Origin of the sequence: Corynebacterium singulare (assembly GCF_000833575.1) — a bacterium.
In the GTDB taxonomy this organism is placed as follows: Bacteria; Actinomycetota; Actinomycetes; order Mycobacteriales; family Mycobacteriaceae; genus Corynebacterium; species Corynebacterium singulare.
In genome coordinates this window covers 2,751,957-2,808,818 of the sequence record NZ_CP010827.1, presented here as the reverse complement: position 1 = coordinate 2,808,818, position 56,862 = coordinate 2,751,957, and the positions used below count along the sequence as shown (strand labels likewise).

Annotated in this window: 50 protein-coding genes and 1 pseudogene (2 of these 51 running past the window's edge); 26 read left to right on the top strand and 25 right to left on the bottom strand. The window is 59.4% G+C overall.

Annotated elements, in window-relative coordinates:
* From murJ to CSING_RS12830, 3 genes and pseudogenes are all read right to left on the bottom strand, one after another.
* Positions 1–916, bottom strand: the beginning of a protein-coding gene (gene murJ / locus CSING_RS12840) for a murein biosynthesis integral membrane protein MurJ (protein ID WP_042532930.1). 2,327 nt of this gene lie to the left of the window's left edge; 916 of the gene's 3,243 nt are visible here — the first part of the coding sequence; its start codon is at positions 914–916; the stop codon falls past the left edge of the window.
* Positions 917–924: 8 nt separating this feature from the next.
* Complete coding sequence (locus CSING_RS12835; protein ID WP_052471434.1) at positions 925–3,093, bottom strand: hypothetical protein; 2,169 nt, start codon at positions 3,091–3,093, stop codon at positions 925–927.
* Positions 3,090–3,674, bottom strand: a pseudogene (locus CSING_RS12830) (NUDIX hydrolase); the annotation flags it as partial. The gene CSING_RS12835 and the pseudogene CSING_RS12830, both read right to left, overlap by 4 nt.
* A gap of 46 nt (positions 3,675–3,720) precedes the next feature.
* On the opposite strand from CSING_RS12830, the gene CSING_RS12825 reads away from it, so the two are divergent.
* The 4 genes from CSING_RS12825 to CSING_RS12810 are packed head-to-tail and all read left to right on the top strand — an operon-like array spanning position 3,721 to position 6,825.
* Positions 3,721–5,154 (top strand): CCA tRNA nucleotidyltransferase, encoded by a 1,434-nt coding sequence (locus CSING_RS12825; protein ID WP_042532927.1) that lies wholly within the window; start codon positions 3,721–3,723, stop codon positions 5,152–5,154.
* Positions 5,155–5,156: 2 nt separating this feature from the next.
* Entirely contained in the window at positions 5,157–5,756 is a 600-nt protein-coding gene (locus CSING_RS12820; protein WP_042532924.1) for a YqgE/AlgH family protein, read from the top strand.
* Between the two features lie 35 nt (positions 5,757–5,791).
* Entirely contained in the window at positions 5,792–6,508 is a 717-nt protein-coding gene (locus tag CSING_RS12815; protein ID WP_042532922.1) for an AzlC family ABC transporter permease, read from the top strand.
* Complete coding sequence (locus CSING_RS12810; protein WP_042532919.1) at positions 6,493–6,825, top strand: branched-chain amino acid transporter permease; 333 nt, start codon at positions 6,493–6,495, stop codon at positions 6,823–6,825. Before CSING_RS12815 ends, CSING_RS12810 begins: the two co-directional genes overlap by 16 nt.
* Here CSING_RS12810 and CSING_RS12805 read toward each other — a convergent pair.
* From CSING_RS12805 to CSING_RS12785, 5 genes are all read right to left on the bottom strand, one after another.
* Positions 6,822–7,130: a hypothetical protein gene (locus tag CSING_RS12805; RefSeq protein ID WP_042532917.1), complete on the bottom strand. Its 309-nt coding sequence runs from the start codon at positions 7,128–7,130 to the stop codon at positions 6,822–6,824. The genes CSING_RS12810 and CSING_RS12805 overlap by 4 nt on opposite strands.
* 6 nt (positions 7,131–7,136) lie before the next feature.
* Positions 7,137–8,096 carry a bile acid:sodium symporter family protein gene (locus tag CSING_RS12800; RefSeq protein ID WP_042532915.1) on the bottom strand — a complete coding sequence of 320 codons (960 nt, stop codon included), beginning with the start codon at positions 8,094–8,096 and terminating at the stop codon, positions 7,137–7,139.
* A gap of 55 nt (positions 8,097–8,151) precedes the next feature.
* Positions 8,152–8,523 carry a Rieske (2Fe-2S) protein gene (locus tag CSING_RS12795; RefSeq protein WP_042532914.1) on the bottom strand — a complete coding sequence of 124 codons (372 nt, stop codon included), beginning with the start codon at positions 8,521–8,523 and terminating at the stop codon, positions 8,152–8,154.
* Between the two features lie 10 nt (positions 8,524–8,533).
* Entirely contained in the window at positions 8,534–8,764 is a 231-nt protein-coding gene (locus tag CSING_RS14130) for a hypothetical protein (RefSeq protein ID WP_042532912.1), read from the bottom strand.
* Positions 8,765–8,979: 215 nt separating this feature from the next.
* Positions 8,980–9,441 (bottom strand): SdpI family protein, encoded by a 462-nt coding sequence (locus tag CSING_RS12785; protein WP_042532910.1) that lies wholly within the window; start codon positions 9,439–9,441, stop codon positions 8,980–8,982.
* 158 nt (positions 9,442–9,599) lie between these two features.
* Here CSING_RS12785 and CSING_RS12780 point away from each other — a divergent pair, with 158 nt between their 5' ends.
* Positions 9,600–10,835: a dicarboxylate/amino acid:cation symporter gene (locus CSING_RS12780; protein ID WP_042532908.1), complete on the top strand. Its 1,236-nt coding sequence runs from the start codon at positions 9,600–9,602 to the stop codon at positions 10,833–10,835.
* Positions 10,836–11,030: 195 nt separating this feature from the next.
* Here CSING_RS12780 and trpA read toward each other — a convergent pair whose 3' ends face one another.
* The 6 genes from trpA to CSING_RS12750 are packed head-to-tail and all read right to left on the bottom strand — an operon-like array spanning position 11,031 to position 17,631.
* Entirely contained in the window at positions 11,031–11,858 is an 828-nt protein-coding gene (gene trpA, locus CSING_RS12775) for a tryptophan synthase subunit alpha (RefSeq protein WP_042532906.1), read from the bottom strand.
* On the bottom strand, positions 11,858–13,072 hold the full coding sequence (trpB, locus tag CSING_RS12770) for a tryptophan synthase subunit beta (protein ID WP_042532904.1): 1,215 nt from the start codon (positions 13,070–13,072) through the stop codon (positions 11,858–11,860). Before trpB ends, trpA begins: the two co-directional genes overlap by 1 nt.
* 21 nt (positions 13,073–13,093) lie before the next feature.
* Positions 13,094–14,476: a bifunctional indole-3-glycerol-phosphate synthase TrpC/phosphoribosylanthranilate isomerase TrpF gene (trpCF, locus tag CSING_RS12765; RefSeq protein ID WP_042532901.1), complete on the bottom strand. Its 1,383-nt coding sequence runs from the start codon at positions 14,474–14,476 to the stop codon at positions 13,094–13,096.
* Positions 14,454–15,491 (bottom strand): anthranilate phosphoribosyltransferase, encoded by a 1,038-nt coding sequence (trpD, locus tag CSING_RS12760; RefSeq protein WP_042532899.1) that lies wholly within the window; start codon positions 15,489–15,491, stop codon positions 14,454–14,456. Before trpD ends, trpCF begins: the two co-directional genes overlap by 23 nt.
* The gene (locus tag CSING_RS12755; protein WP_042532897.1) at positions 15,491–16,135 is read right to left on the bottom strand and encodes an anthranilate synthase component II; all 645 of its coding nucleotides are present in this window, start codon (positions 16,133–16,135) and stop codon (positions 15,491–15,493) included. Before CSING_RS12755 ends, trpD begins: the two co-directional genes overlap by 1 nt.
* A complete protein-coding gene (locus CSING_RS12750; RefSeq protein WP_042532895.1) occupies positions 16,132–17,631 on the bottom strand; it encodes an anthranilate synthase component 1 in 1,500 nt (499 codons plus the stop codon). Before CSING_RS12750 ends, CSING_RS12755 begins: the two co-directional genes overlap by 4 nt.
* A 436-nt stretch (positions 17,632–18,067) precedes the next feature.
* Here CSING_RS12750 and CSING_RS12745 point away from each other — a divergent pair, with 436 nt between their 5' ends.
* The 3 genes from CSING_RS12745 to CSING_RS12735 are packed head-to-tail and all read left to right on the top strand — an operon-like array spanning position 18,068 to position 20,697.
* A complete protein-coding gene (locus tag CSING_RS12745) occupies positions 18,068–19,051 on the top strand; it encodes an ABC transporter substrate-binding protein (RefSeq protein ID WP_042532893.1) in 984 nt (327 codons plus the stop codon).
* A complete protein-coding gene (locus CSING_RS12740; protein WP_042532891.1) occupies positions 19,048–19,905 on the top strand; it encodes an ABC transporter permease in 858 nt (285 codons plus the stop codon). Before CSING_RS12745 ends, CSING_RS12740 begins: the two co-directional genes overlap by 4 nt.
* Before the next feature lie 3 nt (positions 19,906–19,908).
* Positions 19,909–20,697, top strand: coding sequence for an ABC transporter ATP-binding protein (locus CSING_RS12735; RefSeq protein WP_042532889.1), 789 nt, complete (start codon positions 19,909–19,911; stop codon positions 20,695–20,697).
* A 29-nt stretch (positions 20,698–20,726) separates the two neighbouring features.
* Here the strand turns inward: CSING_RS12735 and CSING_RS14150 are convergent, their stop codons facing one another.
* Entirely contained in the window at positions 20,727–21,152 is a 426-nt protein-coding gene (locus CSING_RS14150; RefSeq protein ID WP_265340015.1) for an amidohydrolase family protein, read from the bottom strand.
* 8 nt (positions 21,153–21,160) lie between these two features.
* The gene (locus CSING_RS12730) at positions 21,161–22,054 is read right to left on the bottom strand and encodes an amidohydrolase family protein (protein WP_265340014.1); all 894 of its coding nucleotides are present in this window, start codon (positions 22,052–22,054) and stop codon (positions 21,161–21,163) included.
* Between the two features lie 242 nt (positions 22,055–22,296).
* Between CSING_RS12730 and CSING_RS12725 the strand changes: the two genes are divergently transcribed.
* The 4 genes from CSING_RS12725 (at position 22,297) to CSING_RS12710 (ending at position 26,425) form a co-directional block, all read left to right on the top strand.
* The gene (locus CSING_RS12725) at positions 22,297–23,784 is read left to right on the top strand and encodes an NAD-dependent succinate-semialdehyde dehydrogenase (RefSeq protein ID WP_042532887.1); all 1,488 of its coding nucleotides are present in this window, start codon (positions 22,297–22,299) and stop codon (positions 23,782–23,784) included.
* Positions 23,785–23,929: 145 nt separating this feature from the next.
* The gene (locus CSING_RS12720) at positions 23,930–25,339 is read left to right on the top strand and encodes an aldehyde dehydrogenase family protein (RefSeq protein ID WP_042532885.1); all 1,410 of its coding nucleotides are present in this window, start codon (positions 23,930–23,932) and stop codon (positions 25,337–25,339) included.
* Positions 25,340–25,369: 30 nt separating this feature from the next.
* Positions 25,370–25,633 (top strand): hypothetical protein, encoded by a 264-nt coding sequence (locus CSING_RS12715; RefSeq protein ID WP_042532883.1) that lies wholly within the window; start codon positions 25,370–25,372, stop codon positions 25,631–25,633.
* Between the two features lie 3 nt (positions 25,634–25,636).
* The gene (locus CSING_RS12710; protein WP_042532881.1) at positions 25,637–26,425 is read left to right on the top strand and encodes a zeta toxin family protein; all 789 of its coding nucleotides are present in this window, start codon (positions 25,637–25,639) and stop codon (positions 26,423–26,425) included.
* On the opposite strand, the gene CSING_RS12705 is transcribed toward CSING_RS12710, so the two are convergent.
* A complete protein-coding gene (locus tag CSING_RS12705; RefSeq protein WP_042533499.1) occupies positions 26,422–27,693 on the bottom strand; it encodes a Fic family protein in 1,272 nt (423 codons plus the stop codon). The genes CSING_RS12710 and CSING_RS12705 overlap by 4 nt on opposite strands.
* Before the next feature lie 239 nt (positions 27,694–27,932).
* On the opposite strand from CSING_RS12705, the gene CSING_RS12700 reads away from it, so the two are divergent.
* Positions 27,933–29,483 (top strand): ATP-binding protein, encoded by a 1,551-nt coding sequence (locus CSING_RS12700; RefSeq protein WP_042532878.1) that lies wholly within the window; start codon positions 27,933–27,935, stop codon positions 29,481–29,483.
* On the opposite strand, the gene CSING_RS12695 is transcribed toward CSING_RS12700, so the two are convergent.
* Together CSING_RS12695 and CSING_RS12690 are read right to left on the bottom strand one after the other, a co-directional pair.
* The gene (locus tag CSING_RS12695) at positions 29,467–30,117 is read right to left on the bottom strand and encodes an MOSC domain-containing protein (protein ID WP_042532876.1); all 651 of its coding nucleotides are present in this window, start codon (positions 30,115–30,117) and stop codon (positions 29,467–29,469) included. The genes CSING_RS12700 and CSING_RS12695 overlap by 17 nt on opposite strands.
* A gap of 29 nt (positions 30,118–30,146) precedes the next feature.
* On the bottom strand, positions 30,147–32,675 hold the full coding sequence (locus tag CSING_RS12690) for a hypothetical protein (RefSeq protein WP_042532874.1): 2,529 nt from the start codon (positions 32,673–32,675) through the stop codon (positions 30,147–30,149).
* A 115-nt stretch (positions 32,676–32,790) separates the two neighbouring features.
* Between CSING_RS12690 and CSING_RS14220 the strand changes: the two genes are divergently transcribed.
* Together CSING_RS14220 and CSING_RS12680 are read left to right on the top strand one after the other, a co-directional pair.
* The gene (locus CSING_RS14220) at positions 32,791–33,516 is read left to right on the top strand and encodes a helix-turn-helix domain-containing protein (RefSeq protein ID WP_042532872.1); all 726 of its coding nucleotides are present in this window, start codon (positions 32,791–32,793) and stop codon (positions 33,514–33,516) included.
* On the top strand, positions 33,513–34,250 hold the full coding sequence (locus tag CSING_RS12680; protein WP_042532870.1) for a Fic family protein: 738 nt from the start codon (positions 33,513–33,515) through the stop codon (positions 34,248–34,250). Before CSING_RS14220 ends, CSING_RS12680 begins: the two co-directional genes overlap by 4 nt.
* 151 nt (positions 34,251–34,401) lie before the next feature.
* On the opposite strand, the gene CSING_RS12675 is transcribed toward CSING_RS12680, so the two are convergent.
* Both CSING_RS12675 and CSING_RS12670 read right to left on the bottom strand, forming a co-directional pair.
* On the bottom strand, positions 34,402–36,036 hold the full coding sequence (locus CSING_RS12675; protein ID WP_042532868.1) for an alkaline phosphatase: 1,635 nt from the start codon (positions 36,034–36,036) through the stop codon (positions 34,402–34,404).
* A 302-nt stretch (positions 36,037–36,338) separates the two neighbouring features.
* Complete coding sequence (locus CSING_RS12670; RefSeq protein ID WP_042532865.1) at positions 36,339–36,947, bottom strand: CueP family metal-binding protein; 609 nt, start codon at positions 36,945–36,947, stop codon at positions 36,339–36,341.
* Between the two features lie 116 nt (positions 36,948–37,063).
* Here CSING_RS12670 and CSING_RS12665 point away from each other — a divergent pair, with 116 nt between their 5' ends.
* From CSING_RS12665 to CSING_RS12650, 4 genes are all read left to right on the top strand, one after another.
* A complete protein-coding gene (locus CSING_RS12665; RefSeq protein WP_042532861.1) occupies positions 37,064–37,444 on the top strand; it encodes a zinc ribbon domain-containing protein YjdM in 381 nt (126 codons plus the stop codon).
* A 73-nt stretch (positions 37,445–37,517) separates the two neighbouring features.
* Positions 37,518–39,098, top strand: coding sequence for a type I restriction-modification system subunit M (locus CSING_RS12660; protein WP_042533497.1), 1,581 nt, complete (start codon positions 37,518–37,520; stop codon positions 39,096–39,098).
* 1 nt (position 39,099) lies between these two features.
* Entirely contained in the window at positions 39,100–40,272 is a 1,173-nt protein-coding gene (locus CSING_RS13045) for a restriction endonuclease subunit S (RefSeq protein WP_052471433.1), read from the top strand.
* Positions 40,272–41,213, top strand: a complete 942-nt coding sequence (locus CSING_RS12650) for a restriction endonuclease (protein WP_042532859.1) — start codon at positions 40,272–40,274, stop codon at positions 41,211–41,213. The genes CSING_RS13045 and CSING_RS12650 overlap by 1 nt, the downstream gene beginning before the upstream one ends.
* A 177-nt stretch (positions 41,214–41,390) precedes the next feature.
* On the opposite strand, the gene CSING_RS12645 is transcribed toward CSING_RS12650, so the two are convergent.
* Positions 41,391–42,482, bottom strand: a complete 1,092-nt coding sequence (locus CSING_RS12645) for a hypothetical protein (protein ID WP_042532857.1) — start codon at positions 42,480–42,482, stop codon at positions 41,391–41,393.
* Positions 42,483–42,716: 234 nt separating this feature from the next.
* Between CSING_RS12645 and CSING_RS12640 the strand changes: the two genes are divergently transcribed.
* From CSING_RS12640 to leuS, 3 genes are all read left to right on the top strand, one after another.
* The gene (locus tag CSING_RS12640; protein WP_042532855.1) at positions 42,717–43,253 is read left to right on the top strand and encodes an excisionase family DNA-binding protein; all 537 of its coding nucleotides are present in this window, start codon (positions 42,717–42,719) and stop codon (positions 43,251–43,253) included.
* Between the two features lie 485 nt (positions 43,254–43,738).
* Entirely contained in the window at positions 43,739–47,464 is a 3,726-nt protein-coding gene (locus CSING_RS12635; protein WP_236683987.1) for a DEAD/DEAH box helicase family protein, read from the top strand.
* A 130-nt stretch (positions 47,465–47,594) separates the two neighbouring features.
* Positions 47,595–50,441 carry a leucine--tRNA ligase gene (gene leuS, locus CSING_RS12630; RefSeq protein ID WP_042532853.1) on the top strand — a complete coding sequence of 949 codons (2,847 nt, stop codon included), beginning with the start codon at positions 47,595–47,597 and terminating at the stop codon, positions 50,439–50,441.
* A gap of 401 nt (positions 50,442–50,842) precedes the next feature.
* Here the strand turns inward: leuS and CSING_RS13770 are convergent, their stop codons facing one another.
* Positions 50,843–51,082, bottom strand: a complete 240-nt coding sequence (locus CSING_RS13770; protein WP_042532851.1) for a hypothetical protein — start codon at positions 51,080–51,082, stop codon at positions 50,843–50,845.
* Between the two features lie 68 nt (positions 51,083–51,150).
* Between CSING_RS13770 and CSING_RS12620 the strand changes: the two genes are divergently transcribed.
* Positions 51,151–52,725: a DUF2339 domain-containing protein gene (locus CSING_RS12620; RefSeq protein WP_042532849.1), complete on the top strand. Its 1,575-nt coding sequence runs from the start codon at positions 51,151–51,153 to the stop codon at positions 52,723–52,725.
* A 27-nt stretch (positions 52,726–52,752) separates the two neighbouring features.
* Here the strand turns inward: CSING_RS12620 and CSING_RS12615 are convergent, their stop codons facing one another.
* Both CSING_RS12615 and CSING_RS12610 read right to left on the bottom strand, forming a co-directional pair.
* Entirely contained in the window at positions 52,753–54,057 is a 1,305-nt protein-coding gene (locus tag CSING_RS12615) for a hypothetical protein (RefSeq protein ID WP_042532847.1), read from the bottom strand.
* 60 nt (positions 54,058–54,117) lie between these two features.
* Entirely contained in the window at positions 54,118–55,803 is a 1,686-nt protein-coding gene (locus CSING_RS12610; RefSeq protein ID WP_042532844.1) for an FAD-binding dehydrogenase, read from the bottom strand.
* A 221-nt stretch (positions 55,804–56,024) separates the two neighbouring features.
* Here CSING_RS12610 and CSING_RS13765 point away from each other — a divergent pair, with 221 nt between their 5' ends.
* The 3 genes in view from CSING_RS13765 to kdpA are tightly spaced (at most 3 nt apart) and all read left to right on the top strand, a layout consistent with a single transcriptional unit that may run on beyond the window.
* Positions 56,025–56,183: a hypothetical protein gene (locus tag CSING_RS13765; RefSeq protein ID WP_158407812.1), complete on the top strand. Its 159-nt coding sequence runs from the start codon at positions 56,025–56,027 to the stop codon at positions 56,181–56,183.
* A 3-nt stretch (positions 56,184–56,186) separates the two neighbouring features.
* Positions 56,187–56,282 (top strand): K(+)-transporting ATPase subunit F, encoded by a 96-nt coding sequence (gene kdpF / locus CSING_RS12605; protein WP_039672809.1) that lies wholly within the window; start codon positions 56,187–56,189, stop codon positions 56,280–56,282.
* Positions 56,282–56,862, top strand: partial view of a potassium-transporting ATPase subunit KdpA gene (gene kdpA, locus CSING_RS12600; protein ID WP_407637955.1) — the 5' end (the start) only. It continues 1,132 nt past the right edge of the window; the window shows 581 of its 1,713 coding nt (coding positions 1–581); it begins with the start codon at positions 56,282–56,284; its stop codon lies beyond the right edge, outside the window. Before kdpF ends, kdpA begins: the two co-directional genes overlap by 1 nt.

The following is a 56,862-nucleotide window of genomic DNA, read 5'->3' as shown; positions in this document are numbered from 1 at the left end:
CGATGGCCATGGCCATGCCACCGAACTGTTTGAGCCTGTCATCCAATCCCCACAGTGGCTTCAGGTTGATGCCCGCCTTGGCAAGATATGGGAACAAGATGAGGCACTGCACGACCACACCGGCCGTCGTACCCAGTGCCAAGAGCAGCACATGCCCATCCGTGATCGGCGAGGGCGCATCGGGATGCAAGCTGCCCGGAACGAGCTGATAAGCCACGAGCACCGAGATGGAAATGATGTTGTTGACCACCGGCGCCCACGCGCCCGGACCAAAGATATTCTTCGTGTTAAGCACCGCTTGGAAGAGCGCGAATAGCCCGTAGAAGAAGATCTGTGGCAGCAGCAGATAAGCAAACGATGTGGCCTGGATGGCGTTGACCTTGCCATCCTCGGGCAACATCATGCGGGTCAGCTGCGGGGCGAAAATGCACGACAGAACCGTAATTGTGGCCAGCAACGAGAAGGCCAGCGTGAATAATCGCCGGACAAAGGCTTCGCCGCGGTCGGAGTCTTCCTTTTCCGCGCGGACAAGCACGGGCACAACGAGCGAGGTCAGCACCGCGCCCAGCACGATCTCCGTGATGAGGTTGGGGAGCTGATTCGCCGTGGTGAAGGCAGAAGAAATCGCTGGGCCCAAGGAGGAGCCGATGAGCACGTTGCGGATGAAGCCCGTGATACGGGAAATCAACGTTGCAACAGCCATCGAGCCCGTGGCGCGCACGACGGCACCGTCGGAGTTTGTATCACCGGAGGACTCGCCCGAGGTTGCCTGGGATTCTCCCTTCAGACCTGAACGGTCTTCGTGTTCGTCGTCGACGGCAACGACGCCGCTCGGCGCGCGCTTTTCCGGGACCGGTGCCGGTGGGGAGGGCGTGACAATGCGTCGACGGGCACCAGACAAAGGTTCATGTGTCATAGAGAAAACTATCCGTGAGTGTTCTTTTTCTTCCGCTTACCCAGCCGGAACAGTGCGGCTAGGACGAGGACGAGCGCGGCAACGATACCGGCTCCATACACGCTAACGATACCGGCCCGCGTCTGAACGGTGATATCAATTGGGTCTGAGATCAGGTGCTCAGACGGGGTAGCCAGCCATAGCCGCAACGAGGTGCGGTCGGCGTCGCTCGGCAGGTCAGCGGTCATGGACACGGTAATAGATCCCTTAGCCGGGATGTGAACCGAGTCCTGCGTGTTGAGGGTGGCGCCGTCGGGGGCGTCGTAGGCCAGGTGGGCGTCGACAGGCAGCGGCAGCCCATTCTCCGCCACGATGAGCAGCGGCGAGGATTCCGAAACGCGCGTGTACACATTGCCCGGTGGGATGAGTGAGACCGAGGCTCGCAGATCACGCAGTACATCCGCGTTCTCTTCCAAACGCTTGCGGCTATCTTCCACCGCTGGGCGGAAGCCGCGCAGGCTTGTGCGGCGCGTATCGCTGAGCACGGCGAGTAGATCGCGGCGCAGCGGCAGCGTGAATTCATAGCGCGTCATGGCAATGGCTGGGTCATTGACCATGATGGACATGAGCTCATCGGTATACCGCGCCTGTTGGGCTACCTGGGTAATCTCCGCGTCGTGGAAAGCGGCGGGGTTAACATAGGGGCTTCCGGGCTCGCCCTCGCTTGATTCGATGGGCAGCGTCGTCACCGGCCGCGGGGAAAGATGCTGCGAGTTCAGTAGGCGCTGGGCGGTGTCCATGACCGCGCGGGCGGCGGCGGGATCGTGGTAATTCGGCAGCTTGGCCACGAGGCCTTCCGGCTCCTCGTCACCGCCGTGCAGCAACTCCTGTGAGGCAATGCTTAGCGACGCCCCCGCTGACAACGCCCGCGCCTGTTCCGAGTCTTCCGCGAAGTCATAGCGCATCTCTGGGTTGGAATAACCCGTGGTCTGCGGAAGAGACCCGGTTTGGGCTAGGAGTGCGCCGAGCGAGGCATCGAACGTCACCGCTTTGCCGGCCCACGCGGAATTATCTGCGACAAGCATGGGCACTGAGAACTCATGTTCGCTGATGCCCGTGGCCGGCGCGGTCAGCGAGGTATTCAGAGGATTCCCGAGTACCCGCTCAACTGTCTCCGCTCCTTGTTCCACTGCCTCGTGCGTGAGCCGCTCATTGCCTACGTGGGCCACGGCGTCTGTGTCGGTGTTCGCCCACGGCATGAGCATGCGGCAGTCGAGGCCCTTGAGCTTGTCCAGCCAGGCAGCAGCATCCTGGGAATGCTGACCCGGCTCACCACGGTCATTATCCGAGCTGGAGAACCAGGAATCACGCAAGCGTTTCGGGCGCTGCGCAATGGGAGGCCGTGAGTCGTTGACCGTGTAGCCGGAGGCGATGCGGGAGGCGGCGTCGACAAGCGCCGGATCCAGAGCCACGCACCCGGACCCGTGCAGGTCATGGTCCACGTAGATATCAAGTAGCTGATCCAAACGCCCGCCCGGCGCCATCTGCTCCGGCAGTTGCTCGCTCTGCAGGATGAGATCCTGACCACCGGTATCACCCGGCACCACATCGACCTCCGCGGTGAGCGGATAGATAATGGAGAACGCGCGCGGATTCTCCGGAGCATCCTGTGTACCTTGAAAATCCAGGATCGTGCGTTCCTCCGCAAAGCTTGCGGTCTGGCCATCGCGGGTGCCGGTCAGGGTAAAGAGCACCGGGTAGGCACCGGGCTCCGTAATGGCCAGCGTGGATTCCTCTCCCAGTGCTGTGGGAACCGCGACGGTCACTTCTCGGCTCTCCCCCGGCTTCAAAGCCCCGCTGGACTCAGAGGGCCCATAATAAGGAAAAGAACCCACAGCCAGCTCTTGGCGGGCCTGCGTGGTGGATCGCACTGCGTCGCTGCGGCGGGTAGTTATCTGCAGGTTGTCCACCGCGCTGTCGGTGGGGTTATGGATCTTTAAGGTCATCTCGACGGTGTCCCCTACCCGTGCTTCGCTGGCACTGAGCAGGCTGAGCTCCAACTCGTCCGGCCCCCGTGAACCTAACCAATACTGCGCATTCGCCAGGCTGTCTTCTTGAGCCTCTGCCTGTGCCGCCGGGGTAACGCACCCGAGCGCTAGCGCCGCAGCCAGCGCTACGCGCCACCCATGCCGGCTCACCGGGGAGTCGCCTTTCCCGCGGCGGCTTCCTTTCGCGCGAGATCCGGCAACAGATCATGGGCAATGCGCGCGAGCTTGCGCTCATCCGCATAGGCCAAGTGCTCAATGAGCTCGGAGACGGGGATCCAGGAGACCTCGGTGACCTCCGGATCCTCATCATTCATGATGCCGTCCTCAAAGCGCAGCAGGTGGTGGTGCACGGTCTTGTGGATGCGCACGCCATCGGAGACGAACCAATAATCAATCATGCCGAGGTCCGCGAAGACCTTGCCATAGATACCGGTCTCCTCCCACACCTCGCGCTCGGCGGTGAGCTCCTTCGGCTCGCCGTTCTCCACGTGGCCTTTCGGCATGGACCACAGCAGACGGCCGCGGCGATCCAGCCTGCCGATGAGCGCCACGTAGATCTGGGAGAGGTCTACGTTTCCGTCAGTGTCGACGGCTTCCGCCAATCCGGACACGACGAGACCGCCCGCGGACGTCTCATCCCGCGTGGTCATGCGGTTGGTGGACGCGCGCTGCGGGCGTCCCGTGCGGCGGTTCCGGCTGCCCGCGCCCCGTCGGCGGCGGCGCTTGGAGCCTGGCGTGTTCTTAGTCATCCCTGCTAATCGTAGTAGACTTCGATCCGTGAATTTTCAGGACACTCAGCTAATCGGCGTTCTCGCCCGCGCAGACGCTTCCCTCAGCCAGCTCAGTGGCCTCCTCCAGGGGCTGGTGGACCGCTTTGCGCTTCACGACGCCCCCCTCTACCTCGTCGGCGGCTCCGTCCGCGACGCCCTGCTGGGCCGTCTAGGCAATGACCTCGACTTCACCACGCCTGCCCGCCCCGATGTCGTGTACTCCATCCTGGAGGAGTGGGCAGAGACCGTCTGGGACACCGGAATCGATTACGGCACGGTATCCGCTGCGTACAAGGGTCAGCAGATCGAAATCACCACCTTCCGTTCCGATAGCTATGACGGTGATTCCCGCAACCCGGAGGTCGTCTACGGCGACACCTTGGAGGGCGACCTCGTCCGCCGTGATTTCACGGTCAATGCCATGGCGATTGAGCTGCGTCCCGACGGTACCCGGGAGTTCCACGATCCCATGGGCGGCCTGCAGCACCTGGCGGACCGCGTCCTCGATACTCCCGATGCGCCGGAGATTTCTTTCCACGATGATCCCCTCCGCATGCTCCGCGCGGCACGATTCGCGGCGCAGGTGGAGTTTGACGTCGCCAAGCGCGTGCGCACCGCCATGACCGACATGGCTGGGGAAATCCAGCGCATCACCGTCGAACGTGTCCAAGTCGAGCTCAACAAACTGATCTGCGGCACTGCGCCGTGGAAGGGCATTGACCTGCTCGTCGAGACCGGCATTGCGGACTACATTTTCCCGGAGATCCCGGCCCTGCGCATGGCGCCCGACGAGCACGCGCAGCACAAGGATGTGTACGCGCATTCCCTCACCGTGCTGCGCCAAGCCATGGAGCAGGAGGAAGACGGCCCTGACCTGATTCTCCGCTGGGCCGCGCTGTTGCATGACATTGGCAAGCCGGATACGCGCGATACCACCGATGGCAAGGTGAGCTTCCACCACCATGAGGTCGTCGGCGCCAAGCTCACCCGCAAGCGCTTGCGCAAGCTCAAGTTCCCCAAGGCCACCACTGAGGACATCGGTCAGCTGGTCTACCTGCACATGCGCTTCCACGGCTTCGGTGATGGCCAGTGGACCGACTCGGCCGTACGCCGCTACGTCACCGACGCCGGCGATCTTCTCCCCCGCCTGCACAAGCTTGTGCGTGCGGACTGCACTACCCGCAATGAGCGTAAGGCCCGCCGCCTTCAGCGCACATATGACCAGCTAGAGGAGCGCATCGCGGACATTGCCGCGAAGGAAGATCTCGCGCGCGTGCGCCCGGACCTCGACGGCAACGAGATCATGGAGATCCTTGATCTCAAACCCGGCCCCGAGGTGGGCCAGGCATGGTCTTATCTCAAGGAGCTGCGCCTTGAGGAGGGCCCGTTGGAGCGCGACGTTGCTATTGCGAAGCTGCGCGAGTGGTGGAATTCTAGATAGGGATGTACGCAGATAGACTTTTCAACGCTCTCGAGCGCAATGAACCGGCCCCTGGCCAGCTGCTTGTTGCTGCTCCCGACATCCTCGTCCCGCACTACAACCGCTCCGTTATCCTGATCACTGAGCAGCTGGGCGGGCGTACGTATGGTGTCGACCTGACCAAGCGCTCTGAGATGGCCGTGTTTAACGTCATGCCGGAGTGGCTACCTGCGGTGGCTAAACCGCAGGCCCTCTACATTGGTGGTCCGCACAATCAGCAGGCGGCCCTCGGCGTTGCCATGACGCGCCAAGGCGTGGATATTGAGAAGTATCCGGCGCTGAGCCGCCTCGCCCCGCGCTTGGCCATGGTGGATCTGCGGGTGGGCCCTGAGGAGATTACCGAGCTTGTTGCCGGCATGCGTCTCTTCGTCGGCCTCTTCGAGTGGGAACCGGGCGAGCTTGAGGCCGAAATCGACCGCGGCGACTGGTATGTCGCGCCCGCTCTCCCCCAAGACGTGGTTTCTTCCGGCTCCACGGATACGTGGTCGGATGTGATGAAGCGCCAGGCTATGCCCCTGCCGCTTTTCTCCACCTTCCCGCGCTACATCGACGAAGATAATTAGTGTCCTTGCGCGCGCCGTGAACTAACATTTGTCCCATGCGTTCGGAGATTGTCACGGCGGTGAAAACCTGCATGGCTATTGCCGTGGGTGTCGTCCCGCTTGGCCTTGCTTTCGGTGTGCTGATGGTGCAGACCGGCTTCGACTGGTGGTGGACTCCGGTGTTCTCCGTCATCATCTACGCCGGCTCTATGGAATTTCTTGCTATTTCCATGGTCACGGGCGGTGTCACCCCGGCGGTTGCGGCATTGACTGGCTTCATGGTGAATTTCCGCCATATCTTCTACGGCCTCACCTTTCCTCGGGATGAGATTCGCAATCCCCTCGGCCGCGCCTATTCCACCTACGCGCTGACCGACGAATCCTATGCCGTCATCTCCGCTCTCCCCCGCAACTCGCGCCCCAGTGGCACGTTCGTGTTCACGGTGCAGCTTTTCTGCCAGCTTCTCTGGGTGGGCGCCGGCATCATTGGCGCGCTCGCGGGCCAGGCTATCCCTCCCTCAGTGAAAGGTCTGGACTTTGCGCTGGTGGCTCTGTTCGTTGTCCTGGCCATTGACTCTTTCCAGAACAACAAGGATTATTCTCTCCCCCTTAGCGCCGCGGCCTTAGGAATCTTGGCTGGATTCCTTTTTCCGGGACAGCTCCTCATGGTGACGCTGACCGCATATTTCTTGTTGTTGTTGCTGCGCTATGTCTCCCCGCGCATTGATGGTGCGATGCTCTTGCGTAAGGAGAAGCCATGCCAGCCGGAGTAACTCTTAGCACTATCCTGGCGGTGCTTATCCCGGTGGGGATCGTGACGGTGCTGCTGCGCTGGCTTCCCTTCGCCTTCGTTAAGGCCCTTAAAGGCAGCAACTTTATTACGATGCTGGGCTTCACCATGCCGGTGGGCGTGATGACGGTGTTGGTGGTTTATACCTTGTTCGGAGCCACTCGTGACACGGGAAACCTCATCGCCCCCCTTGCCGCCGCAGCGTTTACCGCTGCCCTGCATCTGTGGCGTCGCAACTCCGGTCTTTCGATCTTTGGCGGCACCGCGTTCTACATGCTCTTAGTGAACTGGGTCTTCTAGAGGTCACCGTAGAGCGCGGTTGCCTCGGTCCACAGGGAGTGAAACTCCATAGCGCCGATAAATTCGGCGTCGATATCTGGGAAGTCGTCGTAAGTATTGGGATGGGGCACAACCTGCTGAGGGATATCCGCATTGCCCACCGAGGCCTGCGGGGTGGCTGCACCGACGATAGATTCATTCGGCGCGAGCGCAATCATGCGCTGCATGGAGCAGGCGGTCTCACTAATTTCCTGCATCTCCGCGATATGGACGGCGGTGCCTACTTCCGGGATAGACATGGTGGTGCGGACGTAGAGAGTTTTCATGATGCCTCACTCTACCCGTGCGTAGCGCGAAGCCACAGACGCGCAAATCATGAGCTGAACCTGGTGGTAAATCATGAGTGGCAGGATAAGCAGTCCGAGCGACGTGCTACCGGATGCGAAGATGACCGATGCCATCGGTAGGCCCGTTGCTAGGGACTTCTTCGAGCCGCAGAACTGGATGGCGATGGAGTCTTCGCGGCTAAACCCGAGCTTCGCGCTGACGATTTTGGTGAGCCACAGCATGAAGAAGACTAGTGCTGTAGAGAAGAGTATCTGGAACAGGATCTGCCAGATGCTTATCGACGCCCATATTCCGTCCACCATGCCCTTTGAAAAGGCCGCATACACGACCATTGCGATGGATCCACGGTCCACTATTTTGGTGGCCTTGCTTGCGGCGATCTTGCCCGTCCATCGCCGTGTGAGCTGACCGAGCACGAATGGCAGGAGCAAGAGGACTGAAATCTCAACGAAGACCGAACTATCGATGTGTATTCCGTCGCCCGCGCCCATGAGTGCCATAACGAGCAGTGGGGTGAGGATGACACCCGCCAAGTTGGACGCTGATGCCGAGACGATGGCGCCGGCGACGTTTCCCCTCGAGACGGACGTGAAGGCCACTGAGGACTGCACCGTCGACGGCACGAGCGTCAGGTAGAGGATGCCTAGGTAGAGATCCCTGGGGATGAATGCCGTGAGCGGTCTGAGTGCAAGGCCGACCACGGGATAGACCACAAAGGTGAACGCCAGGATCGTCAGGTGAAGTTTCCAGTGCTTGATGCCGTTGATGGCTTCGCGCGGCGATAGGCGCGCACCGTACAGGAAGAAGAGAAGCGCGATACCAATATTGGTGAGGGCGTCGAAGGTGTCTGCAAAGCCCCCGCGAGCGGGAAACACGACGGCGATCGCGACCGCGCAGAGGATCAGGATGATGAGGGGATCAAGGTTTTTGAGACGCTCAAGCATACAACAGAGTGTAGACGCCCCTCAGATGTTTCACGTGAAACGCTCTCCGGCGAGATTAGGCGGGGACGTTCTTGACGGTTCCGCCATCGTTCTCAACGCCGTACTCGGTGAGCGGTTTGGGGCTGGGGCCGCCGGTAACCTCGCCCGTGGCAAGGTCGAAGCTAGAGTAATGGGTTGTGCACGTGGCGGTCATGCCTTCAATCTTGGTGATGAGCGAATGCTGGTGTGGGCAGGTTTGCGAGTAGGCCTTGAACTCGCCCTCGGTTGGCTGGGCAAAAATGACCTTATCCACGATGACAGCTGATCCCACCGGGATCTCAGTGGCGGCAATTTCAGCGGAGGGCTCCTTGCCACACGCGGCGAGGTACGCGCCAGCGAAGGTGGTGGCGGAGCCGAGTAGGAACATACGACGAGAACACGTAGTCATGGGCCCTACTTTATCCGATTTCGCCCTCCCATATGGGGAGCTCTTCCATTGGGCTACCGCTAAAGTCATAAGACCCATATGAGGTACCCACGTCGCTATAGATTGTTCCCGCCTCTGCTATCGTACTGTTCCCCCGCGAGTCGATGGACCGGGCATACGTGGCGCCGGCTCCAAGGACGGTAAGGCTCAGTGCTGCGGCGGCGACGAGTTGGAGTGCTGTGTTTCGCTTGATGTTAGTCATAGAAACCATAGTCCTCCGGGTGACCCATCATTGTCACGCGCCAGCCCGTCTTCTAAGCCTCTTCCTGTTGACTTGGCAGCAAACGATAAGAAATAAAAAGTGGCGATCTCAATGGAGGGTCTAACCAACCATTGGATCGCCTGGGCTAAGAATTCGTTGTGACGATAAGAGTAAGAAGCGAACTATCCGCTTATAGCGTCACAGTGTCGTATTTATCAATGGGACTGATCGGCGCGCTCGGCGGCAGCGCGGACCGCGGAGACGTCGACAGTCGGTGCCTCTTCTTCCCCGCATCCTCCATCGCCGCAGTTACAGGAATCCCCGCATCCCTCGTCGTCCTTGTGTGCCTGGTCCCACAAGTAGGCAGCGCGAGCGCCCATGTTGGAACCGATGGACAGCGCGAGAACGGCGATGACAAAAGTGGCTGCCGGAATGAGCCACATCCAGCCTTCGGCGCGAAGCGCGACGATACCGCCAAAAACCAGTGCCACCCCACCCAATGTCCAAAATGGCCCAGCGACGGCATGCGCATTGTCCCATGCTTCCTTGGTTTTCCGGATTTCCGCGAGGCGCAGTCCGACGACACCATTACCAGGCAGCTTGCGCATTGTGGCCAGTCCACCCACGATCAGGAGAATGGCAGCGATGATGAAAAACAGGATTCCGACTACGAGCATGCTCACTAGTCTATCCCTCCCATCCGAAGACGAGAAAGCCGGTTCAAATTATTAGTTCGGTGCTGTAATATACATTTCGTGTCGCTTGGCAGATATTAAAGCTTTTATTCCCTGGCGATGGACAACCACATGGTTCCAACCATAGAAAAGACTCAATCATGAAACTCAAGAGCGTTATCAACTCTCTGTTGTTCAAGATTATCGTGGCGATTATCTTGGGCATTATCGTAAGCCGGTTTGCGCCCGAATGGTTCGGTAGAACCTTTGCAACTTTCAACGGGCTGTTCTCTAACTTCCTCGGCTTCTTCATCCCAGTTCTTATCTTTGCCCTCGTCGCCCCAGCTATCGCTGGACTGGGCCGTGGTGCTGGAAAGTGGCTCGGCATCACTGCGGGCATTGCTTACGGTTCCACCATCATTTCTGGCCTTATTGCCTATGCTCTGACCCAGCTTCTCTACCCGGTCATGCTCAAGGGGCAAACTCTCAATACCGATGTATCCGACATCGATGAAGGTGCCCTTGAACCCTACTTCGAGGTTCTCATGCCGGCACCATTTGAGGTCATGACGGCGCTACTCCTCTCCTTCTGTGTTGGCGTTGCTATGACGACTGTAAAGTCTGACAACCTCTACACCCTGTCCAAAGAGTTCGAGGCCATCGTCATCAAGGTCATCTGGGGTTTTGTCATCCCGCTGCTGCCTATCTACATTTTCGGCATCTTCCTCACTCTGGGTATGAATGGCAACATTGGCGCGGTAATGGTCGCCTTCGCGAAGGTGCTTCTGCTTTCCGTCGTCATGACGCTCGTCTACCTGGTTTTCCAGTACGTGGTGGCCGGTGCGATAGCTGGTAAGAACCCCTTCACTGCGTTAAAAAACATGGCTCCGGCGTATTTCACGGCGCTGGGTACCTCTTCGTCCGCGGCTACTATTCCTGTGTCTCTTGACTCCGCGCTTAAGAACGGTATTTCCAAGCCCGTTGCCGGTTTTGTCATCCCGTTGTGTGCGACTATCCACCTTTCTGGTTCGATGATGAAGCTGACGCTCTACGCCTTCGCGATTGTGTTCATGACTCCGGGTATGGAGGGTAACCTTGGCAAGGCATTGAGTTTCATCCTGCTCTTGGGCATCATGATGATTGCTGCCCCTGGTGTACCGGGTGGAGCGGTTATGGTGGCCGTTGGTCTCCTGCAATCCAATATGGGCTTTGATGATTCGATGGTCGCTCTGATGATTGCGGCTTACATCGCTATCGACTCTGTGGGCACCGCTGCGAACGTCACCGGCGATGGCGCAATCGCGATGATTGTTGACCGCTTTGCCCGCGATAAAATTCAAGGCATTGAGGGCGAATCCGATAAAGCGGCTGTGAACGAGGAGCTCACCAACTCCTAGTTTCACGTGAAACTTTCTTCTGCCCTTCCCTTCTGAACTGCTCCCCACTAGTAAGCAACTGATTACTCAGTCCAACTAGTGGGGAGCAGTTTGTGCTGGAGAGGGTTGGGCGATAGCTCAGGCGTCTGGTTCGCTTGCCCCGGCAACGAGGTTGTGGGGCGCAGACGGTGGCCGTGGTGGTTCAGCTGGGGTGGTTTAGCTGGGGTGCTTAGTCGCGGCCTTCATGTCAGCAACGAAGGAGGTGACGGCATCAGCAAGCTCCGGGGTGGGCTTGTTGTTCTCGTCGAGGTGGGCGTCGACAATTTTGGTGAGTGCCGAGCCGGTGATGGCGCCGGCGGCACCGGCGGCGATGGCATCCGCTACGTGTTGAGGGGTCGAAATACCGAAACCGAGGAGGATCGGTGCACCGCCGAAACGCTTGACGTTGCTCACAACGTCGTCGAGCCCACGCGTTTCTGATTCCTTCTCGGTGCCGGTGACGCCATCACGTGAGATGGCGTAAATGTAGCCCTTGGAGAACTTGGCCACCCCGGCGAGTGTCTGCTCCGAGGCTTGGGCCGGAGCGATGAAGATGGGATCGATACCGGCCTTCTCAGCGGCGGCGACGAATGGGGCACCTTCGCGGACGGGGACGTCCGGAAGCAGGATGCTATCGGCGCCGGCGTCATGGAATTCGGAGTAGAAGGTTTCGAGTCCACGCGTGAAGGGGACGTTGCCGTAGATCAGCATGCCGATGGGAAGCTCCGGGAACTCGGAGCGGATCTGGCGGATCTGGGCAATGGCGGAATCGACGGTGGCGCCGCCGGCAAGGGCGCGGATGTGAGAGGCCTGAATGGTGGGGCCGTCAGCGACGGGATCGGAAAACGGCACACCCAGTTCGAGGGCATCAGCACCGCCGGCGACCGCGGCGCGGACAATAGCCAGTGCCGTGTCCGGGTCAGGATCGCTGAGCATGATGAAAGGAACGAAGGCACCTTCGTTACGGGCGGCGAGTGTTGAAAAGAGTGTCTCGTAACGGCTCATTAGTTCTCCTCCGGGAGCTTGAATTCGGGGTGTTCCTCGAGGGTGCGGCGGACGTGATCGATGTCCTTGTCGCCGCGACCGGATAGGGAGACGAGGATAGTGATGTCTTCTTCCTTGCGCTTGAGCGCGTAGGCCAAGGCGTGGGAAGACTCGAGGGCGGGGATGATGCCCTCGCGGCGGCTGAGTAGCTGGAAGGCCTCGAGTGCTTCGGCGTCGGTAATGCCGACATATGTGGCACGGCCTGTCTGGGAGAGGTGCGCGTGCTGTGGTCCGACGCCCGGGTAGTCCAAGCCGGCGGAAATGGAATAGGATTCCTCGACCTGTCCATCGGCATTGCGCATGAGATAGGAGCGCGCGCCATGGAGGATGCCGATGGTTCCGTTGTTGATTGTGGCGCCATGGTGTCCGGAGTTGAGGCCCTCTCCCCCTGGCTCCGCACCGATGAGTTCGACGGACTCGTCATCGATGAAGTCGGCGAACATTCCGATAGCGTTGGAGCCACCGCCGACGCAGGCGACGACGACGTCGGGAAGCCCGCCCGTGCGTTCAATCATTTGTGCCTTGGCTTCTTCAGAAATCACCTTGTGGAACTCACGCACAATTGTGGGGAACGGGTGCGGACCGGCAGCAGTGCCGAGCAAGTAGTGGGACTCGTGGAAGGTGGCGGTCCAATCGCGGAGGGCTTCGTTGACGGCGTCCTTGAGTGTGCCTGATCCGGAATCAACGGGTATGACCTTCGCGCCCATAAGCTCCATGCGGTAGACGTTGGGCTGCTGTCGGGCGACGTCTTTAGCGCCCATGTAGACCACGCACTCAAGATCGAGGAGTGCACACGCGAGGGCGGTTGCGGTTCCGTGCTGGCCGGCTCCGGTCTCGGCGATGATGCGGGTCTTGCCCATGCGCTTAGCCAGGAGGGCCTGCCCGATTACCTGATTGGTTTTGTGAGCGCCTCCGTGGACGAGGTCCTCGCGCTTGAGGAAGATGCGTGCCTCGCCGCCGAGCTTGGTGGCCTCGGTGAGCGGAGTTGGGCGGCCAAGGTAGTCACGGAGGTAGCCGGCCAGTTCCGCGCGGAATGAGGGATCATTCTGAGCATCGACGAAAGCTTGCTCAAGTTGGTCGAGGGCCGGGATGAGCGATTCGGGGACGAATTGTCCGCCGAACTCGCCAAAGTAGGCCGGAAGGAGCGTTTCCCGGGTTTCGGATGGAGTGGTCATGGTGGTCCTTTGGGTTGGGGCTTAATACGTAAAGTGACGAATGGTGTTGAAGGTGCGGGCGATGAGCCCAGTGTCCTTGCGGCCGTTGTTTTCGACGCCGGAGTTGAGGTCTAGGCCGAGGGTGCCAACGCGGAGTGCGTCGGTGAGGTTGGACAGGTTGAGTCCGCCGGCGATTAGTGCCTTGTCCTTAACGGCGGCGGGTACGGTTGACCAGTCGAAGGAGGTTCCCGTTCCGCCGGGGCCGGAGTCAAGGATGAGCATGTCGGCGGCGTCGGCAAGCGCGATGGCGAGCGAAGGGCCGTGCGGCGCGGTCATATCGATGGCGCGCCAGACCTGACGCTCCCCTGCTACTGCGCGAACAGACGCGATGAGATCAAGCTCAGCTTCCGTACTACCTTGGTAAGGCGCGTGAATCTGGAGAGCGTCGACGCCTTCGAAGGCGAGCTCGTCCCAGCCGGTTGTCCGCCGAGAGACCGCGACGTAACTCAGGTCCGGCTCGTGAGCGATGATGTCGTGTGCGGTTTCACGTGAAACAGTGCGTGGAGAAGCCTCCTCGAAGATGAGGCCCCCGTAGACGGCGCCTGCAGCGCGGGCGGCCTGGGCAGCGGACCACGTGGTGAGACCGCAGACTTTGTTGGTGCCGAAAACTAGTTCACGGCAAGCACGGTCAATGTCCGGGGTTCCGGTCAGCTGCGAACCAACGAGGAACGCATTGGCGTGAGCGCCGAGCTGACGAACGGTGTGGTTATCGCGGATGCCGGACTCGGAGACGATGACCTTGCCCCCAGGAATGTGGGGGGCGAGTTGGGCGGTGCGGTCCAGATCGATCGTTAGGTCGTGCAGATTGCGGTTGTTGATTCCGATGACGTCGACGCCAAAGGCTGTTGCGCGGGCGACCTCCTCTTCGGTGATGGCCTCGGTGAGGACGTCGAGGCCGAGGGAATCGGCAAGCTGCTTGAGTTCGGAGTAGGTCTCATCATCAACGATGGACATCATGAGCAGGATTGCATCGGCGCCGAAATAGCGTGCGGCATAAACCTGAATCGGATCGATGATGAAGTCCTTGCACAGCACCGGGAGGTGCGTGGAGAGTGCCACGGTTTGTAGGTGGTCGTAGTCGCCGCCGAAACGTTCCGGCTCGCAAAGAACCGAAATCGCCGAAGCATAGCGGGAATAGACGCGCGCAATGGCGCCGGGTTCATAGTGGTCGCGGATGAGGCCGAGCGATGGCGATGCTGACTTACACTCCATGATGAAGCGGTTGGTGCCGTTAAGGGCATCGAAGAAGGAACGCTCGGAACGAGGGAGTGCCTCCAGATCCACGTGGGCCACACGTTCCCGGATGGCGGGGAGATGGGTGCGGCGCTTGGCGACGATCCCCTCAAGCACGGTCGGCAGAGCCATAATCAGCCTCCTCGTGCTTCGTGAGCCAGGCGGCGACGGAGCCGTCCGTGATGAGCTGGGCTGCATGGGCCACGCCATCGGCGATGGTGTTGGTGGTTCCGTTGAGGTAGAACATCGCGCCCGCAGTGGCGGCGATGGCGTCGTGGTGGGCGGGTTTGCCGGTGCCGGCAAAGACCGCGCGAAGCGCCTGAGCGTTCTCCTGGCCGTCACCACCGGCGAGATCGGCGAGTTCGTGGCGGGAAATGCCGAGCTCCTCCGGGGTCAGTTCGTAGTGTTCAATGGAGCCATCGCGCAGCTCCCACACCTGGGTGGTGCCGTGCACAGCGATTTCATCGGTACCGGCGCCGTGGACGACGAGCGCGCGGGTTCGGCCGAGATCCTTGAATACCTCCGCGATGAGCTGGCCCTGAGCCGGGTTGGCGATTCCCATAATCTGGAACTCGGGCCGGCCGGGGCTCAATAACGGGCCGAGAGTATTGAAGATGGTGGAGATGCCCAGGCCTTTGCGCACCGGTTGCACGTGAGCAACCGCCGGGTTGTAGGCCGGGGCGAAAAGGAACGTGAAGTTGGAAGCCTCGAGCTGGCGGACAGCACGTTCTGGATCGAGATCGAGCGGAATGCCGAGGGCTTCGAGAACGTCGGCGGAGCCTGACTTCGAAGACACGGAACGGTTGCCGTGCTTGACCATCTTCACTTCGCCCGCAGAGGCGACGAGGGAGGCGCCGGTGGTGACGTTGATGGTGTTGGCGCCGTCGCCGCCAGTGCCGGCGGTATCCATGAGGCCCGCGCCGGTGACCGGGAAGGGACGCCCTGCGCGCAGGAAGGCGCGGGCCGCGCCGGCTACATCGGCGAAGGTTTCGCCGCGTGTGCGAATGTGGGTCAGGAGCGCGGCGATGTGGATGTCGTCGTACTCCCCCACCGTCAAGGGAGTGAAGACCTCGATCGCTTGCTCGAGAGTGGGCTCCTCAATATCGAGGAACTTCTGGAGCGTCGTGAGTGGAGCCTTGGTGGTCATTAGTTGCCTGCCTCCATAGTGGGAATAGCGGATAGTTGTTCAATACAGCGCTCGATCATGATGGGTCCCGTCGGTGTCAGGAGTGACTCCGGGTGGAACTGGAGGCCGATGGCTTTCCCGTCGAGAGTCTCGGCCGCCATGGTGACGGGGCCGATGTCTGTCTCGGTTGAAGCCAGGCTGCGCATCTCGTCCGGAATGTTCGCGCACCCCAAGGAGTGGTAGCGGGCAACCGGAACGAAACGGCCGACATAGTCTGGGTTGTCCGGCTCCGAATCGGTGGTGAGGCCTTGAAAGATCGGGTGGCGTGCCCCCGCATCGGTCAGGGTCATGGGAACGGATGAGCCGTGGACTGGGCCGCAGGGTTCGACGGTCCCACCGAAATGATCGAGGAGCGCCTGGAAACCAAGGCAGATCCCGAGGATGGGGATGCGGCCGAGGGAGGCGTCGATAAGCGGCATCATCGATCCCGCGTCCCTGGGGTGACCTGGGCCGGGCGAGAGAATGATGATGTCGGGCTTCGCAGCGAGCACCTCCTCCACCGGGACCGAGTTACGGAAGACGGTGGTGTTGTAGCCGGCGAGGGCATCGACGAGGTTGTAGACAAAGGAATCGTGGTTATCAATGAGGACAACGTGCGGGTTCATCGGATGACCTCCAGGGATGCACTCTGTGCCTGGGCGATGGCGCTGAGCACCGCGTAGGCCTTGTGCACCGTTTCATCGGCTTCGGATTGGGGAATTGAATCGCGGACGACGCCGGCACCTGCTTGGACGATGGCGGTGCCATCCTTGACGTAGGCGGAACGGATGACGATGCAGTTATCCATCGAGCCGTCGCCGCGCAGGTAGCCAATGGCGCCGCCGAAGGAACCGCGGCGAGTCTGTTCGGTCTCCCGGATGAGTTCCATGGCGCGGAGCTTTGGGGCGCCGGTCAGCGTGCCCATGTTCATGCACGCGCGGTAGGCGTCGAGGGCGTCGAAATCCTCGTGGAGTGTGGCCACGACGCGGGAGACCAAGTGCATGACGCGGGAGTAGCGGTCGACTTGGAGCAGATCAGCCACCTTGCGGGTGCCAGGAACAGCGACGCGCGCGAGATCATTGCGGGCTAGGTCCACGAGCATGATGTGCTCGGAGACCTCCTTGGCGTCGGTGCGCATCTCCAGCTCGTTGCGGATATCGAGCTCGTGCGTGGCGCCGCGGGGACGGGTGCCAGCGACGGGATAGAGCTGAACCTGCCGGTCCGATGCCGTGTATTTGAGGTTCGATTCCGGCGAAGCGCCGAAAAGTTCGTACTCAGCGCCGCGCACATAGAACATGTACGGCGAAGGATTGGTCTCACGCAGCGTGCGGTAGGCAGCGAAGGCATCGGGGCATTCAATGCTGAACTCGCGCGAGGGAACGACCTGGTAGATATCGCCGGCGTGGACGTTGCCCTGGAGCCGCTCAACGTGGCTGCGGAAGGTGGCGTCGTCGATGGAGGCGCGTGCGCTTATGCTCTCTCGCGGTGCGGGGGCCTCTGGAGTACCAGGTACGGTGACGGCGGCCAGGTCGAGCTCCTCTTCGAGCGCGTGCTTGTCGACGCCCCACCCCTCAACCCTTGCCCTCTGAGTCAGGTGGTCCACCGTGAGGACGTGCTCGGCTACGAGAAATTCATAATCAGGGTATTCATTCGGTCCGTCTGGCACCGGTGGGAGTGACTCGAAGGTGTCGACGTAGTCGAAGGCGAATCCCCCACCGAGGAATGGAAGTGACTCGCCGGAATAGAGCTGGCTAAACTGCAGCGTGCGCAAGATATCTGCGGTCGAGGTGGCGCGGAGGCGGGCGCGCTCATCGTGCTCGGTGGAGAGTTCGAAGCTAAAGGTGGCGCTGACCTCACCGTTCTGCCTCATCTTGGAGCAAAAATCCTGACGAAGTTCATCTAAGAGCAAGTGACCGGCTGGTGTTAAGGCCGTTGCGGTGACCTCCTGGCCGCGGCACACGACCTTGAGTGCTGCCTTCGTAATGGCGATGCAGGTGAGGTTCTTCTTGGTCTCAATGTCGGCGGACTCTAAAAGCAGGGAATCCTGCGGAGTGGCGAGAGCATAAAAGAGCGCGCTGGCGTCGGGTATGTACCTGACCTCACGTTGGGCTGTATACGGCATCCTGTGTCTTTCTTTAACGATAGTGAGTGCTGCCGCGAGCTTCGCAAAAGAGCAAAACGCCGAAAAGCCCGCAGCTGCGGGCCTTAAAAATTGGGGAGAAGAAAAGGGCCCGCGGGTTACGCGCGCCACCACCAAAGGTTAAAAGTGTTCTTCACAGCATCGACTCTAACACCGATACCTTCTGCCGTACAGGTAAATGAAACATGGGTACCCCCGAGAATCGTCCTCCGCGAAAACGGCTCAACATCAGAGTGATGTAGCAAACATGCAGTTGAGGGTTGTGATGCACGCCTCTGTTTCTGTCGAATGACAGCTTTGGGGTTTCGTGCGTTACCCCCGCAGGCCAAGAAAATTTACAAAACTGCTGCTTAAGGCCCTGTGGAGCGACTTTAATAACGGTCACCACAGCCGTTGATTATCTAGCTTAAGGATTGCCATGTTCAAGAAGACCGCCACTGTTCTCTCCTCCTTGGCCCTGGGGGCGGCTGCCCTGGTGGGCTGCTCGTCATCGTCGGAAAGCGCCGGCGGCGATTCGGGAGGTGGGAACTCCTACTCCATCGGCATCAACCAGCTGGTCCAGCACCCGTCCCTGGATGCTGCGGCCGAGGGTTTCCAGGCCGCGTTCGAGGACGCCGGCGTGGACGTGGACTGGGATATCCAGAATGCCAACGGTGAGCAGGGTACCGCGGTGTCCATCTCGCAGCAGATGGCAAACGCGAACCATGACCTCTACCTGGCAATCGCCACTCCGGCAGGCCAGGCCATGAGCAAGTCCATCAAGGACAAACCCCTTCTCTTCACCGCGGTCACGGACCCTGTTGAAGCGGAGCTTGTCGAATCCGTGGACAAGCCAGGCGCAAACGTCACCGGTACGTCCGACGCGGCCCCCATCGAAGAACAAGTCAAGCTCATTAGCCAGTTGGTCCCCGACGCGAAAACCGTCGGTGTGGTCTACTCCTCCGCCGAAGTGAACTCCAAGGTCCAGGTAGACCAGCTTACGGAAGCCGCTAAATCACAGGGGATGGGCGTACAGTCTCAGACCGTCACCTCTGTGACCGAGATTCCGCAGGCGGTGGAGGCGCTGGGCGACGTTGATGCAATTTATGTCCCGACGGACAACATGGTGGTCTCCGGTATCTCCTCGCTGATCAAGGTGGCGAATGACAAGACCATCCCAGTCATCGCTGCGGACTCCGGTGCGGTCGAAGGCGGTGCTGCCGCGACAATCGGTATCGACTACACGGAGTTGGGCCGTCAAACCGGCGAGATGGCGCTGCGCATCCTTCAAGACGGTGCCGACCCGGCCGAGACCGCCGTGGAGACCGCGTCCGATTACACCTACGTCATCAATGAGGATGCTGTAAAGGCGCAGGGTATCGAGGTGCCACAGGAGATTCTGGACAAGGCTGAGACGCTGTGATTGGTGCGCTTGAGCTCGGGCTTCTCTACGCCGTCATGGCCGTGGGCGTCTACCTGACGTTCCGCGTCCTTGACTTTCCCGACCTGACCGTTGATGGCTCCTTCACCACAGGCGCCGCGACTGCCAGCATTCTTATTACTACTGGTGTGAATCCCTTTGTGGCCTCGCTTGCTGGCTTCTGCACCGGCTTCATCGCCGGTTGCGTCACTGGTTTACTTCACACGAAGGGCCGTATCGACGGACTGCTTGCGGGAATCCTCACCATGATTGGCCTGTGGTCAATCAACCTACGGATCATGGGAAGTGCCAACGTCCCGCTACTGTCGCAGGACTCGGTGTTCACCCCCCTGGATTCGATGATGGGCACGTGGGCTGGAGTCGGTCTGCTCGCTGCGGGGGCGCTCGCACTGTGTCTGCTTATCGTGTGGTTTCTGTCCACAGACCTGGGCCTCTCGCTGCGTGCGACGGGCGATAATGAGCAGATGATTACCTCCTTCGGCGTCTCCACGGATTTCACGAAGATTCTGACCCTCGCGCTGTCGAATGGCCTCGTCGGCCTGTGCGGCGCGCTCATCGCTCAGTACCAAGGTTTCGCGGACATCTCCATGGGCATCGGTCTCATTTTGGTCGGGCTCGCCTCGGTGATCCTGGGGCAGGCGGTGCTCCCCCAGTCCCGCCTTTGGCTGGCGGTTGTTGCGGTGGCGCTCGGCTCCGTGGTCTACCGTCTCATCATTTTCGTGGCGCTCCAGGTGGGGCTTAACCCGAACGACATGAAGCTCATCACCGCGCTGCTCGTCATCGTCGCGCTTGTGGCACCGCGCTTGACGCGGGTTCGCACTCGAAGGAGGGCCTAGGCCATGCTCAGCATTGATTCGATTTCGAAGACCTTCTTCCCGGGCACTGCCAATGAGCGCCGGGCGCTTCGCGACGTCTCCCTTCACCTCTCCCCCGGTGACTTCATCACCGTCATCGGTTCTAACGGTGCGGGAAAATCCACCTTGCTGAATTCCATTTCGGGCCGGCTCATCCCGGATTCAGGAAGGATTCGGATTCACGGGAAAGACGTCACTACACAGTCGGAGCACAAACGTGCTCGCAAAGTGGGGCGCGTGTTCCAGGACCCGATGGCTGGTACTGCACCGAACCTCACCATTGAGGAGAACTTATCGCTGGCGTACCTTCGCGGAAAAAGTCGCGGGCTGGGGCTGGGGCTTAATTCGGCGCGCCGAAAGGTCTTTATCGACGAGCTGGAATCCCTAGAGCTCGGCTTGGAAAAGCGCCTCGGCACCAAAGTAGGCCTGCTCTCCGGCGGTCAGCGCCAAGCGCTGTCGCTCCTTATGGCGGGGTTCACTCACCCGGATGTCATGCTGCTTGATGAGCACACCGCAGCGCTTGACCCGCAGCGCGCCGAGCTTGTGACGAACCTGACGAAGCGGATTGTGGAGCAGGGCAAGCTGACCACACTCATGGTCACGCACAACATGGCCCAAGCGCTTCAGGTGGGCAATCGCCTCATCATGATGCATGAAGGCCAGATCATCTTCTCCGCAGATGCAGAGCAGAAAGCTCAGCTGACGGTGGAGGATCTCATGGCGGAGTTCGCTAAGATTAAGGGCGCATCCTCCGATAGGACGCTCCTTCAGTGAGTCTGTGTTTCACGTGAAACACAGACGGATCAAATCCCGTCAAGGACGGCATCGAGTTCGTCGAGCGTCTCGAAGGCCGGTTCTTCGATGAGGTGGCCGCGCGTGATGACCATATGGGGAGCGCTGAGGTTGCGGAAGGACTCGAGAGGGTTGGCGTCCACGACGACGAGGTCGGCTGCGAAACCTTCCTCTACCCTTCCCGTGATTTCTCCCCAGCCGAGGATTTCGGCGTTGGTCTGTGTTGCTGCGTGGAGCGCCTGAGCGGGGGTCATGCCTCCAAAGCGCACGAGATAGTCCAACTCGCGCCACAAGCTGTAGTGCGTCACGTACGTGCAGGCAGAGTCGGTTCCCGTACCGATGACCACGCCCTCAGCCAAGGCCGTGCGGAGACCATCGAGCATGCCCTCAAAGATGGCGATGCCGTTCTGCTTCACCACGTCATTGACCTTGGTCACTTCCGTGTCTAGCCTCGCCAGCGGAAGTGCGGGATAAGGGTGGGCACGAGCGCGGAGTATCCGCGTAGGGAGCGCGGGTTGTTCTTGAAGAGCTCCACCATCTCTGGGGTGAGCGGGCAGCCATGCTCGATGGTGTCGACTCCTGCCTTCAGCGCTGCCGTCACTCCTACTTCGCCTTGCGCATGAGCGGCGACGATGACCCCAGCCTCGTGGGCTTCATCGCATATGGCTGCCATTTCCTCTTCGGTGAGCTGCGGACGACCCGCCTCCCCGAGGGAGCGCGCGTCTGTTACGCCGCCCGTTGCCGCAATCTTGATGCACGTGGCCCCATTGCGAAGGTTCTGGCGAACATTGCGGCGCCCTTCCCATGGGGAATCATTGACCAGCGCAATCTGCGGTACACCGTGCCCGCCGGTGGCTGCGAGGAGTGGGCCGGAAGCCAGGATTCGGGGACCAACGTACTCCCCTGCCTCAATGGCTTCGCGGGCTTCCACGACCTCGTAACCGGGATCCCCCAGACTGCGTAGCCCGGTGACACCGGAGTTGAGCTGGGTGAGAATGTTCGCCTTGGTGCGCTTGCGCATGAGCGCGCGACCGGGAAGAGTGCTGAAGACTGTGGCGGCAATGGCCCCGCCGCGCTCGGAGGTTAGCGCCGGGTGAAGCGGCTTGCCGTCGGAGAACAGGTGGGCATGTGCGTTGATGAGTCCGGGCAGGACGAACTTGCCGTCGAGGTTGATGGGGCGCGCACCCGGGAGATGAGGGGCCGCGTCGGCTGGCCCGACATAAACAATGGTGCCGCGCTTGTCGACGCCTATGGAGTGGTTCTCAAGGACAGTACCGGCGGCGTCGCCGGTGACGATGGCACAGGATTCCAGGATGAAGGCGGTACGTGGGCTGGTCATGTGGTTAGTCTAAAGCGAACCGTGCTGGTAGGCCGATAAAGTTTCACGTGAAACGTAGTGTAGAAACGCACACGGTGAACTAGCGAATTTTCCGAATTATCCCCGCGGGGGTAGCCCTTTGGGGTGTAGTGCGAATGTAGAAAATTCCACTGTCCGTGCAGGTTAAATGGTCGATTTGTACTGCCTGGGGAGTAGTCACTCAACTGGCAGACAAATTCACTCGAGGAGAGTAGAAAAGACTCATGAGCGAAAACAAGAAGGTCAATGTTGACGAGTTGCTGGCCAAGGTTCCGACCGGCCTGCTTATCAATGGCGAGTGGGTGGATGCCTCGGATGGGTCCACCTTTGATGTGGAGAATCCAGCTACCGGAGAGATCATCGCGACACTCGCTTCTGCAACGTCTGAGGACGCGAAGAAGGCTATGGATGCTGCGTGTGCAGTCCAGGAAGAGTGGGCACGCACCTCTGCTCGCGAGCGGTCTGAGCTGCTGCGCCGCGCTTTTGAACTGGTCCAGGAACGTAAGGACGAGTTTGCCACTCTCATGACCTTGGAGATGGGTAAGCCATTGGCTGAGTCTTATGGTGAAGTTACCTATGGCTCTGAGTACCTTCGCTGGTTCAGTGAGGAAGCCGTCCGCGACTACGGCAGCACCCTGCCGGCGCCGGAGGGCACCCTGCGCATGATTACTCGCCGCAAGCCGGTGGGCCCGTGCCTTCTCATCACCCCCTGGAACTTCCCGCTGGCCATGGCGACCCGCAAGATTGCGCCGGCCATCGCCGCTGGTTGCACCATGGTAGTAAAGCCTGCCAAGCTGACGCCGCTGACCACGCAGTATTTTGCACAGACGATGATCGATGCCGGAGTCCCGGCAGGCGTGGTCAATGTAGTGTCCGGTAAGTCCGCGTCCGCTATCTCCGAGCCGATTATGGCCGATTCTCGCCTCCGCAAGATCTCCTTCACTGGCTCTACCCCGGTGGGCAAGACCTTGCTCAAGGCCGCTGCCGACAATGTGCTGCGCACGTCCATGGAGCTGGGCGGCAACGCTCCCTTCATCGTCTTTGACGACGCCGACCTGGACCAGGCTGTCGAAGGTGCCATGGGCGCCAAAATGCGCAACATCGGTGAAGCCTGCACTGCTGCCAACCGCTTCATTGTCCACGAGTCTGTGGCCGAAGAGTTCGCGGAGAAGTTTGCCAAGCGTATTGGTGAGCTCAAGGTGGGTAACGGCCTCGATGAGGGCGTGACCTGTGGTCCGCTGGTCGAGCAGAAGGCGCTCGACAACGTCACGGCTCTGGTCGATGACGCCGTGGAGAAAGGCGCTAAGGTTCTCGTCGGCGGCAAGCCGGGTGAGGGCAAGGGCTACTTCTACTCCCCTACTGTTCTGACAAACGTCTCCCGCGATGCGCGCGTGGCTCAGGAGGAAATCTTCGGCCCGATCGCTCCGATCCTGACCTTCTCCGACGAAAAGGAAGCCATCGCCATCGCAAACGACACGGAGTATGGACTGGCCTCCTACGTCTTCACCGAGGACTCCGACCGTATGTGGCGCGTCGGCGACGGTCTGGAGTTTGGCTTGATGGGCTTCAACGCCGGAGTTATCTCTAACGCCGCTGCCCCGTTCGGCGGCGTCAAGCAGTCCGGCATGGGCCGCGAGGGCGGTGCCGAGGGTATTGCTGAATACACCTCGCTGCAGTACATCGCTATGCGTGACCCGTACGCGAATGCCTAAGTCCTCCTGCTAAGCCGGCGGACACCATCCTGATGAGGTGGTGACCGCCGGCTTTGTCGTTGGAACCGCACTGACTAGAACCACAGTGACTGTGTCATGGGTAACATGTTTAAAACGACTGCACTAGATTGTCTAGGAGAACCTCATGACCCAGTTCGCTAACTATTCCGACCTGCTGGCTGCCATCACAGATGACAATGGCCGCGAGATTCTCAACCCGGCAACCGGGGAGGTTGTTGGCCATGCCCCGGAAGGTACCGTGGAGGACCTCAATACGGCGGTGGAGACTGCGGTTAAGGCACAAAAGGAGTTTGCCAAGCTTTCCGACGAAGAGCGGTGCGAGCTGCTCACCAAGGCTGCCGCCGCCATCGACGCCAATGCAGAGGCACTCGTGGAGCTGCTCTCCCGTGAACAAGGCAAGCCGCTGAACGGCCCGAACGCCCGCTTTGAGGTGGGCGCATGCTCGGGGTGGCTCAATGCGACCACGTCCTTCGAGCACCCGAACTACACGGCCGTTGATGATGACATCACTGCCACAGTGAATTACCGTCCGCTCGGTGTTGTTGGTGCTATTGGTCCGTGGAATTGGCCGATGATGATCACCATCTGGCAGATTGCACCGGCGCTGCGTATGGGTAACGCGGTCGTCGTTAAGCCTTCTGAGTACACCCCACTTTCTGTGCTGGGGCTCATTGAGGTCATCAACACCGTGCTGCCGGACGGCGTCCTGCAGGTCGTGACCGGTGATGGTGAGGTCGGCGCTGCGGTGACGGCACACGCGGATATCGACAAGATTATGTTCACCGGTTCCACTGCCACCGGCAAAAGGATTGTGGAGGCCAGCGCCGAGAACCTCACCCGTCTCACGTTGGAGCTCGGTGGCAACGATGCCGGCATTGTGCTCGATGATGCCGACCCCAAGGAGATCGCCGGCGATCTCTTCTGGGGCGCGTTCATCAACACTGGCCAGACCTGTGCTGCGATGAAGCGCGTCTACGTGCCGGAATCGCTGTACGACGCCGTCTGCGAAGCCCTCGTCGAGGTGGCCAAGGCCTCCCCGATGGGCGTGGGCTTGGAAGAAGAGAATGTCCTCGGCCCGCTGCAGAACAAGCAGCAATTCGACATCGTCGACAAGCTCGTCAACGCTGCCAAGGAGTCCGGCGCACGCGTTCTGCTGGGCGGCGACCCGGACTATGACGCGCCGGGCTACTTCTACCCCACCACCTTGGTGGCCGATATTGATCCGGACAACCCGCTGGTTGTCGAGGAGCAGTTTGGCCCGGCACTTCCTATTGTGAAGTACACGGACCTGGACTGGGCCATCGAACAGGCCAACAAGCTGGATGTGGGCCTGGGCTCCTCCGTGTGGTCCTCCAACCGCGAGCGTGCTCTGGACGTCGCCGCGCGCCTAGAGGCAGGAACCACCTGGATTAACGGTCACGGTGCCGTCGACCCGCGCGTGCCGTTCGGCGGTATCAAGTCCTCCGGCTACGGCGTGGAGTTCGGTACCGAGGGCCTCAAGGGCCTGGCTTACCCGCAGATCATCAACGGCTAAAACCGGCCCGGCGCTGCTATTCTTAGCGCCATGAGCACCGCCAAAGTCCCGGAGATCGAGTACGCAGCCTTCGACGCCATGAAGGAGGTTGCGTCCTCGCTGAAAGCTGCATACCTCACTAGGGCTGCTGAAGCAGGCAACGATGTTGAATCCCAGTGGTGGATTCGTCAGAACTGGCTCGTAGAAGACATGGTCAGTGGGGTTGATTCAACCGACATCGAAGCCATCCGTGCCGCTGCGGCTCTCTTTGCACAACGGCTCGAAGCTCTCTCCACCGAGCACAAAGCGGCATAACCTATGCTGTCCGCCGCTGATTTCCCCGTTGATCCACAAGTTATGGAGCAACGGCTTAATACTCTGCAAGCCAGCTACTTTGGCCGATCGAATGCTCACAGTCCGTCTGTTCCAGAAGTCATTTATGTGGCGGGGCAGCCAGCGTCAGGCAAATCAACAGCCATTGAATCCGTGAAAAATGGCCACACGGTCCTTGACTCCGATGAGATACGCAAATTGCATCCAGCCCTTGACGAAATCATGGGTCGCGATCCCCTGCGCATGGACGTGCTCACTAATGGCCCAGTCCCCTATTGGATGTCTTCGCTGATTGAGTATGGCCGGCAGCACGGGCATTCCCTCATCATTGAGAACACGCTGTCCAACCCGGAATTCATCGCGGGTGAGATAGCCAAGTTTCGCTCCGCGGGTTTCCGCGTGAAGGTTGTGGGGCTGGCGGTGGCGCAGGAGGTCTCCAGGCTCGGTGTCGTCCAGCGCTACCTGGAGGCCCAGCGCGTGAGCCGCTACCCGCGCTGGACTAACGAGGTTTCCCATACGTCGGGCTTTAAGGCCATCGTGCCAGGGCTTCAGGCTATTGCACCGCTTGTCGACGACCTCGAGATCCGCACCCGTGACGGCCGTACTTTAAGCGGCATCGAGGATATTGAGGCTGAGCGCGCAAACTGGTTCGACTCCCCCGCCACTCGTGCTGACTGGCTGGCCCGCTTCGACAGCTGTGACTTGACTGGCCTTGAAGCGGAGAAGCTTACGCAGAACCTCGTGGCTGACGCTGAGCGTATCCGTGGGCTTTAAGACTGTGCCTGTGGAACTGCGCGCCCGGTAGGCGGTGAGAGCCTCGTATCGAACCGACTGCTGGCGAGCTGGCGGTCTGCGAGGTCGAGCAGGCTGAGGATGTCGTCTGCGTAGTATCCAAGGCCGCCGTTCTTGGCAATCACCTTGGTGCGTAGAATTCCGGCACCGCTTAGCCGGTCTAAGGCCTTTCGTGCATTTCCAGGGGTGATTCCATAGAGACGCTGGATGGACCTGACCGTGACGATGGGATACGCAGGAAGGCTTCTCAGCAGTGTGGCTTCTAAAGAGTCTGCGCGAAGAGCGCGCTGCATCCCATCCTTCCGGCGGGTGTCTTCGACGGCAGCAAACCACTCCAACTGGATTCTCGCGAGATCGTCAGCGATGAGGCGAGCTTGCTTCACGGCTTCTTCGGCAGCATCCAGAAAAATGGAGAGCCATTCGTCGACGTTGTCCTTGCGGTAGGCCGTTAATCCTTGAACGTACCTTGTGGACCACGTACCGAGGACGAGACTTACCGGCAGAATGGTGTACTCAGTAAGCCCACGACGCAGAAGAATCCCATGAATGAGAGCACGGCCAACGCGCCCGTTGCCGTCTGCAAATGGGTGAATCGTTTCGAACTGAGCGTGAGCAATTGCGGCCTGGATGAGAGCCCCATGCGAAGCGCCATCGAGGTAAAGACATAAGTCGTCCACGAGGTCATGGACTAGACGTGGGGGCGCTGGGATGAACTCGGCACCAATGGGTGTGTGGTTGCTTCCTCCGATCCAGTTTTGAATAGTGCGAAGTCCGGTGGGAATGGAGCCATTCTCCCCCATCAATTCTCTTTGAAGCCTTTCTAGAAGCTCGACGGAGATTGTCGGTTCGGTTGCAAAGCTCTTCTCAATGGAACGCAGAACGGTGAGGTTGCGGGCAACCTCTTCCGCACTTTCCTTAAAGCCACGGACTTCCTCTTCTTGGGCGAGTTCCGCGAGGACAACCTTGTCTACGTTGGGCGCAATACCTTCGATGCGTGAGGAAGAAATCGCTTCAGAACGCATGAGTAATCGGGCCACAGATTCCAACTGGCCTGACGCCGTATGGCGGTTGAGCCTCAAAATCTCACGCTCGATACGTGCTGCTCGGCTGGTGAGCTCTGGGGAAAAAGTCCACGCCTTACGTGCAAGATGGTCAGGAACATAGGCCAGAAAAGGGCCTCCAGCCTTATCGCGCCGGGGCAGGCCGGAGCCTGATTCGGGGATCCAGTTCTCGGTAACGTAGTCGGGCATGTAGAGGTTATCCATTCGTCGAACAGTAAATGAGTGGTTGGATAACTCTTATCCAACCACTCATTGGGGTTTGGGCGCTAGATAACCTTTAAAGATTCGAGTTTTCAAAGAAGAAAAACGGCCTCAATGAGAACATCAATGACAATCTCAATAAGAAGATCAGTGAGAACTATTGTCATTGAGGGCAGGAAAAGTTAGCATTGAACTGTCATTGTTATCATTGAGGACGGGTATTCAAGGTGAACAATTGGTCCGAGAATCAGCTGCGGGAGCTATTGGCTGAGCTCGAGTTGCGTGGGGGTGATTCAACAACAGTCGAGGTCAAAACCGCTAAGGGGGGTATTCCAGACTCTCTACCGCACACCCTGTGTGCGTTTGCAAACATGCCAAGTGGTGGTCTTATCATTCTCGGTGTCAATGAGAAGGAAGGGTTCATTGTTACTGGCATTGAGAATCCTTCGGATATGGAGGCTGCAGTGGCCTCGCAAGCTCGTCATGCAATCACTCCCCCAGTCACGGTGCATACCGCCAGTGTGGCAATAGACGGTACGCATGTTGTGATTGCGGAGGTGACGGGATTGCCGGTCACGGATAAACCAGCTCTCTATAGGGGAGAAGCATATCTACGAATGGCTGATGGGGACTACCGTATGAGTGCCTCCGAGCTACGCATGATGGACGTTGCGAAGCTGCATGCTGAAGAGGCAGTGTCTTATGACACGACGATTGTGGAGGGCACGAGCCTTGCAGATCTAGATAGCGACGTAGTGCAAGATTTCTTGGTTCAGGCGCGGAGGAAGAATCGGCGACTATCGGGACTTGCTCAAGACGAGGACGTCTTACGGGCGCTAGCGGTGACGACCGCGACTGGAGAGGTGACGCTTGCTGGCTTGTATGCGCTGGGTTTCTATCCCCAAGGACATTTTCCTTCTTTAGCAGTAACGGTGGCGCAAAGGCTACCAAATGGTTCGAAGCACGGGCGAGTGTTGGGGTTGGAGACCTTCGAGGGGCCCATTCCGGTGCTGTTGAACTCGGTCATGGGGTGGGTAAGGCAACGTCTAGCCGCCGTACGGCGATATCGAGACGATGGATCAATGGTGGAAGTTCCTGAGCTTCCCCTTTCGGCCATTCGTGAGGCCGTGGCGAATGCATTGGTGCATCGTGATCTTGGGCCAAATACGTTGGGTGCGGGTAAATCGATTGATGTCCGCCTACTTCCAGACAAGATGGTCATCTCCAGCCCAGGGGGCCTTAGGGATCTGACGGTTGAGCAGCTCAAGTCGAGAGATCTTGCGCGCCAAGAGATTAACCAGCGCCTCTACAGACTGTGCCGATATCTCAAAGCAGACGATGGCACTTTTGTCATTGAAGGCGAAGGCGGCGGTGTGCAGCTCATGCTGGATGCCGCGCGAGAGCAAGGATTACCGGAGCCTGACCTAATAGATTCTGGAGTGCAATTTACGGTGAAGATGTGGCGGCCGGACACGCGTGGAGAGGCACGCACCTGGGAGCCACTACACAAGGAGGAACCACGCACCATCCCGGAACGACGAGTGGATGCACCCGTGGACTTGGAAGGCCTGGGAGTTAACGCCCCGCGCGTAGCGGAGGCGCTGCGCACGGCGGCACAACCGCTGACCATTGGCGGAATCGAAACAGCCACAAGCCTCACTAGAGCGCAAGTACGTTATGCATTGAAGTCACTGGTGAAAGCACAATTGGTGCGCATGGATGGTACGCGCGGCTCGCAAGCAACAACCTATGAATGGCTAGCTAGCCGCGGGATTTGAGGCGCTTGACCAGCTGGTCGTGGTGGACGGGGGCGAGGCAGCCGGCGTCGACCACGCGTTGGGCTAGGTCCATATCCCCCATCTTGGCGGCGAAGGCCATGCCCATGGTGATGTCATGGTCAGGGCGGCCAATGAGGGAAATATCGTCGTCCGGGGTGATGCGTCCAGGAGTGATAATGCGCAGGTAAGCGCCGCAATCACTGCGGTCTGTGAAGGTTTTGAGCCAGCCGGGCTCATCCATCCAGCCGGAGAATGTGGCGCAGGGCTGGCGCGGGATAGAGACTTCGAGGCCGCACTCCCCTATCTGAAGCTGCTGGTTGATGAGGACATTAGGCCAAGAAATGCCCTCAGTCGTGAGGTTCTCGCCGAAGTAGCCGTTGCGCAGAACGCGATTGAGTTCGCCTTCCCAATAGTCAAGCTCCTCACGGGCGACGGCATACACGGCCTTGTCGGCGCCGCCGTGGTGCGCGTGATCCCCGATGGAATCCCCTACTACCCCGGAGCCATCGCCGTAGTTGGGGCCGGGAATGTCGAGGTCGAGGTGTGGGCGCGGGTGCTTATCGATGCCCGTGTATTCGTGCCGGCCGTGCGGCTCCGGGCGGCGGACAGCGACGTTCGTGGAGATCACCTTCATGCTCACCCATTGTGGCACACCTCACGTGACTACATCTCGCGATTGTGGAAGAGAGCTTCCGCGGTGACGAGGTCGTAGAAAAAGAGGCGGGGGGCGAGGGGGAGGACGTCGGCAAGCATGGGCATATCCTCCTTGAGCAAGGGGCTTTCCATGACGACGTCGTTGGCGGCACCACGAGCGGCCAGGGCGAAGGCATAGGAGATGTAGGGCATCCACGCGGCGGCGTTGAGCTCATCGGCGGTGTTTCCGCTGGCAAAGGCGCCGAGTGCCACGAGGGTGTGGCTAATGGACATGTCCACGCCGGCGTTTTGCACAACGGAGGCGAGGGCAGTGGCATCCTTGCGCAGCTGCTCAATGGTGCCGAGAGCATCGAGGGCGCCGTTGTTGGCGAAGCACTCGCGCAAGGCGGCGACGCGGGCGGCCTCGCCCATCAGATCCTCAACAGCCGGGGTTGGGCTGTGCACGGTGGCAGCGCCTAGGAGCATCGGGCGGGTAAGCCCATCAGCGCCGGTCTCACGCACGGCAGCGAGCTCGGCATTGTCGCTGGCAGAAGGGTCCAGGAGAAGATCCAGGTAATTATCGGCAGTGGACTCGATGTCGGATTCCAGCGGCGAGTGGAACAGGCGGGTACGCGCGATGGAACGGGCCTGCTGGTTCACGCTCACACCGGTCTGGGCCAACGCGTGCAGGGCAGCTTCCGGGTTGGCGCGCAGGCGGTCGATGATGCTGTCGAACATCGCCTGCAGCTTCGGGTTCGGGCTGCGCTGGGACAGCACGTGCAGCGCGCGGAAAGCTCCCCACAGCTCCTCCGGGGTCCAGTCCTTGGACGCGCGCGCCGGCTCCGCGCCCTCTGGCGTCACAACGATGGAGGCGCTGGACGGACGAGCGGGGGCGGTGAGGTTGGAGGAAGGGGTGAGCTCGCGGACATCGACAAGCACTGAGCCTTGCTCGAGCAACTCGGCAGGAAGTTCAAAACCGTTTTCTGTCGGCTCGAGCTGGGTTGGTTCTACCGTGGGTGTAGCCAATGGCCAGGCCCAGCCCACCAAATCTACCTGCGGTTCGACGTTCTGCTCAATGATTACTTCCTGTTCCCCCAACAGGCCACGGCTCACGAGCGGAGACTTGCGGACGGTGGCCAGGGCGGCATAAATGAGGCTCGTGGAAGCGGATGCTTCATACTCCACGATGCGCCGCTCCAGGCTGCGGGCTTCGTGCGCGGCGCGCTCCCCCTCTGGCAGCGAATCCAGGTAATCCTCGTAGGACAAGGTCGACCACATGAGGAAGAGCTCGGCGGAAGGCTGCTTGCGCACCGCGTTCGCCAGCGCTGCATTCGGCACTGCCAGGCTCGTGACAGCCTGCGTGGTCTTGGAGGTACGGGCCAGCTCCTTAATCTTCTGGCGGCCGTCAATGGTGACGAACTTGGCCAGCGGCAGTGGGCGCGGCGAGTGGACGGTGAACATGTCATCCTGATCGAGCTGACCAGCCAGAATGACTGGTTTATCCGAGTGCTCGGTGGGCTCCAGGCCGATACGCTTGACGCGGCTGAACAGAGCTTCGGGCCACACGTCGAACTCGAGCTCATAGCCGGCATCACTGGCCACCACCTCGCGGCGCGAGACTTCCGTGTCCTCGAAGGTGCGCATGCCCTTCTCCAGCGCGATGGGCTTCTTCGGTGGGGAGGCCAGCGTGTAGCTGAAAGCAGAATGAGCGCCAAGGGCATCGATGATGCGGAAATCCATGCCGCGCGGGCCCTCGTTGGTGGCGCGCATGTGGAGGCCCTCGGCGAGGGAGATAAAGCGGACGTCGACAAGCTCAGCGTCGCGCCACAGTGACACCTTGTAGCGCCCTACCCAGGGGTCTTCATAGAGGTCACTGGGGAAAGGCTCGGCAATACCGGCCTCGAAGGTCTGTTCCGAAATCTCCTCCTGCTCGCCGCCAAGCGGGGCGTAGGTGAGATCGATGCGCCACTCCCCCTCCGCCATGAAGCGCACGCGCGGAGATTGCGTAAAAACGGGCTCGTTGTCCAGACCGCGGGCATTGGGAAGGATGCTGACGTTAAAGTCCCACTCGAAATCGCTGTGCTTAGCGACGTCCACCGGTTCCCTCTGCGGCACAGTCACCTGGTCCGGCAGCGCGCCTACTTCCCATCCAGCCCAGATGCCCAGCGGTTCGGCCTCCTCCAACGTTCCTTGCGGTGCGATGAGGGTGGTGCGGTCATAGACAATGAAGTGCGCCTTCTCCGTGATGCCGGTGAAGGTGGTGGGCTCAATGAGCTCCTCCTCGCCGTCCCGCAGGGTTACCGTAATGCGGGTAAAGGGGCCTGGAATGCCGACTTCCAGCGGTTCTTCCGTGGCGAATTCACGTACCGTACGCGGGCGATCGATGAAATGGGATTGAACAACCCAGCGGGGCTCGGTGACCTCTGCCTCAGGATTGGTGGCGGGCAGCTCCAGCATGAGGATATTGCTGCCTCGGCGTAGCGACAGGCGGGGACCCTGCTCAACAAGATCGGTGTCTACCAGTGGCGTAGTTGGAAGTGAATAAATTTCCGCGCTCATTTACCTCATCATAGGCCACTGCGGGGTGTGGTTGCCATGTTGCTGGTAGATGCCTGTGATGTCCTAGAGATAGGACACCTGTCCTGAAGGTAGGACACCTTGCTATTCTCGTGCTATGGACCCAGTGGAAATCCTCAAACACAGCGCTCTGAGTTTGAGCGATATTTCGCGGCGCACCGGGGTGTCACGAAATACGCTCAACTTGTGGCTGCAGGGAACTACTCAGCCAAGCCTGGAAACCCTGGATAAAGTCTTATGTGTTCTCGGGTATGAAGTTTTTCTATCGGTGAGGCGCATGAGTAACGCAAGTGCTGCGACGGCGGCTCGCGTGCTTCTAGGGGAGCTCGAGGACGACTCTCCGGAAGTAATTGAATGGATAAATCGCTTCAGAAAGTGGGGTGACGTCCCAGTCGATGACGCTTCCCCTCTGCAGTTGATAGAGCGAGCAGCGTGGGCGTCCAATCCTTATGGCCGCGCAGGCGCGTGCCACTTCTTGCCTACGAACCCCATCACGCTAGCGTCTGCTGCTCAAGCCCTGGGCCAACGCTGGGCCCTGTCGGGGACGTACGCGCGTGCACATGGCCCGCGGCCGTATCCCGGTTGCGGAGGACGTCTCGGCTCGACGCTAATTTGGTGCGAAGATCCTGCTGCGATACTGCCATCACTTCCACAGAGAGTCCGCTTGAGCGCTGACCCCATTGCCGGAGGTGTAACGCTGTGTCCGGCCGCGGGTAGGGAGCTTGACAATATGAGCGTGAGCGGCGGGGTTCAGTACGCTTCCGAACTCCAAGTTGACATAGACGTGCACGCAGAACGCTATGCGGGAAGTGAAACGAAATGAGAATCGCGACGAGCCGTGTGAGCTGGGAGAAGCGCGAGCGTCCGCAGGTACCTGAGCTAGGTACAGAGCGTGTACTCTTTCGGCTTACCCGGCAGCTGCCCGACCTTGTGTGGAATGCAGCTGCTCTGGAGGGCAACACATTCACTCTCCCTGAAGTCCGTACCTTGCTGGATGGCGTCACTGTGGGTGGCAAGGCGCTTGCGGAACAGCAACAGATTTTGGATTTGTCTCAGGCATTTAACCTGCTGCATGAACTCGTCAAAGAAGGTTCATTCGCGGTGAGTAAAACAACGAGTGACAAAATACATAGTGCTGTTGCCAGGAATGAAGCACTAGATGCAGGCCTCTTCCGTGGTGAAGGAAGCGTACGTGGTGATGGCGGGGGTGTGAGGCTTATGGATGGTGGCTTTGTCCCGTTTGATCCGGATGACGAACTCCGTGAAGCGCACGGTGACCTGGTGGATTCCCTTGCAGGCTTGGGTAATCCGATTGAGAGGGCGCTCGCGTACTTCTGCTCAGCGACTCGTAGTCAGTTCTATTTCGACGGCAACAAACGAACCGCGCGGCTGGTCGCCTCTGGGCTATTGATGAGCAATGGCTACGCGGCACTTAATATTCCGAATGCGAGAAGGTTGGAATTCAACCTTGCCCTCGATGAGCTGTTTCGAACCGATGACGCTACGAGCTTGATGGACTTCCTGTATGACTGCTTGATGGAGTTCTCGATACAGTAGTTTTCCTGTGGGGCTCTGGTGGAGCTGACTGCGAGGGACAGCATGTCGGGATAGGTTCGCGGCAAAGTACAAGGCCCGCTGGCGTTCATCTGTCTGAACGCCGGCGGGCCTTGGTAGAGATGCTTTTTAGATTGGGATTGCTGGGCGCAACTTAGGGAAGCAGACGCTGCAGAGCGGAGAAGTCAACCTTCACAACGCCGATGGACTGCAGGAAGGCAGCGATTGCGCCGAGGATAGCGGCAGCAACGCCTGCGCCCAGGAAGCCTGCGCCAGTGGCGGAGCTGGTGTCCTTCTTGCCAGCGTTGCCCTTGTTGGAATCGTCCTTGGAGTTGTCCTTGCCCTCGTCCTTGGAGTCATCCTTGTTGGCATCGTCCTCAGGGGTCTTACCAGCGTTGTCCTGATCCTCCGGCTTGGAGTCGTTAGCGAACCACCAGTCCTGGATGATCAGGTTGGCAACGTCGGTGTTGTCGATGTACTTGCCGCGGACCGGATCCTCACCGGTAGCCTTGGCCAGGATGTCCTCAGAGCCAGCGCCCTTGAAGAAGAACGGAACAACCTGGTTGGTGTGCTCGCCGGAGTACCACTGGTGCTGCGGAGCCTTGCCCTTCTCGCCGGTCTGCGGGTTCCAGGACTCGGTCTCTTCCTGACCGGAGAGGTAGCCGGTCTCGTGGTCAGCGGTGACGATGAGCAGGGTCTCGTCCCAGCTGGAGTTCTCCTCAACCCAAGCGATAGCAGCGTCAACAGCCTTGTTGAAGTCCTGGGTCTCCTCGATGTCGCGGCCAGTCTGGTTGGCGTGACCGGACCAGTCAATGGCGCCGCCCTCAATCATGACGGAGAAGCCCTTGTCGTTCTGGCCCAGAACGTTAAGAGCGCCCTTGGTCATGGTCGGGAGGTCAACAACGTCATTCTTCGGGTCAGTGCCCGGCTCAGCAGCCTCCGGGTTACCATCACGGCCCTGCTGCAGGGTAGAGGCTACCGGTGCGAGACCGAAGTACTTCTTGTCGGCCTCAACGTTGCCTTCAGCCCACTTCTCGAAGTCAGCGGTGTTCTCGGCGAACTCCCAACCAGCGGAGCCATCACGCAGGGACTTGAAGGACTCCTCGGAGATGTACTTGTAGTTCGGCTCCCCTGCCTTCTGAGCGTTGTCATCGAACTCCGGGTGGCCAGCGCCCATGATGACGGAGAGGTCGGAGCCGACCATCTCAGCAGCAATCTCTTTGTAGTTGTTGCGGTTCTTGTTGTGCGCAGCGAAAGCAGCCGGGGTGGCGTGGCTGAACGGAACGGAGCTGACAACACCAGCGGACTTGCCGTGGGAAATAGCCTGCTCGGAAATGTTCTTCAGGGAGTGGCCGTAGGAGGACTTGCCCAGGACGCCGTTGTCCACCTTCTGACCGGTGGCCATAGCGGTACCGGCGGCAGCAGAGTCGGTGATCTTGTCCTGCTTCACGTAATCGTGGTCGGTCCAAGCCTTGGCCGGGTCATAGGAGCCGCCGTCCGGGAAAGTGGTCATGGACACGCGGTTGAAGTCCTCGAAAGCCTGAACGGACTCACCGTCGATCTCCTTGACCTCGCCGTCGAACTTGCCCTCAACCAGGTACTTGGACTGGCCGGACTCGTAGAGGTTGGTGGAGGCGATGTGGTTGTAGCCCATGCCGTCACCGATCATGTAGATGACGTTCTTCGGGCCAGCGGTTGCTGCCTGAGCGGGGGCGACGACACCAGCGGTGGCGACGGAGGCGATGGTGACAGCGGCGCAGGTACGCAGCGCGCGAGAGGAAATACGCATGTAGTGAGCTTTCTTAAGTGAAAAGAGCGTGCAGAGAAAAGAGATGGACTGTGGCCAACGCCTCTCTCCCTCAAGCAAGGTGGAGTATGGCAGTTTCCTGTCCGTTCGGCCCGAATCCATTGAGCACCGTTCTGACCCCGGGTGACTGACAGACGGCTGGCAGGTTAGCGTAAGGGAAATTTAAGACTAGGGTGCTGGATATCACACTTTGGGGCGGCGTCGGCAAGCGCACGGCGCGCTGTGGGTACGCAAAAACGGCGAGCCCCCTGCTGGGGCTCACCGTTGTGTGGGGTGACGGCAGCTTATGCCATCTGCAGCGTGGTCACGCAGGTACCGCCCTCGTCGGAGGTGTCCAGGGGAACCTCGCCGGTCTTGCCGTCCTGCTCGATGGTGATGGTGCCCTTCTTGTCAGCCGGCAGCCAGTAGCCAATGAAGCCGTTGTCGAACGTCGTGGTGTCTTCGTTGACTAGCTCGTTTCCTTCGTCATCCGTGATGGTGATGTGGATGTCTTCCTGGCTGAGCTCACCGGTGCAGGTGGTCAGGGAGTGATTGAAGCAGTCGTGCGTACGGGAGAGGTACGGCGCAACAGAGAGGTAGAACTTGTCCTCCGGCAGCGGCAGGGAGGCCTCGCCCTGTTCAGTAGCGAGGATGAGCTCGTTCGGGCGCACGGATGCGATGAGATCGCTATTGCGCTCGTCCTTGGACTGGCGATCCAGCTTGTCCACGATTTCCTGGCCATCCAGTCCCTCAAGGTCGAACTCGGCCTGGATCTCCTCAGCGGAGACCTGCTGGACTTCAGTGGTGGCAGCCTCGCTCTTGGAGGCCTCGGTGGGGACAGGGCTCTCGGTGGAGCAGGCGGACAAGGTAACGGCTGCGGCACAGGCGGCAGCGAGAGAGATAAAGCGTTTCATAGTTCTTTCGAATGAATCTGATTGGGTGTGGTTTAAGCCTATACCCCTCCCCCGTATCAATCAAAAGGATGAGATCAATATCATCATTCTGCTCTCACCAGGCTAGACTGTGCCTTATGTCTGATACTTCATCCCCAACGCTGCCGCCCTGCCCCGAATGTTCCTCTGAATACACCTACGAAATGCCGCCTCTCATCGTGTGTCCCGAGTGCGCGCATGAGTTCTCCGCCGACGCTGCCAGTGACTCAGCGGCGGAGGGGGCTGCCCCCGTCATCGTGGACTCGGTGGGCAATGCGCTTGCCGACGGCGACACCGTCACCATCACCACCACCCTCAAGGTCAAGGGCGCCCCGAAGCCTCTCAAGGCCGGCACCAAGGTGCGCGGCATTCGCCTCAACCTTGATGCGGGCACCGGCCAGGAAGACCACAACATCGACTGCAAGATTGATGGTTTCGGTGCGATGAAGCTCAAGCCAGCTGTGGTGAAGAAGGCCTAGGAGCAGAGAAAATAAGGAGGCTAACCGCCGCCTCTTCACCAGCATGTCGGACTCAGCAGATACGCTGAACTACATGATTACCGGCGCCCTCAAAAATAACGTCGACCGCATCTGGGACACCTTCTGGTCCGGCGGCATTTCCAACCCAGTCTCCGTTATCGAGCAGTTCACCTACCTGCTCTTTATCAAGGATCTCGACGAGCGCCAGGTCCAGATTGATAAGCGCCGCGCTTTGGGTGATCCGACTGCGACGGAGGACATCTTTGATGCCAGCCAGCAGGACTTGCGGTGGCGCAACCTTATTGAGGACCGCGACATCGCCCGCCGCAAGGTCACCATCATCACCAAGGTATTCCCCTTCATCAAGGAGATGGGCGGCACAGGTTTCCAGGAACACATGGCTAACGCCTCCTTCGATATCGAATCTGAAGCCACGCTCTCACGTGTCATGGAGCTCATTGACCTGCTGCAATTCTCCAACAAGGACATGAAGGGCGACTTGTACGAGTACATGCTGGACAAGCTGTCCACCTCGGGTACGAACGGTCAGTTCCGCACGACCAGCCACATTATCGAGCTCCTCGTCGCGCTCATGGAGCCGACGCCACAGCAGCGCATCATCGACCCAGCGTGTGGCACTGCCGGGTTCTTGGTGGCTGCCAATGATTGGATTGCCCACCATCACCGTGAGGACCTCTACAACAAGGACACGCGCACAACGTTCATCACAGAGGGCTTGACGGGCTTCGACTTTGACAAAACCATGGTGCGCATCGCGGCGATGAACATGTTCATGCACGGCTTTGAAGAACCCAACATTTCTTACCGCGATTCGCTGCAACAGCTGCCCACAACGTTCGATGAGGCCTTCGACCTTGTCCTGGCCAACCCGCCTTTTGCGGGCAGCCTGGATAAGGATGCCGTCGATCCCAAGCTCAAGTCGGTGACGACGGCCAAGAAGACGGAGATTCTTTTTGTCCACCGCTTCCTGCAGCTACTCAAGCCGGGTGGTCGCGCCGCGGTGATTGTCCCTGAAGGTGTCCTCTTCGGCTCTACCAAGGCGCACAAAGCCCTTCGCAAAACCTTGGTTGAGGATCAGCGCCTGGACGCCGTCATCAAACTGCCCTCTGGCGCATTCAAGCCCTACTCGGGCGTGTCCACCGCCGTCCTGTGCTTTACCCGCACCGATTCCGGCGGTACCGATGAGGTGTGGTTCTATGACGTCACCGCGGATGGTTACTCACTTGATGACAAGCGCACTCCGCTTCTTGACGCCCCCTTGCTTGGCCCCTCCCCTGCCTCACACATTCAGGACTTAAGCGATCCCGCGCTTGCCGACGTCCCCACCTCCGTCACCCTCACCGACGAACAACTCAAGCTCAACAACCTCCCAGACGTTGTTGCTCGCTGGCACGCCCGCACCACCGATGAGCGTGAGCGCGCCCGCACGGATTACTCCTTCACGGTGTCCAAGGAGGAGATCGCCCAAACCGACTACGACCTTTCCATGAACCGCTACAAGGAGATCGTCCTCGAAGCAGAAGAAACCCGCGACCCCATGGACATCATCGCCGAAATCGAAGAACTCGACCGCGACATCGCCCAAGGCCTTGCCAACCTCAAGGCCTTGCTCAGCGAGGAAAAGGGGAAATAGCATGGCGAGCACGGCAAAGCACGACTGGCCGATGGTGCGGTTGGGGGATGTGCTCCGGGCTGCTGGAGTCCCGGAAAAGATTGCATCCCCAGAGACGGAGTCCTTTGTAACAGTCAAAATGCACGGCGAGGGCGCCGTGCTGCGAAATATTGGAGCAGGTAAGACACCCGCTGCTTTCACTGGCTATCGAGTGAAAGAAGGACAGTTCATTTACTCGCGTATCGACGCCCGTAACGGTGCCTTCGCACTGATTCCTCAATCCCTTGATGGGGCAGTCGTTTCCAAAGATTTTCCGATTTTCGAAATCGATGAGTCGAGGTGCACGTCAAAGTATCTTCACTACTTTGCGACTAGTGGCATTTTAGCTGCAAAGGCGAAGGCGCTTAGTTTCGGCGCAACTAACCGACAGCGAGTCAAGGAAGAAGCGTTTCTCCGATTTGAAATCCCCCTCCCTCCCCTCGAAGAGCAGCGCCGTATTGCGGCGATTTTGGATAAGGGGGATGAGGCACTGGTTAGGGTTAATCAGTCCTTGGGGGACTTGCTTCAGCTTAAGCAAGAATTGTTTACGGATTTCTTCTTAAGAATTGAGCGGGAATCGACAGTAATTGGTGAGTATCTCGAATCCACTCAGTATGGAACTAGCGACAAGGCGAACGAGAATGCCGGCATTCCAATACTGCGAATGGGGAACGTCTCTTACAACGGTGGAATTGATTTTTCAAATTTAAAATATGTTGAGCTCGACACCAAGGATCGAGAGAAGTATTCGCTGAAGGCTGGTGATTTACTTTTCAACAGGACGAATAGTAAGGAATTGGTGGGAAAAACCGCTGTCGTCCCATCGTTGGTAGGCGAGTATACGTATGCTGGCTACCTAATCAGATGTCGAGTAAACGATAAAGCAGTTCCTGAATATATTGCCGGGTTCCTTAATTCGGTTCTTGGCAAGAAGATATTGCGAAACACCGCAAAAGCAATTGTGGGAATGGCGAATATCAATGCCAACGAGTTGAAGAGGTTGCCAATTCCTAAAGCATCAATGGACGAGCAACAAGAGTTCGCATCATCAATTTCGCGAATCGAAGACATTGAGTCTCAGATGAAGCGTCAGAGGAAGCTTTTGCAAGAACTACAAAAATCCCTATCCACCCGTGCATTCCAAGGAGAACTCTAATGGCAATTTTGAAGTGGCATGGATACATGGTTCCAGTGCTTCACGTATTGGCGTCAAACGGAGAGGTGTTCAAGCGCAGCGTGCTCATCGAGGAGGCTGCGGTGCGCATTGGCATCACGGACGAGGAACGTCTTGAGACCATTCCTTCCGGACAGCCGCTCTATGAAAACCGTGTTGGTTGGGCGCTGACATTCCTTAAGAAGGCGAACGCCATCATTTCGCCGGCGCGGGCGCGTTTTCAAATTACAGACTTTGGCCGTGACTTGTTGGCACGCTATCCGGAAGGGATGACGGAGAAGCAGCTGCGTACAGAGATCGCAGGCACGGAAGCGGAGTTAACGTGGCGGGGCCCAAGTCAGGGAAGCAAGGCTGTGCACAAGGCGGACGCTGATAAGCAAAGCGTCCTTCCGGAAGCCGAAAGTGAGCTCGACCCACTGGAGCAGGTGGAAACCGGTGTGTCTCGCAACAACGAGTTGGTGGCTGGTGATCTGCTCACGCGGTTACATGAGAATGAGCCGGCGTTCTTTGAACAAGCAGTGCTGGACCTGCTCATGGCCATGGGATACGGAGGAACCCAGGGAAAAGCCACGCGTACGCAGCTGTCCAATGACGGTGGCATCGACGGGATCATTGACCAGGATGCGCTGGGTCTGTCCCGTATTTACGTGCAGGCTAAGCGGTATGGACTGGACAAGAGCATTGGCCGTCCGGATATTCAGGCATTCGTGGGAGCATTGCAGGGGGCGCAGGCGGACCGCGGGGTGTTTCTGACTACGGCGAAATTCTCCGATAGAGCTCAGGAGTACGCGGATGCGGTGGCCTCACGCGTTGTATTGATCGACGGGGCCAGGCTGGCGGAACTGATGATTCGCTATGGCGTGGGAGTTCAGGTCAAGCGGACTGTAGCGCTGGTTGAGGTGGATGAGGATTACTTCGAGTAGGTTGGGGCGAATTCTTGCGTTAGCGGGAGTGAGCGCAGCTTTTCGCAGCGTTGAAAAATGCCAGGCGCCCAGCTCAACGAAATGGAGCTGGGCGCCTGACATTAGTCAGGTCGGGTGAAATTATTTCCGCCCTTTCGCCTTAGAAGAGTTAATGGCGATGACCTAAGAAGCCAATCTCTAGAAAGGGAGCTTGAATCCTAGTTCCGGCAGGAAGGCCACAACACCAATACCTGCGGCGGCAAGGATTGCCAAGACGATGGCGATGATTCCGCCAGTGGAGGAACCGCTGTCATTGGTCTTATTGGGCTTCGGCGCTGGAGTGGTTGTGGTCGGCTTTGCGGGTGCAGTAGGAGTAGCTGCCGGGGTGGTCTTAGCCGGACGGGTTGTAGTTGGTTCCGTCGAAGAAGGAGGCACAACGGAAGTGGTCGGTGTCGTGGTTGTGCTAGTGGACGGAACTGGTTCAGAGGTCGGCGGCGTAGTAGAAGTCTCCGCTTCGGATTGTTCCTTTGCGAGGTAGGCGTTTTCGCAAGCGCCAGCAAGGGTGACGGTGGAGCTGAAGGGCATGGTAAAGCCCATGACTTCGAGGCCGGCTACGGCTTCGAAATCATCCTCGAGAGGTTGCAGACGAAGCTCCCCCGGCTTCCTGAGATTGAGCAACTTTTGAGAAGTAGTGTGGAAACCAGCATTTAGACCTGTGGAGTACGAGGGCACCTGCGCCTGAAGATCCACCGCAGAATCCTCGACTTCACCGTTCTGTGAGTTCACCACGGGGAGATCGCCGTAGGGATACTCAGCAAGTTCGCTGGGAGTCCAATTTCGTGTCACCTCCCAATTGAAGGGGTATCCGTTGGCTGCCCAATCCTTGTATTTGGCTTCTGCGTCAGAATTGGTGAATACGAGGTAGGAAGCGTCTAGGCTGTCGTATCCCTTGGCCGCTAGCTCAGCCTCGGAGGGAAGGTCGGAGAAGCTGATGTCAGACCAATAAGTCACCAGCTTGTGGGTCTCGGGAGCGGAGTCAAGGCGAGCAAAGCTGTCCGCATACTGCGGGAAGTCCTGGCGCATGCGGTTCTGCAGTTTGGTCTGCTCGTCAATTTTGGCAGCGAAGTACTTCTTAGAGATTTCCTTTTCCGCGGAGTCGAGGGAGACCACACAAATCTCTTTGCCGTTGCGAGTGTCCAGCTGAGCATCGAGAGCAGTAGCGGAAGGGACAGAAACCAAAGAGAGCGAAACGGCAATGGATACGCCAAGGCCGAGCCGAGAATAGGTCATGAGAGAGTTCAACTTTCAGAGAAGAGAAATAGTGACCTTGTAGTTATAGCCGAAGATTGTGTCTGAAGTCTAGGTTAATAGTAATCAAAATTGTTTTTATGGATCTGCTTGTTTGTTGGCTTTGCTACCCCCAAAGAAAAACTGCATGCCGCAGCATGAAACTGAGTCGGGTTCATCGAGTGGGAGAGTTGTGTTAGGCGTTTCGAATTTTTCGAATTGCGCTACGATGATCTCATGAATGAGGCGCAGAACCACCGCCCCCACGTGACTCTTCCGCCGCAAAACCTAGAGGCCATGCGCGATGTGAGCAGGTTCTTAGAGCAGCAGTCGGGACCTACTGCGCTAGTGGGGCCCGACGGGCAAGCGGTAAATCTGCCCGGCGAGGTGCTGAGGGCGTTGTCAGACGTTGCTCGTGAGATGAGGCAGGGAAAGGCCATTACTGTCGCACCTGTGGACCAGTTGCTCACGACGCAGGAAGCAGCAGATGTCCTGGGCATCAGTAGGCCGACTTTGGTGAAGAAGCTTGAGGATGGATCGATAGCATTTGAGCGCACCACCGGTGGCAAGCATAGGAGGGTTAGGCTCGTTGACGTGCTGCGGTACCGGGATGGGCAGAGGGCTGAACGTCGCAAAGCACTGCGAGAGCTAGTCTCTGAGGCGCAGCGCGTTGGCGCCTATGACGCGGGTACAGATGATGTAGGTGCTGAGGATATTGCCTTGTCCCTCAAGGACGCACGCAAGGAAGCGGCAAAGAAAGAGCGGCGTGGCTAGTATTTCGGCTCTTTTGGCTGCGTGCACTCTGATCCCGAGGGGCCGAGGCAAAGCATCACACGCGGTCTTCCCGGTCCAGTAGTGAAACAACGTCGGATTTAGAAGGTAGAAGATAGCTTGGGGTGTCCGGCTCTGGAGCCGTAGTGGTCAGCGCGGAGTAAGGCGCGGGGGTGTGGCTCAAGATTCCGGCAGCTACTAGTTGCTGCACTCGGCCATCCGGGGATGAAATGGGAACAACCCGAGCAATGGGTTGAGTCCGGTCAGTGTTGGTCACAGTCTCTCCGGTTATTGGTGAGCTTTGGAACAGCTCGCAGTTGAACAACGGGATAGTGGTGATCTTAGTGGCGTGTGGGGAAAGAACAAGAGGGGAATCGGATCGTTTGGCCAGGGAACGCAGTGATGGTGGTAGCTAGGCCTAGAGCCGTGACTTAGAATTATTGGGATCAAGACGTACCCGATGTGAAATCTTGTCCCTGGAGAACTCTATGGTGACCCCGACTCCCCCTACTCCACCGAATGCTGGGCGCAACGCTGCGCCGGGTGGGCCAATCCGCAGCACTAACTTCGGCTTTGTGCGCTACGTGTGGCCCACGGCGTATGAGGAGTGCCTGAAGGTTGAGCGCTTCGTCGATGCGGACCCGGTGATTTCCTGCTTCTACGCGCGCAAGGTGTTAGAGCGGGTGGTGAACCACATCTGGGCGTTCCGGGGGCTCGGAGATACCGGTTACCTCAGCCTGGCGGACATGACCAGGGACCGTGGCTTCGTTCAATGTGTGAAAAACGAGACCATGCTGCGCAAGATGACCATCTTGCGTAAAAGCGGCAATGACGCCGCGCACGCTGACGACATGGAGGGCAAGCAAGCGCCGGCCACCCCGCAGAAGGCGCGAACGGTAGCTGCGCACTTGTATGACCTCATGGTGTGGGCGGTGCGGTACCACTCGGCTAAGCCGGAGAACGCACCGGGCCCGCAGGCGGCTTTTGATACTCGCCTGTTGGGCCAGGCCGGTGCTGACGCTTCTGGCATCCACGTTGCCGGGCGTTCCCAAGCGCAGACCGCCGCCTACCTCAAGAAGCTGGCGCAGCAGGATGAGGAGCTAAAGAAAAACCGGCTGCTGCTCGATGAGGCGCAGGAAGCAGCCCGCGAGGCGGAGGAGAAGCGTCTTCGTGAGGCGGCCCAGTTCGAGCTCAAGCGGCGGAGTGCGGAGGTTCGCGCGAAGGCGGAACTTGCTGATGCGCAGGAACAAGCTGAAGCGGAGCGTGTGGCTGCACAGCAGGTAGAAGAGAAGCTTGCTGCCGAAATTGAGGCCCTTGAGGCGAAGTTAGCCGAGCAGGAAGCGGCCGCAGCCGAGCGCGCCGGGGTTGGAGCACAGCCTGATGCGCCTTTGGCGATTGGTGAGGCCGAGACCCGCCGGCAGCTCATTGACCCCATGCTTGAAGCGGCAGGGTTTAGTGGTGACTCCGTCACTCGGGAGCTCAAGCTTCACGGCATGCCCAATACGTCCGGTGTCGGTTATGCGGACTATGTCTTGTGGGATGATGATCGCACACCATTAGCTGTCATCGAGGCCAAGAAGTCCATGGAGTCCATGACCGTGGGCGCCCAGCAGGTGAAGCTCTACGCGGACTGCATTGAGCGCGAGTATGGAACGCGACCCGTCATGGTGTGTACCAACGGCTATCACATCGACCTCATCGATGATGCTGCGAACCTTCCTGGTTCTGGTGCGGGCTACCCCGCCCGTGAGGTGGAGGGCTTCCCCACTGCGCAGCAGTTGCGCCGCATGATTAGGCGGCGCACCATGCGTGCTCTTTTGAGCAAGACGCCGGTAGATACGGAGATTGCTGGCGGCGGCGCCCGTACGTACCAGCTCGAGGCCATCCGGGCGGTGACGGAGACGTTGGAGGCAAGGAGGCGTCGCCAAGCATTGCTGGTTATGGCGACAGGAACTGGTAAGACCCGCGTGGCTGTGGCCACCGCCAAGCTGCTGCGCCAGGCCGGCTGGGTGGGCAAGGTGCTGTTCTTGGCAGACCGCACAGCCCTGGTCAATCAGGCGCACAAAGCCTTTGTGAGCATGTACGCGGAGTCCACGCCCGTGAACCTCATCAAGAATCCTGAGCAGGTGGGTGATGTGTATGTCACCACCTACAACACGATGATGAATCTCATCGGGGATGACGGTGACAAGCCGGCGAGGTTCGGGCCCTTTGACTTCGACCTCATCATCGTGGATGAGGCCCACCGCTCTGTGTACAACCGCTTCAAGCGGATCCTGGAGTACTTCGATGCCTACGTGGTGGGGCTGACGGCGACGCCGAAGAGCGAGATTGACCACGACACCTATGCACTCTTTGAGATGGAGGATAAGACTCCATCCTTTGAGTACGGACTTGATGAGGCGGTAGCAGACGGCAACCTCGTGCCCTTCAAGACGGCTCGGCAGGACTCGCTCTTCCTGCGGCGCGGCATGGCCTATGACGAACTGTCACCCGAGGAGCGGGTGGCGTGGGACATGTCTGATTGGGGGACCGATGAGGACGGCGGGCGCTTAGATCCGCCGGGTCAGGTTTCCTCGGCGGAGATTAACCGTTACCTGTTCAACAAGGACACCATCCGCAAGGTGTTGAAAACCGTGGTGGAGAACGGGATCCGCGTGGGCGGTGACCAACTGGGCAAGACCATCATCTTCGCTCGAACCCAGCGGCACGCGGACCTCATCAAGGAAGTATTCGATGCTTCTTTCCCCGAGTATTCCCGCACTGGCGCCTCTGTCATCACCACACACACGACGTATGCGCAGTCAGCCTTGGATGAGTTCGCAGACCCAGACGGGGACGTCAACATCGCGATTTCGGTGGACATGCTGGACACCGGCGTGGATGTGCCCGAGGTAGTCAACCTTGTGTTCTTCAAGCCCATCTACTCCCCCACCAAGTTCTGGCAGATGGTGGGCCGAGGAACGCGTTTGCGCCCGGACCTCTTTGGCCCGGGGATGGACAAGACGCACTTCCTCATCTTCGATTTCTGCGGCAATGTGGACGAGTTCTACAAGGGCGAGGTCCGTGAATCGGCGACTGGACGCCCACGGTCGCTGTCAGAAAAGCTCTTCGACGCCCGAGTGGGATTGCTCGCACAGTTGGACAAGCACTCAGAGGCCCCGGAGCTACGCGCCGGGCTTGCCGATTCCCTCCACTCCTCGGCGGCATCCGTGCCGCTGGGACACATCATGGTCCGTCCCAGCGACAAGGAAACCTTGCTGCGCTACCGCGAACGCTCTGCGTGGGATGAGCTAAGTGAGGAGAAGGCTGAGCAGCTGCGCCGCCATATTGCGCACTTGCCGCTGGACACGATGAAGGACTCCGAGACCGCCAAGCGCTTCGACCTCGTGGTGCTGCATCTCCAGGTGGGACTGCTGGACAATAGCCCGGACTTCGAGGCGTTGCGCCAACGCGTGGAGAGGATGGCAGGTGACCTCATGGCTGTAAGCGCCACCATCCCCATGGTTGCCGAGCGCCGTTCCTTCCTTGAACGCGTGCTGGATCCGGAGTGGTGGAACAACGTTACGGTTGAGGACCTTGAGGCCATTCGCCTTGGCATGCGCCCACTTATCCAGTTTGTGCCCAAGAGAAAGCGCAACGCCGTGACCCTCGATATCCAAGATGAGATGGGTGAGCTCATGATTGATAACGAGATGCCGGCGCAGTTGCCCGGTACCGGGTCCTACCCCTCCCAGCTGGAACAACGCCTGCGCGAGTTGCTCCAAGAACACGCCAATGACCTCGCGATGATCAAGCTGCGCAGTGCACGCACACTTAACGCAGAGGATGTTGCGGCATTGGAGGCAATGGTGGCCCAGGCAGGCGGAGGAAGCGCGGGCTCTGAAGACAGCATTGAGATTCTCCGGGAACGCATGGGTGGAGATAGCATTCCGGCCTTCATCCGGCGTTTGGTAGGCCTCGACGAGGACGCGGTCCGAGAACAATTCGCGGATCTCCTCGGCAATACTTCTTTCAGCGCCGCCCAGATTCGTTTCATCACGATGCTGGTGGACGTGCTGGTCCACAACGGTGGTGTGGCCTATGAAGAAATCTTCCAGCCACCCTTTGATGAAGAGGGGTCCGTCATCGACATCTTCCGCAACAACACCGATGTCATCGTGGATCTGCGCAACCGTCTAGAGCAGATTGAAGCAACGGCCCGGGCTACCTAGACGCATGCCGAACTGGTAGCCGCCGAGGAGTGTCCTTGGTGCCTTGGCTGAAGTAATCGTCTGGAATCATGCCGTGCTCTATCTAGGGCTAACTGGGCCGATTCCTGAGCGGTGACTACACTGTCAAAGCATGACTAACCCGAGCGATACCACCGCCCACCGTTACACGCCGGAGCTCGCCGCGCAGATCGAAAAGGCCTGGCAGCAGTACTGGAAGGATAACGGAACTTTCCACGCACCGAACCCTGTCGGCCCGCTCGCGGAGGGAGGAGACCTCCCCGCTGAGAAGCTCAACGTCCAGGACATGTTCCCCTACCCGTCTGGTGCGGGTCTGCACGTGGGTCACCCGCTGGGTTATATCGCTACGGATACTTATGCCCGCTTTAACCGCATGCTGGGCAAGAATGTCCTGCACACGCTGGGTTATGACGCCTTCGGTCTGCCGGCGGAGCAGTACGCTATCCAGACTGGTACGCACCCGCGCACCACCACGGAAGCAAATATTCAGAACATGCGCCGCCAGCTGGGTTTGCTTGGTCTGGGCCACGATTCGCGCCGTTCCGTCGAGTCCACGGATCCGGCCTACTTCAAGTGGACGCAGTGGATCTTCCTGCAGATTTACAACTCCTGGTTCGATGAGGATCAGCAGAAGGCGCGCCCGATGTCTGAGCTCATCAAGGAGCTCGAGGTGGGCAAGCGCACGACCAAGGATGGCCGCTATTACGCAGACCTTACTCAGGAGGAGCAACGCCACGCGCTTGATGAGTTCCGTCTTGTTTACCTGTCCAATTCCACTGTGAACTGGTGCCCGGGCTTGGGTACGGTGCTGGCGAATGAGGAGGTCACCGCGGAGGGTAAGTCGGAGCGCGGTAACTTCCCGGTCTTCCGCAGGAACCTGAAGCAGTGGATGATGCGCATTACCGCTTACTCGGATCGCCTGCTCGATGACTTGGACCTGTTGGATTGGCCGGACAAGGTCAAGTCCATGCAGCGTAACTGGATTGGCCGCTCCCGCGGTGCGGAGGTCACTTTCCATGCGGAGGGCTACAACATTGATGTCTTCACCACCCGCCCGGATACCCTTTTCGGCGCGGAGTACGTGGTGTTGGCCCCAGAGCATGAGCTTGTCGATGCCCTCCTCTCCCCCATCCCTTATGACGATGACGTGGATGAGCGCTGGACCTTCGGACACGATGATCCGAAGGAGGCCGTGGAGGCTTACCGCGCGTCGATTGCGGCGAAGTCTGACCTAGAGCGCCAGGAGAATAAGGACAAGACCGGTGTCTTCCTGGGTACCTACGCCACCAACCCGGTTAACGGCAAGCAGGTTCCGATCTTCATCGCGGACTACGTCCTGACCGGCTACGGCACCGGCGCCATCATGGCGGTTCCGGCGCACGATACCCGTGACTATGAGTTCGCCACGGTCTTTGGTCTGCCGATTACTGAAGTCGTCGCTGGCGGCAACATTGCTGAGGAGGCTTATACCGAGTCCGGTAAGGCCGTGAACTCCGCCAACGATTCCATTGACCTCAACGGCATGTCCAAGGATGAGGCCATCGCCGCCATCATCCCGTGGTTGGAAGACCAGGGTACTGGCCGCGAGAAGATCCAGTACAAGCTGCGTGACTGGCTGTTTGCCCGTCAGCGTTACTGGGGTGAGCCCTTCCCCATCGTCTACGACGAGGCCGGACAGGCCTACCCGCTTCCGGAGTCGATGCTGCCCATCGAGCTGCCGGAGGTAGAGGATTACAAGCCGGTGTCCTTCGACCCGGACGATGCTGACTCGTCCCCGCAGCCGCCGCTGGCCAAGGCCCGCGAGTGGGTCGAGGTGGAGTTGGACTTGGGCCTGGGTGATGGCCCGCAGACCTACTACCGTGACACGAACGTCATGCCGCAGTGGGCAGGTTCCTCCTGGTACCAGCTGCGCTACATTGATCCCACGAATGACGAGAAGTTCTGCGATCTGGAGAACGAGCGCTACTGGACTGGCCCGCGTCCGGAAGAGCATGGAGCTAACGATCCGGGTGGCGTGGATCTCTACGTCGGCGGTGTGGAGCACGCTGTACTGCACCTTCTCTACGCCCGTTTCTGGCACAAGGTTCTCTACGATCTCGGTCACGTGACCTCGAAGGAGCCCTACCGTCGCCTCTACAACCAGGGCTACATCCAGGCCTATGCCTACACGGATTCCCGCGGCGTCTACGTCCCAGCGGCCGAGGTAGTAGAACGCGATGGCGCGTTCTACTACGGGGATGAAAAGGTTAACCAGGAGTACGGCAAGATGGGTAAGTCCCTGAAGAACGCCGTGGCTCCGGATGACATTTGCCGTGACTACGGTGCGGATACGCTGCGCGTTTATGAGATGTCCATGGGCCCGCTGGATACCTCGCGCCCGTGGGCCACGAAGGACGTCGTTGGCTCTCAGCGCTTCCTCCAGCGCCTGTGGCGTTTGGCCGTCGATGAGAATTCGGGCGAGCTGTCCACGACGGACGCAGAGCTTTCCGACGATGACCTCAAGCACCTTCACCGCACCATCGCCGGCGTGCGCGATGATTACGAGAATCTGCGCCTGAACACCGTGGTGGCCAAGCTCATTGAGTACGTCAACTACCTGACCAAGGCGTACCCGAAGGGTGCTCCGCGCGCGGCCGTTGAGCCTCTGGCACAGTTGGTCTCCCCCATTGCCCCGCACATCGCGGAGGAAATGTGGAAGCGCTTTGGCCACGAGGACACTATTACCTACGAGTCTTTCCCTGAGTTCGACGAGAAGTACCTCGTTGACGATGAGGTAGAGGTACCGGTCCAGATCAACGGCAAGGTCAAGGCCCGCGTCATGGTGCCTGCCGACGCTGACCAGGCCACTGTTGTGGGCGTCGCTAAGGCAGATGAGCGCATCGCCGAGCTCACCGCAGGCAAGAACGTGGTCAAGGAGATTTACGTCCCAGGCCGCATGGTCAACCTCGTGGTGAAGTAAAGCCAGCATCCACGTTCCGCCAGGCGGTGCCGACCGGCAGGTCGCAGTTCAGGTCTAGGGGTATGTGTGTGGCAGCCGGGGCACTATTTGGTTTCAACTAGGTAACAAAGCTGTCAGTTGCGTGGCTGCTTACTGAAAACAAAGGTAAGCAGTAGGCATGGAACAGGATCCAGCACTCGAAGAGTTCCGTCGCCGATTGGATGCGGCAGAGCGTGAGCTTCATGAAGCGCGCCGGTGGCTAGCCCAGCAAGAACAGGCTCGGGCCCAGGCTGCGGCAGCGCAGGCACCACTGCAGCCTCCGCCTGCACGATTCCCCAACGCACAGCAGCAGCAACCGCAACGGTCGCAACAGCCGCCCTTTCGTGGCCAGCCGCGTCCTCCGGAGTCTGGCCCTCAGCGGCCTATGCCCCGCCAGCAGGCAGGACCGAGTGCGCAGCAGATGCAGCGTCCGCGGCAGCAACCGCAACAGCCTCCGCAGCAGCGGCCGCAACAGGCCCAAGGCGTTCCTCAACAAGCAATGCCACGGCCACACCAAGGAGCACAGCCACCGCGGGGACCGCAAGGACAACCTGTTCCGCAATTCCCGCAGCAGTATGGACCCAACGGTGCCCCGCCCCCGCACGGTGGTCTGCAGCAACCACCAGCGCAGGCCTGGGTGCCTAAGAAGCCACGTAATCCAGAAGACCAAGAAAAGACACTCATCGGGGTTGTGGCAATCGCCGGAACGGTCATCACCCTGATTGGTGTCGCCTTCCTCGTGGGCATGGCCATTCAGGCAGGGCTGCTTGGTCCGCTTGGGCGAGTGATCCTGGCCTATGTGGTCTCCCTAGCGCTAGGCGGTGCAGCGTGGAAGTTCCGTGGCAAGGCGCCAGAAGCAGGTACTACTGCTCTACTGGCGACATCGCTGTACTCAGCACTCGTTACTTCCTTGTTGGTGGTGACCTGGCTGGGATGGTGGCCAGCGTGGCTCGGCGCGATTATCATGACCATGCTTTTTGCCGCGTACATGGCCTCCGTCCACTACAAACCCGAAGGCTTCCATAAGCTGACCATAATGTGGTTTGCCATCGGTATGGCTCTGGTAGCTAGCATTCTGATTGCCCGTACCGGTGTTAGCGCTTTGCCCGTGCTGCTCATGCCGCTGATGGTGTTAGGTTACTCGGCGTGGCGCAGGAACGACATTTTGCGTGGAACCGGAGCTATTGCACTGCTGCTGGTCGTAGCCAACCTGATCATGGGTAAGTCTTCCGATATGCATATCGTGGCCAACGCGGTATTGGGTGCATCCGCTGTACTACTCGTTGGCCTTGCAGTCCACTTCCCCACTAGCCGTAGGGCTTTCGGTGACTACACAGCTGGCTTGCTTGTGCCAGCACTGCTGTTGGGGCTCTGCCTTGTGCGAGTGAACTTTGAGATTCCCGCGTGGATTCTGGTTGCCGCTTTTGCCGCCATCGCTGCGGTAGCGTGGGGCCAACTACAAGGGCGCATTGCGCTGGGAGTGTTCCCTGTTGCCTTTGCGCTAGCTTATAAAGCCACCCAGCTCGCCAACTTTTCCGATAGTGAACATGGGGCAAACGGTGGCATGTCCGATGTGCGCTTGTGGGTTGCGGTTGTCCTCACGGCAGTGTTCTACATCGCGCTGGTGCTTCTGCTGCCCTACTTAAAGCACGGTGCTCTGCAAGCAGCGTGGGTAGTAGGCGTGGTGATCTTTGTCTTTCCTTTGTTCTTCTCGAGCATTGCCGTCCCGCAGGCGTTCCGTGAAGAACCGACAATGTTTGCTTCCGCAGTGCTGCTGGGGCTGGCATTGATTGCAACGTGGTTGCGCAGGTCTCAGATCCATGGGCTCGCTAACAATCGCGTGTACGCTGCGTGTGCGACAGTGTTCGCGCTGGGCCTCAGCATGGTTGCAGTGGTTGGAACAATTACCGGCCTGGGCGGACTCATTACAGGTGACGCCTGGGGTTCCTCCCCGTGGTTTGCCAGCCACGTGGTGGTGTCCGTTGCCTGGATGCTCATCGCCGCACGATTGCTCATCAAGCACCACGAAGGGTTTACTGGCCTGGGGATTCTCCTTGCCATCGTGGCAACGCTGAAGCTGACCTTCTTCGACCTGGCTGCATTGTCCGGTATTTTCCGGGCCCTGGCGTTCTTGCTCAGCGGTCTTGTCTTGCTGGTGATTGCGGTGCGGCGCGTGCGCTCAACTCCTGCGAAACCACAGGAAGAACGCGCTACACCCCAAGGTCACAGCCAGAATCAGGGCCCTGGTGAGGGGCCGCAGGCCTAGCCACGCGCTCCACAGCGCGAGGTGGTGCTAGTCGAGTTCTTGGTTGAGGTCGTCGCGCAAAGACGCGAGTACAGCGGCCACAAAACCTTCGTGACCTGGCTTGATAGTGGCCAGGTGGGTGTCATGGGTAAGAATGCCCAGCGCAAAGAACAGGTCACGCGAGATGATGAGGATAGGGTCCCAGTCCAGTTGTGTCGGTATGTCGCCGCGCAGCAGGTGCACGAGGTCTAAGCCCAGCTGCGGAGCGCCACTCGGAGGGGAGTAGGAGTAGGGAATGGCTCCAAGAATGAGCTGCGTTGCAAAGTCCGGATCGCGGGCAGCCCTTTCACCAAGTTCAGTGACGCGAATGGTCGAGGTGGTACACGTAACCCAATCCAGGCTGAGGAAGAACTCTCGCAGATTCAACAGCGTCTGGTGGTAGTCCTCACGCTTGACGGTTTCATGGGCGTTAGGCTTCGGCAGCCAGTCCTTCAAGCGCTGAACTGCAGCTTGTTTGAGGAATCCAGCGCCGGTGAGGCGTGGAAAGTCGCGGATGACATCCAAGTATTCGCGCACACGCTGACCAATCATGTGGACGGTGTCCTCAGACAGCTCCGGAAGCGTGAAATCCGGGCTCAGCTCTGGGTAGGCCTCATACACTTCCTCGCGCCATTGTTCGAGGAGCTCAGTGGGGAAGCCCAAATCATCAACGTCATCTGAGAAGTCATCCCACGGATGTGGGCTGAACGGATCAAAAGGGAGCCCGGAGCTGAGTGAGGATTGGGTTCCTCCCTCAAGGTTGGCGGCTTCCGTGCCCATCGTCGCCAAGCGCTGCGCGATCGCCGGGTGATAACACGTTGTCAGTCGCTGATTGATCTGGTCAAGGGTGTAATTGGGAAATAGCCTGAAGATGCGCTCCATGTCCTGTGGCGGGACGCCCATGTAAGCCATGGACGCTTGAACGTCGAGCATGACGCTGAACATCGCCTGCGGGGAACCTAACTCAGTGACTAGGTCGGGGCCCTCGCCGGAGATGAGCGCGGGCAACCCCATGACCACCCGGGAGGTGTCTGCGATGCTGATGGTGATGCACCAGTCGCCCTCAGAGGGGTGGTAGTGGACGTCTTCACCGAAGGAATCATAGAAGTCCGAGTCGATGATGGGGAAGATATCGATGGGCTCCGCATCCTCCCGCACCATGAGCTGGCCGGGGCTCGACGGTTCGAGGCCGAGAGCTGCGTGCACGATGATGATCATCTCGCCCACGGTGAGTTCAGCGGGCGTGGCGACGAAGCGCGTCACCGTGAAGTACGGATTCTCCACGACGATGCGGACGTTTCTAGCGAGGTTCATGGTCTCTACGGTAGGGGAGTATGGGCAATGGCGCTGGGTGATCTCTTGGTTGGCTCTTAGCTAGCTCTGCGCCAGGGCTTCGCCCACGCGTTTGCCCGAGTGAATGCAGCCGCCCAAGAAGGTTCCTTCCAGCGCATTCTTGCCGTGCATGCCGCCACCACCAAAGCCGGAGGCCTCGCCGCAGGCGTATAAACCAGGAAGCACCGAGCCGTCGGCGTTGAGGCATTGGCCATCGAGGTTGGTTTCCAGCCCGCCCAGAGTCTTGCGGGTGAGGAACGTCAGGCGCACCGCAATGAGCGGACCCTTGGATTCATCGAGGATGCGGTGTGGGGGAGCGACGCGAATGAGCTTGTCGCCCAAGAAGCCGCGCGCAACGCGGATGTAGTTGACTTGGGCATCCTTACTGAAGGGGTTGTCCAGCTGCGAATCGCGGTCTTCCAGGACTTTTCTTAGGTGGGCCTCCTCAATGGTGGGGGAACCCTCCGGTGCTAGGCGGTTCATTCCGGCGACAAGATCGCTGAGATTGTCCTCAACGACCCAGTCGATTCCGTTCTCCATGAAGGCTTTCACCGCCACGTGCGTGCCCGGGCCCACCTTGCTGGCGAGTTTCTTGAGCTCCTTATCTGTGAGGTCCGGATTTTGCTCGGAGCCGGAGAAAATGAATTCCTTGTCCACGATGGCCTTGTTGAGCACGAACCAGGAATAGCCGTGGCCGGTCTGGCCGATGTGGGCGAGTGCCGCCAGGTTATCGGTGCCGGGGAAGAGGTTGGTGGGCAGGCGATTGCCTTCCGCATCGAGCCAGAGCGCCGAAGGGCCCGGGATGATGCGAATGCCGTGGCCAGGCCAGATGGGATCCCAGTTGGTCATGCCTTCGGTGTAAGCCCACATACGGTCGGTATTGACCACGGAGGCGCCAGCCTGCTGGGCGATGTCGATACCGCGGCCGTCGACATGCGCGGGCACGCCCGTGACCAGCTCTTTCGGGCACTCACCCCAGCGCTCAGTGGGCCACATCTGGCGTACTTTCTCCAGGTTGCCGCCGATGCCGCCGGTGGCAATCACCACAGCAGAGCCACGCAGCTCGAAGTGCTTGACGACGTCCCTCGTGCTCGCCTCTCCACGCACCTGATTGGTAGGGGAGAGGACGCTGCCGCGCACGCCCACGACACGCGGACTGCCCGCTTCGTCGTTCTCGATGACGAGCTCATCCACGCGATGGCGGAAATGGAATTCCACCTGGCCTTGCTCCTCAGCGCGGAGGAGTGGCTCACGGAAAACGCGGACGACCTCGGGACCTGTTCCCCAAGTGAGGTGGAAGCGCGGCACGGAATTGCCGTGACCGGACGCGTCACCAGAGCCGCGTTCTGCCCATCCAATGGTGGGCAGAACATTAAGGCCTAAGCTCTTGAGATAATCGCGTTTCTCGGTGGCCGCGAAGCGCACGTACTCACGTCCCCATTTCTCACCCCAATAATCGTGGCGGTCTTCCTCGGTCACCGGGTCATAATCGGCGGAGTTGGCCCAATCCCGCCAGGCCAGCTCCTCGGAGTCTTTGACCCGCATCAAGGATTGCTCGGGGGAGTTGACGTAAAACAGTCCGCCGAGAGACCAGAAGGCCTGGCCACCGAGGTTGTTACGGTTTTCTTGTTCAAGGAAGATGACGTGCTTGCCACCTTTGATGGCCTCATAGCCGGCGACCATGCCGGCGAGGCCCGTGCCTACGATGATGACTGAGGTTTCGTTCATGGAAAGAAACTTTACGTGATGAAAGAACAGTTAGGGGGAGTATTCAGGAAGATGTGCAGAAACAATGAAGTTCCGGGATCTGTTCGTTGGGGGTAAATGGGGGCGTAAAGAGGACGTAAAGATTCGAGGCTAAAGGTGTAAAGATGCCGCAAAGAAAAGGTAAGTACAGCGGGGTGTGCTCCTAACGTCACTAGATGTCAGATGCCGATTAGGAGGCACTGATGCTCGGTGACACCCTCACTGAGCACGGACTAGTGCAGAACTTTGCACGCGCACAAGGGGGTCTCTCCCACATGTTGGACATTCTGGTCATCGTGATCGTGGTCCTAGCGTTCGGCGGTCCGTCCTCCATCAACGAGTTAATGGATGGAGACGCGTAGAACATGAACACCATCACAGCAGTCATCGGGCTCATCATTGTTGTCGCGCTCGTGGCCTATCTCATCATTTCCCTTATTGACCCGGAGCGTTTCGCATGATCGCTAGCATTGCGGCGGTGGCGCCGCAGTACCTTGCCCTACTTGCACTTCTAGCGGCGGCTTACGTGCCGCTGGGCAATTGGATGGCCCGTACATATACCTCTGACAAAGACTGGGCCGTGGAGCGCCTCGTGTACAGAATTTTGCGCATTGACCCTAACCGGGGCCATAACGCTAAGAACTACGCTCGCGCTCTGCTGGGCTTCAGTCTGGCTTCAGTCCTTGTCCTTTACGCAGTGCAGCGGCTCCAGGCGGTGTTGCCAAGTTTTGGAAACGCCCGCGAGGAAGCCGTGGAGCCGTGGATGGCCTTCAACACCGCGGCTTCCTTTACCTCCAACACCAACTGGCAGTCCTATTCCGGTGAAGACACTCTGACCAATGCTTCGCAGATGCTGGGCCTGACCGTGCAAAACTTCGCCTCAGCCGCAGTGGGCATGTGTGTTGCTGTTGCCTTGATCCGCGGCATCGGCCACTTGGGTTACAGCCGCGATACCTTGGCAACCGAGAATGGTCAGCACCTCATCGGCAACTTTTGGGTAGACCTCACCCGTGGTCTCGTCCGAATTCTGCTTCCCCTGTC

What these genes read in the sequence shown, in the direction of transcription:
- CSING_RS12820 (WP_042532924.1), top strand. Translation starts at nt 5,157, where the DNA reads ATGTACGCAGATAGACTTTTCAACGCTCTCGAGCGCAATGAACCGGCC.
- CSING_RS12815 (WP_042532922.1), top strand. Translation starts at nt 5,792, where the DNA reads ATGCGTTCGGAGATTGTCACGGCGGTGAAAACCTGCATGGCTATTGCC.
- CSING_RS12810 (WP_042532919.1), top strand. Translation starts at nt 6,493, where the DNA reads ATGCCAGCCGGAGTAACTCTTAGCACTATCCTGGCGGTGCTTATCCCG.
- CSING_RS12805 (WP_042532917.1), bottom strand. Translation starts at nt 7,130, where the DNA reads ATGAAAACTCTCTACGTCCGCACCACCATGTCTATCCCGGAAGTAGGC.
- CSING_RS12800 (WP_042532915.1), bottom strand. Translation starts at nt 8,096, where the DNA reads ATGCTTGAGCGTCTCAAAAACCTTGATCCCCTCATCATCCTGATCCTC.
- CSING_RS12795 (WP_042532914.1), bottom strand. Translation starts at nt 8,523, where the DNA reads ATGACTACGTGTTCTCGTCGTATGTTCCTACTCGGCTCCGCCACCACC.
- CSING_RS14130 (WP_042532912.1), bottom strand. Translation starts at nt 8,764, where the DNA reads ATGACTAACATCAAGCGAAACACAGCACTCCAACTCGTCGCCGCCGCA.
- CSING_RS12785 (WP_042532910.1), bottom strand. Translation starts at nt 9,441, where the DNA reads ATGCTCGTAGTCGGAATCCTGTTTTTCATCATCGCTGCCATTCTCCTG.
- CSING_RS12780 (WP_042532908.1), top strand. Translation starts at nt 9,600, where the DNA reads ATGAAACTCAAGAGCGTTATCAACTCTCTGTTGTTCAAGATTATCGTG.
- trpA (WP_042532906.1), bottom strand. Translation starts at nt 11,858, where the DNA reads ATGAGCCGTTACGAGACACTCTTTTCAACACTCGCCGCCCGTAACGAA.
- trpB (WP_042532904.1), bottom strand. Translation starts at nt 13,072, where the DNA reads ATGACCACTCCATCCGAAACCCGGGAAACGCTCCTTCCGGCCTACTTT.
- trpCF (WP_042532901.1), bottom strand. Translation starts at nt 14,476, where the DNA reads ATGGCTCTGCCGACCGTGCTTGAGGGGATCGTCGCCAAGCGCCGCACC.
- trpD (WP_042532899.1), bottom strand. Translation starts at nt 15,491, where the DNA reads ATGACCACCAAGGCTCCACTCACGACGCTCCAGAAGTTCCTCGATATT.
- CSING_RS12755 (WP_042532897.1), bottom strand. Translation starts at nt 16,135, where the DNA reads ATGAACCCGCACGTTGTCCTCATTGATAACCACGATTCCTTTGTCTAC.
- CSING_RS12750 (WP_042532895.1), bottom strand. Translation starts at nt 17,631, where the DNA reads ATGCCGTATACAGCCCAACGTGAGGTCAGGTACATACCCGACGCCAGC.
- CSING_RS12745 (WP_042532893.1), top strand. Translation starts at nt 18,068, where the DNA reads ATGTTCAAGAAGACCGCCACTGTTCTCTCCTCCTTGGCCCTGGGGGCG.
- CSING_RS12735 (WP_042532889.1), top strand. Translation starts at nt 19,909, where the DNA reads ATGCTCAGCATTGATTCGATTTCGAAGACCTTCTTCCCGGGCACTGCC.
- CSING_RS12730 (WP_265340014.1), bottom strand. Translation starts at nt 22,054, where the DNA reads ATGACCAGCCCACGTACCGCCTTCATCCTGGAATCCTGTGCCATCGTC.
- CSING_RS12725 (WP_042532887.1), top strand. Translation starts at nt 22,297, where the DNA reads ATGAGCGAAAACAAGAAGGTCAATGTTGACGAGTTGCTGGCCAAGGTT.
- CSING_RS12720 (WP_042532885.1), top strand. Translation starts at nt 23,930, where the DNA reads ATGACCCAGTTCGCTAACTATTCCGACCTGCTGGCTGCCATCACAGAT.
- CSING_RS12715 (WP_042532883.1), top strand. Translation starts at nt 25,370, where the DNA reads ATGAGCACCGCCAAAGTCCCGGAGATCGAGTACGCAGCCTTCGACGCC.
- CSING_RS12710 (WP_042532881.1), top strand. Translation starts at nt 25,637, where the DNA reads ATGCTGTCCGCCGCTGATTTCCCCGTTGATCCACAAGTTATGGAGCAA.
- CSING_RS12705 (WP_042533499.1), bottom strand. Translation starts at nt 27,693, where the DNA reads ATGCCCGACTACGTTACCGAGAACTGGATCCCCGAATCAGGCTCCGGC.
- CSING_RS12695 (WP_042532876.1), bottom strand. Translation starts at nt 30,117, where the DNA reads ATGAAGGTGATCTCCACGAACGTCGCTGTCCGCCGCCCGGAGCCGCAC.
- CSING_RS12690 (WP_042532874.1), bottom strand. Translation starts at nt 32,675, where the DNA reads ATGAGCGCGGAAATTTATTCACTTCCAACTACGCCACTGGTAGACACC.
- CSING_RS14220 (WP_042532872.1), top strand. Translation starts at nt 32,791, where the DNA reads ATGGACCCAGTGGAAATCCTCAAACACAGCGCTCTGAGTTTGAGCGAT.
- CSING_RS12680 (WP_042532870.1), top strand. Translation starts at nt 33,513, where the DNA reads ATGAGAATCGCGACGAGCCGTGTGAGCTGGGAGAAGCGCGAGCGTCCG.
- CSING_RS12675 (WP_042532868.1), bottom strand. Translation starts at nt 36,036, where the DNA reads ATGCGTATTTCCTCTCGCGCGCTGCGTACCTGCGCCGCTGTCACCATC.
- CSING_RS12670 (WP_042532865.1), bottom strand. Translation starts at nt 36,947, where the DNA reads ATGAAACGCTTTATCTCTCTCGCTGCCGCCTGTGCCGCAGCCGTTACC.
- CSING_RS12665 (WP_042532861.1), top strand. Translation starts at nt 37,064, where the DNA reads ATGTCTGATACTTCATCCCCAACGCTGCCGCCCTGCCCCGAATGTTCC.
- CSING_RS12660 (WP_042533497.1), top strand. Translation starts at nt 37,518, where the DNA reads ATGATTACCGGCGCCCTCAAAAATAACGTCGACCGCATCTGGGACACC.
- CSING_RS13045 (WP_052471433.1), top strand. Translation starts at nt 39,100, where the DNA reads ATGGCGAGCACGGCAAAGCACGACTGGCCGATGGTGCGGTTGGGGGAT.
- CSING_RS12650 (WP_042532859.1), top strand. Translation starts at nt 40,272, where the DNA reads ATGGCAATTTTGAAGTGGCATGGATACATGGTTCCAGTGCTTCACGTA.
- CSING_RS12645 (WP_042532857.1), bottom strand. Translation starts at nt 42,482, where the DNA reads ATGACCTATTCTCGGCTCGGCCTTGGCGTATCCATTGCCGTTTCGCTC.
- CSING_RS12640 (WP_042532855.1), top strand. Translation starts at nt 42,717, where the DNA reads ATGAATGAGGCGCAGAACCACCGCCCCCACGTGACTCTTCCGCCGCAA.
- CSING_RS12635 (WP_236683987.1), top strand. Translation starts at nt 43,739, where the DNA reads ATGGTGACCCCGACTCCCCCTACTCCACCGAATGCTGGGCGCAACGCT.
- leuS (WP_042532853.1), top strand. Translation starts at nt 47,595, where the DNA reads ATGACTAACCCGAGCGATACCACCGCCCACCGTTACACGCCGGAGCTC.
- CSING_RS12615 (WP_042532847.1), bottom strand. Translation starts at nt 54,057, where the DNA reads ATGAACCTCGCTAGAAACGTCCGCATCGTCGTGGAGAATCCGTACTTC.
- CSING_RS12610 (WP_042532844.1), bottom strand. Translation starts at nt 55,803, where the DNA reads ATGAACGAAACCTCAGTCATCATCGTAGGCACGGGCCTCGCCGGCATG.
- CSING_RS13765 (WP_158407812.1), top strand. Translation starts at nt 56,025, where the DNA reads ATGCTCGGTGACACCCTCACTGAGCACGGACTAGTGCAGAACTTTGCA.
- kdpF (WP_039672809.1), top strand. Translation starts at nt 56,187, where the DNA reads ATGAACACCATCACAGCAGTCATCGGGCTCATCATTGTTGTCGCGCTC.